Source organism: Stutzerimonas frequens, from assembly GCF_024448335.1.
GTDB classification, from domain to species: Bacteria; Pseudomonadota; Gammaproteobacteria; order Pseudomonadales; family Pseudomonadaceae; genus Stutzerimonas; species Stutzerimonas frequens.
On sequence record NZ_JAMOHM010000002.1, the window covers coordinates 1 to 56,842 of the forward strand.

Here is a 56,842-nt window from a genome sequence, read left to right on the forward strand (position 1 = left end):
ACCGCGTATATCGCATAGTCATTGCCGCTGGCGCCTCGTAGCTCGGCCAACATCGAACGCCAGCGTTCCAGTTGCACCGGCCTTTGTGCCAGCCACGCATCGACCCGTTCACTGATCGGTTCCGGACCATTGTCCATCTGCAGCACGGACACCGTGATACTGCGCTGCTGCGAGTCAAGGTCGTCGCGGAAGCCTTCGCGGGCCAGCGCTTGCCAGTTATTGGCCACCGGCATATTGGTCAACTGGTGCAGATACCACGGCAGTTCCAGCGCTCCGCCGACGGCGAAGTAGGCAGCGGCAACCTGCGCCGGCACCTGTCCTGTTTCGTCGGCCGCCTCGAGGATCGGCAGCAAGGTGTACAGATGACTGGTGCCGGCGACCATCCGCGCCAGCAGCTCGGGCACGCCCGCTTCGGTGTAGCGCCGATAACGCTCCTGCCAATGGTCGCGGGTCGAGCCTTGCAGCAGCTCGTCCAGCTTCAGCCCGAGGGCTGCGACCCGAGGACCGAAGTGCGCGACGTCCCGCGCGGCATCGAGCTCGCTGCGACGGTTGCGCAGGAACCAGCGCGTCGCACGTCGGCCAAGCCGCATCAACTCGTCCATCAGCTTCAGCTGCAGGTCCGCGGGCACCTTGTAATCCAGCGCCTCGATCTGCCGGAACCAGTGCGGCAGATGGAAGATGTCGCGCACGATGACATAGGCGCCTGCGACGTTCGCCGCACTCATACCGGTCGCCTCGTTCAACCGCTGGACGAAGGTGATGCCCATGTTGTTGACCAGATCGTTGGCGATCTGCGTCGCGACGATTTCGCGCTTGAGGCGGTGCTGCAGCATCGCGGCGCGAAAACGTTCAGCCAACTGCTGTGGAAAGGCACTGTCCATTTCCCGCGCAAGGTAATCGTCGTCGGGCACCCGTGAATCCAGCAGCGCTTTCTTGAGTTCGATCTTGCTGTAGGAGATAAGCACGGACAGCTCTGGCCGGGTCAGCCCCTTGCCGAGGTTTGCACGCTCAGCCAGCGCGTCATCGGACGGCAGGAACTCCAGCGATCGATCGAGCTGCCCCGTCGTCTCCAGCGCGCTGATCAGCCGGACATACTCACCGGCTCGTTCACGCGAACGATGCTGTGCCTGGGATAACGCCTGGGTCTGCTTGTAATTGTTCTGCAGCACCAATTCGGCCACCGCGTCAGTCATCTCGAACAGCAGCTGGTTGCGTTGCTTGGCCGTCATGTCGCCGGCGCTGACCACTTCGTTCAACAGAATCTTGATATTGACCTCGTGGTCGGAGCAGTCGACCCCGCCAGCGTTGTCGATGAAGTCCGTATTGCTCGCGCCACCATGTAGCGCGTACTCGACCCGCCCCAACTGCGTCATGCCGAGGTTGCCGCCCTCACCCACCACCTTGGCCTGCAACTCGTTGCCGTTGACCCGCACCGCATCGTTGGCCTTGTCCCCTACCTCGGCGTGGCTCTCGCTGCTGCTTTTCACATAGGTTCCGATTCCGCCGTTCCAGAGCAGGTCGACCGGTGCCTTGAGCAGCGCGTTGATCAATTCGGCCGGAGTCAGCTGATCCGCCTCGATGGCGAAGCGCTCCTTCATCTGCGCAGTGATCGTCACCCGCTTCGCCGAGCGGGGGAACACGCCACCGCCTTCGGATATCAGTGAGGCGTCGTAATCCGTCCAGGCCGAGCGCGGCAGCGCGAACAGGCGCTTGCGCTCGGCAAAGCTGCGCGCAGGGTCGGGGTTCGGATCGATGAAGACATGTAGGTGGTTGAAGGCCGCCACCAGCTGCAGGGTTTCGGACATCAGCAGGCCGTTGCCGAACACGTCACCGGCCATGTCGCCGATGCCGATCACGCTGATGACGTCGGTCTGCACGTTGATGCCGCGTTCACGGAAATGGCGCTGCACCGACACCCAGGCGCCGCGCGCGGTGATGCCCATCTTCTTGTGGTCGTAGCCGGCCGAGCCGCCCGAAGCGAAGGCATCGCCGAGCCAGAAGTCGTACTCGGCGGCAATGCCGTTGGCAATGTCGGAAAAACTCGCCGTGCCCTTGTCGGCCGCCACCACTAGATAGGGATCATCGCCGTCGTAGCGCAGCACGTTGGCCGGCGGTACCACCTGGCCTTCGCGCAGGTTGTCGGTGATATCCAGCAGACCGCTGATGAAGATGCGATAGCAGGCGATGGCTTCGGCCTGGATATCGTCGCGTGTCCCGCTGCTCGGCAGGCGGCGTGGGACGAAGCCACCCTTGGCGCCGCCAGGCACGATCACGGCGTTCTTCACCTGTTGCGCCTTGACCAGGCCGAGCACCTCGGTGCGGTAGTCCTCTTCGCGATCCGACCAGCGCAACCCGCCACGGGCCACCTTGCCACCGCGCAGGTGTACGCCCTCGACCCGCGGCGAATAGACGAAGATCTCGTACATCGGTGCCGGCCGTGGCATCTCCGGGATGGCCCGCGGATCGAGCTTGAAGCTGAAATACGGCTTGGGTTTGCCGCTGGCGTCCGGCTGGTAGAAGTTGGTGCGCAAAGTGGCCTGGATCAGCGCCAGGTAACGCCGCAGGATGCGGTCCTCATTGAGCACCGCCACGTCATCCAGGGCGCTGAGGATCGCCTGTTCGAGGCGTTGCTGTTTGTCCGCCAGGTCATCGTCGCCGAGCTTGCGCGCCAGATAGAAGCGCATCTTGAACAGCCGCACCAACTCGCGGGCAATGTCGGTGTGATTGAGCAGCGCGCTGGCGATGTAACCCAGGTCGAAGCCCATGCGAATCTGTTTGAGGTAGCGCGCATACGCGCGCAGCAGCGCGACCTCGCGCCAGGTCAGCCCAGCGGTCAACACCAGCCGGTTGAACGCGTCGTTTTCGGCCAGACCACCATAGATGTGTATGAAGGCGTCCTGCAGGGTCTCGTTGATCTCAAGCAGATCGATTTCCAGCCCATCGGCGTAGGTGAAGGCGAAATCATGGATCCAGTAGTCACGGCCGTTCCTGTCGCGCAGGCGAAACGGAAATTCGCCGAGCACCCGCAGACCGAGGTTCTCCATGATCGGCAGGATGTCCGACAGCGGCAGCGGCGTGTCCATGTGGTAGAGCTTGCAATGCAGACGGTTCTCGCCCGCCGTGATCGGCTGGTAGAAGCTCATCACCAGCGGGCGTTCATCATTCAGGTCGAGCAGATGCTGCATGTCGACCGTGGCCGATTGAGCCGAGAAGCGCTCGCGGTAGCCGGCCGGAAAGCCCTTGGGAAACTCGCTGAGCAGATGCGTACCCTTCGCTTCACCGAAGCGTTCGACGACCAGCCCCTGATAGTCATCCTGCCAGGTGCGGCAGGCCTGCAGCACCTCCTGTTCGAGGCGCGCCGGGTCGACCTGCACCGGCTTGTTCGGATCGAGGCGCAGGATGAACTGCACACGCGTCAGCACCGACTCGGAGAAATAGGTGGAGAATTCGCAATCGCTGGCCTCGAGTCGCTCCTGCAGGACCTGCTGAATCTTCAATCGCGTCTCGGTCGAATAACTGTCGCGCGGCACATAGACCAGGCAGTAGCAGAAGCGCCGGTACGGGTCGAAGCGCAGGAACAGACGCAAGCGGTTGCGCTCCTGGATCTGCACGATAGCGATGGCGTTTTCGAACAACTCGTCGATGGGCGCCTGAAACAGTTCGTCTCGCGGCAGCACTTCAAGCACCTGCACCAGCTCCTTCGCCAGGTGCGCCGAGCTGCCGAAGTTGGCACGCTGCACGACGGTTTCCACCTTGCGGCGGATGAACGGGATGCGACGTACGCTCTGGGTGTATACCGACGAGGTGAACAGCCCGAGAAAACGGCATTCGCGCACGACGCGGCCCTGCTCGTCGAACTCGCGCAACGAGACGAAATCCGGGTAGGCCGGCCGATGCACGCGGCTGGGCATCGCTGCCTTGGCGAACGAGAGAAGAAGCGGCTCGCGCAGGTAGCTGACCGACTGGCTGGTAAGCGACTGTTCCTCGTCCGACAGCCCGGTGCGCATGCTGCGCGATAGGCCCAGCAGCGAGCTTTCGTCATAGGCGATGCGTCCGCCGTCGCCCTGCTCCACTACGGAAAATTCCTCGTAGCCGAGGAAGGTGAAATGGTCATCGGCCAGCCAGCGCATGAAATCACGGATTTCATCCAGCTCGTCGGCGTCGATGCGCAGGTTGACCTGATCCAGCCGCGCCTGCAGGTCGCCGACCTTGCCTTTCATGGCAGCGAAATCACCGACCACCTGGCGCACATCGGTCAGCACGCCAAGCAGCGACTGCTCCAGCTCACGCAACGCGGCTGCACTGGCGCAGCGGTCGATCTCGACGAAAATCAGCGACTCGGCGTGACTGTCCGGCGCCCGCTGATCCTTGGGCAGCAATTCCAGCAGGGCACCATCGGCGGAACGTCTTACCTGCAGCACGCTGGTCTGCAGCGTATGAATGCTGTAACCGCGGCGGGTGAGTTCCATGCGCACCGAGTCGACCAGGAATGGCATGTCCGGATGCAGTACCTCGACCACGCTATGGGTCGACTGCCAGCCATGTTTCTCGTAGTCAGGGTTGAACACCTGCACTTCCGGCATGGCTGGATCGAAGCGCTCCAGCAGCCGCCAGCTGGCCAGCGTCGAACCGACCAGGTCGCCCATGCGCCGCTCGGTGAGCTCGGTCAGCGCGACGATACCGAAGAACTGCTCGGCGAAGACGCTCAGCTGCGGCAGGATTTGGGGATCTACGTGTTGTGCCAGTGCGGTCTGCAGTTGCTGCTGAAAGTCGGCCTTGCTGGCCGCTGAAAAGAACGCCATGTACGGCTCCGATTGGCTTGCTGGGAAGACGTGTCGCTAGTGACTGACGCCACAGGTCGAAGGTTCAAGGTTAGTCTAGTCGAGGCGTAATGCAGTAAAGTGGCACGCCCCTGCCGCCTCCTGCGACAGACTGTTGCAGCCGGTGGCCCTGCCAGCCGGGCCGACCGAAACTGCCCCACCTGGAAGAATCGAGACGATGGATCACCGTGAATCGATAATCGCGTTGCGACAGTTCCTTTCCACCCAGATCCTGGGCCAGGAGCGCTTGATCGAACGACTGTTGATCGCCCTGCTCGCCGACGGCCACATGCTCGTCGAAGGCGCGCCGGGGCTGGCCAAGACGCGCGCGATCAAGGAACTCGCCGAAGGCGTGGAGGCCGAGTTCCACCGTATCCAGTTCACCCCCGACCTGCTGCCCGCCGACATTACCGGCACAGAGATCTATCGCCCGGAGACCGGCAGCTTCGTCTTCCAGCAAGGACCGATCTTCCACAATCTGGTGCTGGCGGACGAGATCAACCGCGCGCCGGCCAAAGTGCAATCGGCGCTGCTCGAAGCCATGGCCGAGCGCCAGGTCAGTGTCGGTCGCAGTACCTACGACCTGCCGCCCCTCTTTCTGGTCATGGCCACGCAGAATCCCATCGAGCAGGAAGGCACCTACCCGCTGCCCGAGGCGCAGCTGGATCGTTTCCTGCTGCACGTGAAGATCGGCTTTCCCGATGCCTCGGTGGAACGCCGCATCCTGCAGCAGGCCCGAGGCGAGGCTATCAATGGCGAGGCGGTACCCGAGCACAGGGTCAGCCAGCAGGCGATCTTCGCCGCACGCAAGGAAATTCTCGGCCTGTACATGGCCGATGCGGTGGAGGAATACCTGGTGCAGCTGGTCATGGCCACCCGCACGCCCGGCAAGTTCGATACCGAGCTGGCGGAATGGATCGCCTACGGCTCCAGCCCCCGCGGCTCGATCGCCCTGGATCGCTGCGCACGCGCCCACGCCTGGCTGGCCGGGCGCGACTTCGTCAGCCCCGAGGACATCCAGGCGATGCTCTTCGACGTGCTGCGCCATCGCATCATTCTCTCCTTCGAAGCAGAAGCCGCCGGCATCGACCAGGACCGCGTCATCCAACGCATTCTCGACGTGGTGGCGGTGGCCTGATGCAACCGCAGGCTTCCGAGGGCGGACGGCCGAGCGAGCCGGACCACGGCACACGCGTGACCCTGGCCGAACTCATCGACATCCGTCATCGCGTGCGGGAAGTGCCGTTGTTCTCGACGCCCAACCGGCGCAGCCCGCTGGTGGGCCTGCACCACTCCAAGCTGCGCGGCCGCGGCGTGGATTTCGATCAGGTGCGCATCTACCAGGCCGGAGACGATGTGCGCACCATCGACTGGCGCGTTACCGCGCGCACCCAGGAGCCGCACACCAAACTCTTTCATGAGGAGCGCGAACGGCCGATCTACATCGTCGTCGAGCAGAGCCCGCGCCTGTTCTTCGGCAGCGGCCGACTGTTCAAGTCGGTATTGGCGGCACATGCTGCCAGCCTGATTGGCTGGGCCGCACTTAGCCACAACGACCGGGTCGGCGGGCTGGTATTCGGAGCCGAGCAACAGGAGATCAAGCCACGGCGCAGCAAGCAGAGTCTGTTGCAGCTGCTCGACCGTCTGACCCGCGCCAATCGCCAGTTGCAACCGGACAGCGCGCTCGATCCCGAGGCGTTCAGCCTGGCGCTGCGGCGTGTACGTGAAGTGCTGCGGCCCGGTAGCCTGTCGGTGGTTCTCTGTGATGAACGGACTCTGACCGACGCTGCCGAGCAGCAGCTCGGCCTGCTGGCGCGGCATGTCGATCTGTTGCTGCTGCCGATACACGACCCGCTCGACCACGCGTTACCGGCGGCCGGGCTGCTGCGCTTCAGCCAGGGCAATGCGGGCCTGGAGCTGGACACTCACGACGCCGGGCTGCGTCAGCGCTATCGTGAGCTCGGCGAGGCCCGCGCCATGCGTTGGCGACGTCTGGCCGATCGCTTGCGGGTACCGTTGATGCCACTCGATACCCAGCGCGACCTGGTCGAACAGCTGCGCGAGCATCTGAGCGTCCAGCGACCGGGCAACCAACCATGAATCCCCTCGATCAACTCGAGCCGCTGATCACCCCGGAACCGATCGCCTGGTGGCCACCGGCACCAGGCTGGTGGCTGCTCGGGCTGTTGCTGCTGGCCAGCCTTGGCTTGTTCTGGCGACTTCGCCATCGACTGACCAGGCGCAAACCCCGCGTACGGCCCGAGCCGGAGCTGGATCCGCAGCGCCAGGAGGCGCTGGCCGAGTTGGCGCGCCTGCACAAACCCTACGGCGGACAGCCCGCCAGCCAGTGGCTGCAACAGCTCAACGCACTGCTCAAGCGACTCTGCCGGATCCGCTATCCGGCCAACCACCCGCATACCCTCAGCGGGCGCGCCTGGCTGGCATTCCTCGACAACCGCTGCCCGGCCGCCGGACTGACGCGCTGGATGGTCCTGGTCGAGGGCGCCTATCGCGCCGAGTGCCGCCTGGACGACAAGGCCATCGACGGGCTCGAACAGGCCGTGGAAATCTGGATTCGCAAGCATGTTTGAACTGGCCTGGCCGTGGATATTCCTGCTGACCCCGCTGCCCTGGCTGTTGCGGGCGCTGCTGCCGGCGGCCGACAGTGGTGAGGCCGCATTGAAGGTCAGCTTTCTCGATGAGCTGCAGCACCTTTCCGGACGCCGCGCCCGGGTATCCTTGCCCTCGTGGCGGCAGCAGCTGCCCTACCTGACCATCTGGCTGCTGTTGCTGTTCGCGGCAGCGCGCCCGCAATGGCTGGGCGAGCCACTGCCCCTGCCGACCAGCGGCCGCGACTTGCTGCTGGCGGTGGATGTGTCCGGCTCTATGGACTACCCGGACATGCAATGGCAGGGCGAGGAGCTGACGCGCCTCGAGCTGGTCAAGGTGCTGCTCGGTGATTTCATCGAGCAGCGCCACGGCGACCGCGTCGGCCTGATCCTGTTCGGCAGCAAGGCCTATCTGCAGTCGCCACTGACCTTCGATCGGCGGACCGTACGCGTCTGGCTGGACGAAGCGAGCGTGGGCATCGCCGGCAGCAATACCGCCATTGGCGATGCCATTGGTCTCGCGCTCAAGCGTCTGCGCGAACGCCCGGCGAACAGCCGAGTGCTGGTGCTCGTCACCGACGGCGCCAACAATGGCGGTGAGATCGAACCCTTGCTGGCGGCGACGCTCGCCGCGGAAGAAAACGTGCGCATTCACACCATTGGCATTGGCGCGGTACCAGAGGAAGGGGGCGTGCTCCGCCGCTTCGGCTTCAACCCAGGATTGGATCTGGATGAACCCACCTTGCGCGCCATCGCCGAGCAAACCGGCGGCGAGTATTTTCGCGCGGCCTCCAGCGAACAGCTGCAAGCCATCGGCGAAGCCCTCGACCGTCTCGAGCCGGCAGTCCAACAGCCGACCCAGGCACGTGTAGCCGAGGCCCTGTATGTCTGGCCGCTGTGCGCCGCATTACTGATCAGCCTGATGATGGTCGCCGCCAGTCTGTGGAGCGCACAGCTGCAGCGCCTGGCGTGGCGGCGGGAGCAGCGTCGATGAGCGAATGGCTGCCACAGCTGCTGCGGCCCTACTGGCTGCTGATTCTGCCGCTGCTGATCTGGTTGCTCTGGCGATTGTGGCATCGGCAGTTGCAGGTCGGACGCTGGCAGCGCCTGCTGCCGGAAACCTTTCACGCGGCATTGCTGACCCGTGGGCGGTTGCGCCAAAGCCGTCTGCCCTGGATCGTGCTCGGGCTGGCCTGGCTGCTGGCAGTCGGTGCCCTGCTCGGCCCGAGTTGGCAGCGCTACGAGCAGCCCAGCATCAAGCGCAGCGATCCGCTGGTGGTTTTGCTGGAGCTGACGCCTTCGATGCTCGCCAGCGACGCGGCACCGACTCGCCTGGCCCAGGCCAAGCGCGAGCTGCTCGACCTGCTGGAGCGCCGCCAGGACGTACAAACGGCCGTCGTGGTCTATGCCGGCAGCGCCCACACCCTGGTACCGCTATCGGATGATCTGGCCACCACGCGCAATCTGCTCGACGTTCTCCACCCGGCATTGATGCCCGAGCCGGGACAGCGTGCCGACCTTGCCGTCGAGAAGGGACTCGCCCTCATCGAACAGGCTGGCCTCGGTCGCGGCCGCCTGTTGCTGATCGGCAGCAGCCTGGACGAGCAGGAACGCGACGCCATCCGCGCCTTGCTGAGCGACCAGGACGGGCGGCTGCTGATCCTCGGGATCGGCACCGAACAGGGCGCACCGATCGCCGCTGAAAACGGCAGCTTCCTCAAGGACGCACAAGGCGCCATCCTGATTCCGCGACTGGACAGCGCCGGCCTGCAGCGCTTCGCCGGCTCGCTCGGCGGTCGCTACCAGCAGGCACGCATCGGCGACAGCGACCTGACTGCGCTCGGCCTGCTCGACGCCAGCGGTGCACTGCAACAGGAGAACGAGATGACGCGGCTGGAAGCCTGGCTGGATCAGGGCCACTGGCTGCTGATTCCACTGCTCCTGCTCACCGCGCTGGCTGGTCGCCGCGGCTGGCTGTTCTGCCTGCCGCTATTGCTGCTGCAAGCACCACCGGCCAGCGCCATGGAATTCGAGGACCTGTGGCTGCGCCGCGACCAGCAGGGCCAGCGTCTGCTGGAAGCGCAACAGCCGGCCGAGGCGGCCGAGCGTTTTACCGACCGCCGCTGGCAGGCCGTGGCCCGCTATCGTGCCGGCGACTACGCTGGCGCGGCCGAGCTGTTTGCCGAGGGCGACAGTGCCGCCGATCACTTCAACCGCGGCAACGCGCTGGCCCGCAGCGAAGCCTTCGAGGCGGCCATCGAAGCCTATGACCAGGCGCTCGAACGGCAACCCGACCTGCAGGCAGCACTTCGCAATCGGACGCTGGTCGAGGAACTGCTGCGCCGCCGCGAGCAACAACCTGAGCCCGAGCAGGCTGAGCAACAGGAGCAGGCTGAGCCGGAACAATCGCAGCCGCAGCAGCGACCGCCGGAATCCGGCACGGCCAGTGCTCCGACACCGGATGACGCCCAGGGCCAACAGGCCAGCGAAGCCAGCGGTGCAGCGCAGGCCTCGGCAAACGAGAAGACCAGCGAAACCGACCCACTCCAGGCCAAGGCACAGCACGATGGCCTGCCCGATCTGGAAAGGGAGCAGGCGATGGAACAGTGGCTACGCCAGGTTCCCGACGAGCCCGGCGAGTTGCTGCGGCGCAAATTCCTTTACGAACAACGCAAGCGTCAGGAAGTGAACCGATGATGATGCGCCTGATGGCTATTCTTCTGCTCGGCCTTTTGGCCGTTCAGGCCAGCGCCGCTGGGTTGTTTGCGCGGGTGGATCGAACTCAGCTGAGCATCGATGAAACCCTCGAACTGACGCTGGAGACCCAGGGTGGTGCCGCCTTCGGCAAACCCGATCTGGAGCCTCTGGAGCAGCTGTTCGAGATCTTCGATACGCGCCAGGTCAACCGCCTTTCCAGCAGCAACGGCGAAGCCATGGCGAGCACCCGCTGGCTGATCACCCTGCGCCCGCGCCAGACCGGTTACGTGGTGATTCCACCGTTGCAGGTGGCGGACTGGCGCAGCGAGCCGATCACGGTGCTGGTGCAGGAGTCGTTGAAGGACACCGAAAGCGATCAGCTGGCGCCTATCTTCATCGACGCCAGCGTCGACCAGGAAAGCGTCTACGTACAGGCGCAGGTGATCCTCACGCTGCGCATCTACCATTCGGTCTCGCTATACGACGACAGTACCCTCTCCCCGCTGCAGATGCCCGAGGCGCTGGTGGAGCGCCTCGGCGAGCCGCGCATGTACGAGAAGACCATCAACGGTATCCGCCATGGCGTCATCGAGGTGCGCTATGCGCTGTTCCCGCAGAAATCCGGTGAACTGACCATCCCCGCCCAGCTGTTCAGCGCCACCACCGTCACCAATGGCAGCAACTCGGTATTCGGCTCGCGCGGCGGTCGTTCCACCCAGGTTCGCTCGCCGAGCATCCCGCTGACGGTCAAGGCCAAACCGGCCGACTATCCAGCCGGCGCGCCCTGGCTACCGGCTCGCAGCCTGACGCTGGTCGAAGCCTGGAGCCCGGAGCCACAGCAGGCCCAGGTCGGCGAATCGCTGACCCGCAGCCTGCTGCTCAAGGCCGAGGGGCTGACCAGCACGCAGCTGCCGGTGATCGGCTCCCCGCAAAACGCCGAACTGCGCCGTTATCCCGATCAGCCCAGCCTGGCCAACGAGGTCAGCGCAGCCGGCCTGGTCGGCAGTCGGGAACAGCGCGAAGCCCTGATCCCCACCCGCAGCGGGCCATTGCAGCTGCCCGCTCTCGAAGTCGTCTGGTGGAACACGGTCGAAGATCGCCTGGAGCGCACCACGCTTGGGGCACGCACGCTGGATGTCGCGGACAATCCGAATCTCGCCCCGCCAGCGACCGAGCCGACGGTGCCGTCGGTATCGACGGCGGAGCAGGCCGTTGTCTGGCCTTGGCAGCTGAGCACAGCTCTGCTGGCGCTCACGACGCTAATCGGTTTCGGGCTGTGGCTGCATGCGCGCAGGCAGCCTGCGGTGCAGCGTGCGTTGCAACCCGGCCCTACCCCACGCAGCCTGCTCGACGATCTGCGCCGCGCCTGCCAGGCCAACGACTCGCAGGCCACCCGCCAGGCACTGGACGCCTGGGCGCGGCAGCAACCGGAAACGCTGGCGGACATGGCGGCGCGTTTCGTGCCGCTGTCCGACGCGCTGGATGGCCTGAATGGAGCGCTGTACAGCGAAGCCGGCCAACGCTGGCAGGGCGATGCGCTGTGGCAGGCGATCCAGACCCTACCGCCGGCCAGCAGTCCGAATCTCGATCAGGAACAGGGCGCATTGCCGCCGCTCTATCCGCGCTGACGGCCGTCTGTTGGCGGCCCTGGTGAACCTTGGGGCTGCTCGCGGCGGCATGCACCAATTTCTCGCTGGCATATGGCTTGCTTCAGGGTTGGCATAACCAATCTTGCGCACCGCGCCATCGGAAAAAGGCCATCAAGCATGACGGACCCCCTCTCGCCGCACCGACACGACGCACTGGCCTGGGTCGCCGGCAGCGATGCACCGGAAAAGAGCTCGGTCAACCTGGGCTTTCTGCCGCTCACCGATGCCGCCTCGTTGATCGTCGCCGCCACCCAGGGCTTCGCCCAGCCATTCGGGCTGACGCTCAACCTGCAGCGGCAAAACTCCTGGTCGGCTCTGCGCGACAAGCTGATCGGCGGCGAGCTGGACGCGGCCCACGGTCTGTACGGCCTGATCTATGCGGTGCATCTGGGCATCGGCGGCAGCCCGGCGGTGGACATGGCCGTGCTCATGGGCCTGGCGCAGAACGGCCAGAGCATCAACCTCTCCGCCCCGCTGAAGGTCGCAGGCGTGACCGATGCCGAGGCACTGCGCGCCAGCGTGCGCCATAGCGGTGCACGCCTGACCCTGGCACATACCTTCCCCACCGGCACCCACGCGCTCTGGCTCTATTACTGGCTGGCCGCCCATGGCATCGATCCGCTGCGGGACGTGAAGACGCTCGTGCTGCCGCCTTCGCAGATGGTGGCGCACCTGCGCGCCGGTCGCATCGATGGCTTCTGCGCCGGCGAACCCTGGGGAGCACAGGCCATTACCGAAGGCGTCGGCTTCACCCTGGCGACCAGCCAGTCGATCTGGCCTGACCACCCGGAAAAGGTGCTCGGCTGCACCCGCGCGTTCGTCGAGGAATACCCCAACACCGCCCGAGCACTGGTCATGGCCGTGCTGGAGGCGAGCCGCTTCATCGACCAGAGCCAGGAAAATCGCCGCAGCACCGCACAGCTGATCGCCGGGCGTGACTACGTCGACGCACCGCTGGCGGCCATCGAGTCACGCTTTCTCGGCCTCTACCAGGATGGCCTCGGCAATGCCTGGCAGGACGAGCATCCGCTGCGCTTCTTCGGTGAGGGAGCGGCGAACCTGCCCTATCTCTCCGACGGCCTCTGGTTCATGACCCAGCTGCGCCGCTGGGGCCTGCTGCGCGAAGACCCGGACTACCTGCAGGTGGCCAACCAGGTGCAGCAGATCGAACTGTATCGCCAGGCCGCCGGCGCGCTGGGCATCGCCCTGCCTGACACAGCCATGCGCAGCGCCACGCTGATGGATGGCAAACACTGGGACGGCAGCGACCCGGCCACCTATGCCCGCAGTTTCGCACTGCATGCCATGGCGAGCCCTGCCATGGCTGCGCTTTGAGAAGGACTCCGGCATGCTGCGTATCCTCCTGATCGACGACACCCCGCGGAAGATCGGCCGCCTGAAGAGCGCGCTGATCGAAGCCGGCTTCGAGGTCATCGACGAATCCGGCCTGACCATCGACCTGCCAGAGCGGGTCGAGGCGATCCGTCCCGACGTGGTGCTGATCGACACCGACTCACCCGGCCGCGATGTGCTCGAGCAGGTGGTGCTGGTCAGCCGCGATCAGCCACGCCCCATCGTCATGTTCACCGATGACAGCGACCCGGACGCCATGCGTCAGGCCATTCGCGCCGGGGTCAGTGCCTATATCGTCGAAGGCATCCAGGCCCAGCGCCTCAAGCCGATCCTCGACGTGGCAATGGCCCGCTTCGAAAGTGACCAGGCAATACGTGCGCAACTGCAGGCCCGGGAGCAGCAGCTGGCCGAACGCAAGCGCATCGAGCTGGCCAAGGGCATGCTGATGAAGATGCGAAACTGCAAGGAAGAAGAGGCCTACACCCTGATGCGCCGCCAGGCGATGAGCCGGCAGCAGAAGCTGATCCAGGTCGCCGAGCAGATCATCGCGATGAACGAGTTGCTCGGCGAATGACCGCGCCCGGTCACGGTGCGCCAGGCAAGCTACTGCACCAGCGGCGGGCAGGCGCTACAGCGAATCATCGTGCGCCACCGCTGCCGAGAAACGCCGCTGCGCCCCAACCTAGTGGCATCGCACTGGCCGGCGAGCGTCAAGCGCGGAACTGGCAAGCCGCTTGCTTGGCTGGATAGGCCGAACCAACGAAGGTGTCGGCACAGACAAAGGCGTCCTCGACTGCATGTACGCATGCGGATCGGACGCCTTTTTTGTTGCGCGCTTCGCGCCCAAGGCTGGGGAGTTTCAAGATGACCATAACCGCGACCGTGGCGATCGCCTGCGCGCTGCTGCTGCTCGGCCGTTACCTGAACCGCATGGCCACTGCCAGCCACGCCCAGCGCGTGCGCGATCTGCGCGTACGGGCACTGCTGGAAGACCTGGAAATTCTGCGCCTGCTGCAACAACACCGCGGCCTCGGCGCGCAGCACGAGTCCGCCGCCGTTGCACTGCGCGATGCCGTGGCCGCCAGTCTGACCCAGCGGCTGCAACAGCGCAGCGCTATGCCCGATCCACACGCGGTCGCCAGTGACTGGGCGCAACTGCGCGACACGCCGGCCGATTTCGACGGCCATAGCAGCCTGATCGATAGCCTGATCGCCGCCATCGACGAGCGTGAGCCGCTGGGTCAGGCCTGTCGTACGCTGGAGGATGTGGCTCGGCTGCGAGGGTTGTGCGTGCTTGCCTCGAACCAGGGCGGTTGCACACCGGGCCTGCAAGCCCGCCTCATGTCTCTGTGCCGACGCCTCGGCAGTGACCCGGACGTGGAGCTGAAACGCCTGATCGGCAAACTGGAGCGCGGCGTGATCCACGCCCAACAGCCGAGGCTCAGCCCGCCGCAGTGCTTCGCACTGATCACGCCGTTGATCGACGCGCGCCTGCGCTCGATCCAGCAACGTCTGCAGCATGACAGCCTGAAGGGGCTGCCAGCCGCGCATAAGCCGGGATGATGGAATCATGCCACACTCGTGGCGGTGGCCGTGGAACCGGCCCAGGCCATGAGCGGTGGTCTTCTGTAAAACGGCCTTGTCCATGAAGTACCGCCTTTAGCTGGTCCATTCGCAGTCAATACCGCTCCCGCGCCTGCCCCGGGCAAGTGACACAGCGCTAGAATGCCCGCCTTCATTCGACGACCGAGCACCTTATGGCGCGCCTCAACCTTCAGTTTCCGGAAGACCAGTACTGCTTTTCCACCCAACTCACCGTGCGGATCACCGATATCAACGCAGCCAACCATCTGGCCAACGACTCGATGATTTCGATGATCTCCGAAGCGCGGGCGCGCTTTCTGTTCGCCTACGGGGTGCCGGAGACGCGCCAGGACGGTAGCGGCATCATCGTCACCGACCTTGCCACCACCTACAAGGCCGAAGCCCACGCCCGCGATGCGCTGCTGTTCGAGGTCGGCGTGATGGATTTCAACAAGTACGGCGGTGACATCATTTTCCGCATCACCCGGCCGGCCGACGGCAGGCTGATCGCTATGGCCAAGTCCGGCTTCGTGTTCTACGACTATGGGCAGGCACGGGTGGTAGCGATGCCCGAGGCATTCGCCGCCAAGTTTCCGCGGGTCAACCGGATCGACTAGGCGTGCTCCAGCGCCTCGAACAAGCGCTGCACATCCTCGCGATGGCATAGCTCGGTGCCTGGCCGCATCACCGTCGCGGCACCGGCCGCGATGCCCTGGCGCACCGCAGCCGGCACCGAACGCCCATCCGCCAGTGCCTGCACGATGGCACCCAACATGCTGTCGCCGGCCCCCACTGCGCTGACCACAGGCACCTGCGGCGAGCGCAGGCGTTCCAGCCTGTCGCCATAGGCATACAGCGCACCCTCGGCCCCCAGCGACAGCACGACGATTTCGGCGCAGCCCCGGGCGATCAGGCTGCGTAACGCCTCCTGCTGCTCGACCTCGCTGATCAGAGGCCTGCCCATCAGGCTTGCAAGCTCGTCGAGGCTGGGCTTCATCAGGTACACCCCGCCACACTGAGCCGCGTAACGCAGCGGGTCGCCGGAGAGATCGACCACCAGCCGGGCACCGAGCCGCAGGCTCAGGGCGCGCAGGCCATCGAAGAAAGCCAGGTCCGTGCCGGGCGGAAAGCTGCCGCTCAGTACTACGTATGCGGGCGCCGGGCGCAGCGCCGCCAGCGTCTGCAGGCAGCGCTCCAGCTCCTGAGCCGACAGCACCGGGCCAGGTAGCACGAAGCGGTACTGCAGGCCCGACTCCAGTTCATCGACGGTGAAGCTCTCCCGCGTATCGCCGGCGATGGGCACCGGGCGATGCACCAGTCCGAGCTCGTCGAGCGAGCGCCGCAGCAGATCGCCGAACGGACCACCCGCTGGGTACACGGCGACTGCCTTGCCACCGAGGGTCTTCACCACCCGGGCCACGTTGATGCCGCCACCGCCAGGGTCGTGGCGAGGCGCCGAACAGCGCAGCTTCTGGGTATCAGTGACCCGGGCGGTACTGACGGAAAGGTCCATCGCCGGGTTGAGGGTCAGGGTCGCAATCAGGGGCATCGCTCGCTCCTTGGCAAGTGCTGCCCAAGCCTACCAGCAACCGCGGCGACTGCACCGCCCTGCCCCGATTTGGCCCACCACTGCGCGCTCGTTGTGCAGCTGCCGCACCGCCACTTGCGACTCATCCGTCGGGAGCCCAAGCACGACGGGCCTTCGCGATGGCTGGCACGCTAGATGCTTTGTTCTGGACACGCAGGCCAACGGCGGTCTGCCCATACGACAAAGGCGTCGCAACATTCCTGCTCCGGCAGGCGTGCTGCGGCGCCTTTTTGTTTTCCGCCTCGTCGATGGGGCGGATCGAGCAGCCCTGGCGGCCAACGCCGCGCCACGTAAGCCCTGGAGTCGATCCAATGAGCACAAGTTTCTGGAAAGCCGGCCACGCGCCGACCCTGTTTGCCTCCTTTCTCTATTTCGACCTGAGCTTCATGGTCTGGTACGTGCTCGGCCCGCTCGGCGTGCAGATCGCTGCCGACCTGGGCCTGACCACCCAGCAACGCGCCTTCATGGTCGCCACACCGATCCTCGCCGGCGCCGTGTTGCGCCTGGTGCTGGGCGTCCTCGCCGACCGTACCTCGCCGAAGACCGCCGGGCTGTTCGGCCAGAGCGTGGTCATCGTTGCCCTGTTGGTGGCCTGGTTGCACGGCATCAACAGCTATGAGCAGGCGCTGCTGCTCGGCCTGTTCCTCGGCATGGCTGGTGCTTCCTTCGCCGTGGCGCTGCCGCTGGCCTCTCAGTGGTATCCGGCCGAGCACCAGGGCAAGGCCATGGGCATCGCCGGCGCCGGTAACTCCGGCACCGTGCTGGCGGCCTTGTTCGCGCCGGTCCTGGCGACGATCTTCGGTTGGAACAACGTGTTCGGCCTGGCGCTGATCCCGCTGGTTCTCACCCTGATCATCTTCGCCAGCGTCGCGAAGAGCGCGCCCAACCGCCCGGCGCCGAAGTCGCTGGCCGACTACATGAAGGCGCTGGGCGACCGCGACAGCTGGTGGTTCATGTTCTTCTACAGCGTGACATTTGGCGGCTTCCTCGGCCTGGCCAGCACCCTGCCCGGCTATTTCCACGACCAGTACGCCTTCGACCCGGTCAAGGCCGGCTATTACACCGCCGCCTGCGTGTTCGCTGGCAGCCTGCTGCGCCCACTCGGCGGCGCCCTGGCCGACCGCATCGGCGGCATTCGCGCGCTGCTGGTGATGTACACGGTCGCCGCCATCTGTATCGCCGCGGTTGGCTTCAACCTGCCCAGTTCCACGGCCGCCCTGGCGCTGTTCGTGGTCGCCATGCTCAGCCTCGGTGCCGGCAATGGTGCTGTGTTCCAGCTGGTGCCGCAGCGTTTCAACAAGGAAATTGGCGTGATGACCGGACTGGTGGGCATGGCCGGCGGTATCGGTGGCTTCCTGCTCACCGCCGGGCTGGGCGCGGTCAAGCAGTCCACCGGCGATTACCAGCTCGGCCTCTGGCTTTTCGCCAGCCTCGGTGTGCTCGCCTGGTTCGGCCTGCATGGTGTCAAGCGTCGCTGGCGCACCACCTGGGGTTCGGCCGCCGTCACCGCCGCGCGGGTCTGATGCCGATGCCGCAGGGCGCGATTATTGCTGCACCGCCGTACCGAGCCTTTCGAGAACGATCATGCCCCTGCGATTGAGTTACGGCGAGGCCAGCGCCGCCGGCCCGCGGCCGGAAAACCAGGATGCGCTGCGCGTCGTCACGCCGGCCCCGGCGCTGGCCACCGGCAAGGGCTATCTGTTCGCGCTGGCCGATGGCGTCAGCCAGTGCGCCGATGGCGGCCTCGCCGCGCGTGCGACGCTCCAGGCGCTGGCCTTCGACTACTACGCGACGCCGGAAACCTGGGCCGTCGCACAGTCGCTGGACCGAGTGCTGGTGGCGCACAACCGCTGGCTGCAGGCCAACGGTGGCAACCAGCCGCTGCTGACCACACTCACAGCGCTGGTACTGCGCGGCCGACGCTTCACCCTGGCGCATGTCGGCGACTGCCGCGCCTATCGCTGGAACGGCGCCGAACTGGAGCGACTCAGCGAAGACCACGTCTGGGAACAGTCGGGCATGCAGCATGTCCTCAAGCGTGCCCTGGGGCTGGATCAACACCTGGTGATGGACTACCTCGACGGCGAGCTGCAGGAAGGCGAAAGCTACCTGCTGCTGAGCGACGGGGTCTGGTCGTGCGTCCCCGAGCGCGACATCGCACATATCCTGCACGATCAACCTGACCTCGACGCCGCGGCTCGGGCACTGGTCAATCTGGCGCACCAGAGCGGCAGCCAGGACAACGCCAGCGCCTTGCTGCTGCGCGTCGAAGCCCTGCCCGAAGCGGTGCTGGCCGACGCCCTCGCCCAGCTCGATCATTGGCCGTTGCCGCCGAAGCTGCGCGCCGGCCAGCTGTTCGAGGGCTGGCAGGTGAATGCACTGCTGCACGAGTCGCGGCAATCACTCATCTACCGCGTGCTGGATGGCCAGGGCCAACCGTGGCTGTTGAAGACGCTGCCACCCAGCCGACAGGACGAGGCGGACGCCGGACCGGCGCTGCTGCAGGAAGAGTGGTTCATGCGGCGGGTCGCCGGGCGCAACTTCGCCGAACTGCATCCGCTGCCAGAACGCCAACACCTCTATTACGTGCAGCGCGAGTACAGCGGGACGACCCTCGCGCGACGCTTCGAGCGGGACGGCCCCCTGCCACTGGCCGATCTGCTACAGGTCGCCTCCCGGCTGATCCGCGCGGTAGGCATGCTGCATCGGCGCAATATCCTGCACCGCGACATCAAGCCGGAGAACCTGCTGCTGGGCGAGGACGGCGAGCTGCGCGTCCTGGATTTCGGCCTGGCGTTCTGCCCCGGGTTGTCCCGCGACCTGCCCAATCATCTGCCCGGAACCCCGAGTTTCATTGCCCCGGAGGCATTTACGGGAGCCGAACCCAGCGCAGCGCAGGATCTCTATGCGACCGGCGTGACCCTCTATTACCTGCTGACCGGGCACTACCCCTACGGCGAGATCGAAGCCTTCCAGCGTCCACGCTTCGGCAATCCGACACCGGCCAGCCGCTATCGCCCGGACGTGCCGAACTGGCTGGAGGAAAGTCTTGGCCGCGCGGTGGCGGTCGATCCACGGCAGCGCTTCGAGACCGCCGAGCAATGGCTGCTTGAGCTGGAACAGGGCGAACAGCGCAGCGCCAGTCTTCGGCCACGCCCACTGCTCGAACGTGAGCCGCTCAAGGTCTGGCGCGGCATGGCGCTGTTGTCGCTGCTGCTCAATCTGCTACTGATCATGCTGCTGATGAAAGGCGCGTGAGGCTCAGCGACGGGTAATCAGTCCCTGGCGCGCCACCCGGGTCAGCTCGCGCACGCATTCTTCCAAGCGCTCAGCGGTCGGTGCCTGAATCACCGCCAGATCGAAGCTGTCGGTGGCGAAGCGTGCCAGCGACTCGTCGGCCGTGGCGAACTGGATAAGCAGGGCGCGGGATTTGCGATGACGTCGCGGCCAACCTTCGAGGTAGCGCAACAGGGATGGCTGGTGAGTACCACCCAGCAGGATTTTCGGATTGCTGGGATGCAGGCCGCTGGTGATCGGGGCCAGGCGCAACTGGGCGTGCTTTGCGTTCATCAATTCAACTTCCGCCTCGAGGATTCCGCTGGGCAGCGGTGGGAGGCGACACCGGAACCAGCGCTTTAGCGGTATTTCGAAGCCATCGGCTCCAGGCGCCCCGCAAGTAGCTGACTAAATCGGCGCATGGGCGAAACTTTAGAAAGCTGGCCGCAGCCTGTCAACGGCGTTTTTCAGAGTCGATCTCAGGGCGGATTCGCACCATCAGGGCGCAAGCTGCTGCATATCGGTGCAGCTGATCGGTCAGCGCCGCTCCACAGCAGGCGCTCAAGCCCTTGAAAACCGGCGCAATTGCAAGTTGGCACAGCCTCTGCAAAGCAGAACATCGAAGAATCATTACGACCTGACCCTCAACGTGGAGCGGCAGGTTTCCCGACTGAGCGGGACACGGACAAAGGCGTCCTCACTGGGTAACCGGTGGGACGCCTTTTTTGTTGTTGAAAAATTTCGGGCAGGCCGGGCGGCAGACGTCGCTTGGCACGGAGAACGGGCATGAAGAAACTCAAACTGGTGATGATCGGCAACGGCATGGCCGGCGTGCGAACCCTCGAGGAACTGCTCAAGCTCACCAACGAGCTCTACGACATCACGGTGTTCGGCGCCGAGCCGCATCCCAACTACAACCGCATCCTGCTCTCCCCCGTGCTGGCCGGCGAACAGCAGTTCGAAGAGATCGTGCTCAACGACCTGGACTGGTACGCCGAGAACGACATCCGCCTCATGCTCAACCGCAAGGTGGTGAAGATCGATCGCGTCAAACGCCGGGTCATCGCCGATGACGGCAGTGAGGCCGAATACGACCGCCTGCTCATCGCCACCGGTTCCAATCCGTTCATTCTGCCGATTCCCGGCAAGGACCTGCAGGGGGTGATCGGCTACCGCGACATTGCCGACACCCAGGTGATGATGGAAACCGCCAAGACCCACAAGCACGCGGTGGTCATCGGCGGCGGCCTGCTCGGTCTGGAGGCGGCCAACGGTCTCAAGCTGCGTGGCATGGATGTGACCGTGGTGCACATCGGTGACTGGCTGATGGAGCGCCAGTTGGACAAGACCGCCGGCACCTTGCTGCAAAACGCGCTGGAAAGCCGCGGCCTGAAGTTTCTCCTGCCCAAGCACACCGCCGAACTGCTCGACAACGGCGAAGGCCGGGTCTGCGCGGTCAAGTTCAAAGACGGTGACGTGATCCCCGCCGACCTGGTGGTGATGGCCGCCGGCATCCGCCCCAACAGCGAACTGGCCGAACAGGCCGGTATTCCGTGCAACCGCGGCATCCTGGTCAACGACACCCTGCAAACCTATGACCCGCGCATCTACGCCGTCGGCGAATGCGCCAACCACCGAGGCACCGCATATGGTCTGGTCGCCCCACTGTTCGAACAGGCCAAGGTCTGCGCCAACCACCTGGCCATGCTCGGCTTCTCCCGCTACCTGGGCTCGGTGACTTCGACCAAGCTCAAGGTCACCGGCATCGACCTGTTCTCCGCCGGCGATTTCATCGGCGGCGAAGGCACCGAGACCATCACCCTCTCCGACCCCATCGGCGGTGTGTACAAGAAGCTGGTGATCAAGGACGACGTGCTGGTCGGCGCCTGCCTGTATGGCGACACCGCCGATGGCGGCTGGTACTTCCGCCAGGTGCGCGAGGGCCAGAACGTCGCGCAGATCCGCGACCACCTGATGTTCGGCGAAGGCGCCATCGGCGACGCCGGCCATCAGGGCCAGAGCAAGGCCATGTCCATGCCGGACGACATGGAAGTCTGCGGCTGCAACGGCGTGTGCAAGGGCACCATCGTCAAGGCGATCCAGGAGCACGGGCTGTTCTCGGTGGACGAGGTGAAAAAGCACACCAAGGCCGCCAGTTCCTGCGGCTCCTGCGCCGGGCTGGTCGAACAGATCCTGATCAACACCGTGGGCGGCGCGGCCGACGTCAAGCCGAAGAGCGAAAAGGCCATCTGCGGCTGCAGCGACCTCAACCATGGCCAGGTGCGCAAGGCCATTCGCGAACACCATCTGACCAGCATTCCCGCGGCCATGGCCTTCATGGAATGGCGCACGCCGAACGGCTGCGCCACCTGCCGCCCGGCGCTGAACTACTACCTGATCTCCACCTGGCCGGGCGAGGCCAAGGACGACCCGCAGTCGCGCTTCATCAACGAACGCGCCCACGCCAACATCCAGAAGGACGGCACCTACTCCGTGGTGCCGCGGATGTGGGGCGGTGTCACCAATGCCGCCGAGCTGCGGCGCATCGCCGACGTGGCGGACAAGTATCAGGTGCCGATGGTCAAGGTCACCGGCGGCCAGCGTATCGACCTGCTGGGCATCCGCAAGGAAGACCTGCCGGGCGTCTGGAAAGACCTGGACATGCCCTCCGGTCACGCCTACGGCAAATCCATCCGCACCGTGAAGACCTGCGTCGGCAGCGAGTTCTGCCGCTTCGGTACGCAGAACTCGACGCAGATGGGCATCGACCTGGAACACGCGCTGTTCAACATGTGGTCGCCGCACAAGGTCAAGCTGGCCGTATCCGGCTGCCCGCGCAATTGCGCCGAATCCGGCATCAAGGACGTCGGCATCATCGGCGTGGATTCCGGCTGGGAGCTGTATATCGGCGGCAACGGCGGCATCAAGACCGAGGCCGGCGAGTTCTTCGTCAAGGTGAAGAGCGCCGAGGAGGTCATGGAATACAGCCTGGCGTTCCTCCAGCTCTACCGCGAGGAAGCCTTCTACCTCGAACGCACCGTGCACTACCTGCAGCGCGTCGGCATGGATCACATCAAACAGGCCGTGCTGAACGATGCCGAGCGGCGCAAGGCGCTGCACCAGCGGCTGCTGTTCTCGCTTTCCTTCGAGCAGGACCCGTGGCAGGAGCAGCTTTCCAAGCCGCAGCTGAAGAAGGAATTCGACCGCATCGCCGTCAAGCAGCTGGAAAACGCCTGAGCACCGACCTGGAGGGACACCGCATGAACTGGCTCGATATCTGCGCACTGGATGAGATCAACCCGCTCGGCTCGCGCATCGTCGCCAGCCCCAAGGGTGACATTGCGATATTCCGCACCGCGGACGATCAGGTCTTCGCCCTCGACGATCGCTGCCCGCACAAGGGCGGGCCGCTGTCGCAGGGGATCGTCTACGGCAAGCAGGTCGCCTGCCCGCTGCACAACTGGCAGATCGATCTGGCCAGCGGCGAGGCCTTGGCCCCGGACGTCGGGTGCGCCCATCGCCACGAAGCGCGCGTCGAGAACGGGCGCGTGCAGCTTTCGCTGAACCCGCGCAAGGAATGCGCGGCCTGAGCACACCGCAGTTGACCAGCACCTTTTCCCCAGGAGACGACGCCATGCGTATGACAACCGCCTCGACCTGCTGCTACTGCGGAGTCGGCTGTGGCGTGCTGATCGAGCACGACGGCGAGCGCATCCTCGACGTGGCTGGCGACCCCAGCCATCCGGCCAACCTCGGCAAGCTTTGCAGCAAGGGCTCGACCCTGCACCTGACCGGCGATCTCGATGCCCGCGCGCTCTACCCTGAGCTGCGTCTGGGCAAGGGCCTGGCCCGCGGCCGCACCGACTGGGACAGCGCGCTGGAGCACGCGGCCAACGTATTCGCCGAGACCATCCGCGAACACGGGCCGGACAGCGTCGCCTTCTATGTCTCCGGCCAGCTGCTGACCGAGGACTACTACGCCTTCAACAAACTGGCCCGCGCCCTGGTCGGCACCAACAACCTGGATTCCAACTCGCGGCTGTGCATGTCCTCGGCGGTGGTCGGCTACAAGCGCAGCCTGGGCGCCGACGCCCCACCCTGCTCGTACGAGGACATCGAGCTGGCCGACTGCCTGCTGATCGCCGGGAGCAACATGGCCTATGCGCATCCGGTATTGTTCCGCCGTCTGGAAGAAGCCAAGGCGAAGCGACCGGAGATGACCATCATCGTCGTCGATCCGCGGCGCACCGACACGAGCGAGCTGGCCGATCTGCACCTGCCGATCCTGCCCGGCACCGATGTCGCGCTGTTCCACGGCCTGCTGCATATCCTCATGTGGGAAGGCTGGATCGACCGCCGCTTCATCGATGCGCGTACCGAGGGCTTCGATGCACTGAAAAGCCTGGTGCGCGACTACACCCCGGCGATGGTCGCCGACCTCTGCGGCATCTCTGTAGATGATCTGCAAACCTGTGCACGGCTGATTGGAAGCGCGCCTGCATTCCTCTCCTTGTGGTGCATGGGGCTGAATCAATCCACCGCCGGCAGCGCGAAGAACAGCGCGCTGATCAACCTGCACCTGGCCACCGGACAGATCGGCAAGCCGGGCGCCGGGCCCTTCTCGCTCACCGGCCAACCGAATGCCATGGGCGGCCGCGAAACCGGCAGCCTGTCCAACCTGTTGCCCGGCCACCGCGAAGCGGCCAACGCCGAACACCGTGCCGAAGTTGCGGACTACTGGGGTGTCGAGCAGCTGCCCAAGCAGCCTGGACTGTCCGCCATCGAGCTGTTCGAGGCGGTGCGCGCCGGCAAGATCAAGGCGCTGTGGATCGCCTGCACCAACCCGGCGCAGTCGCTGCCGGACCAGCAGAAAGTCCATGAGGCCCTGGCAGCCTGTCCCTTCGTCGTAGTGCAGGAAGCCTTCTTCACCACCGAAACCTGCCGCTACGCCGACCTTCTGCTGCCGGCCGCGAGCTGGGGCGAGAAGGAAGGCACCGTGACCAACTCCGAGCGCCGCATCAGCCATGTACGTCGCGCCGTGCCGGCCCCCGGCGAAGCCCGTGCGGACTGGGCGATCACCTGCGATTTCGCCCGTCGGCTGGAACGTCGCCTGCGCCCCGGCGCGCCGAGCCTGTTCGCGTTCGAGAATGCCGAGGCGCTGTTCGAGGAGTACAAGCCGCTCACCGCGGCCCGCGATCTGGACTACAGCGGCCTGAGCTACGCACTGATCGACACCCTCGGTCCGCAGCAGTGGCCATTCCCGCCGGGCAGCCAACAGGGCACCGCGCGGCTGTATGGTGACGGTGTGTTTCCCACTGCCACTGGCCGCGCGCGCTTCATCGCCGAGCACTACCAGGCGCCGAAGGAAAAGCGCGAGGCGCGCTACCCGCTGACGCTCAACACCGGTCGGCTGCGCGACCAGTGGCACGGCATGAGCCGCACCGGCACCGCGGCGCGGCTGTTCGGCCATGTCGAAGAGGCGCTGCTTGGCATGAACGCCGAGGACATGCGCCGCCGACGTCTGCTGGACGGCCAGCTGGTGACGGTGAAAAGCCGTCGCGGCAGCCTGATCCTCCCGGTGCAGAAAGATGACAGCCTGCGTGCCGGCCAGACCTTCCTGCCGATGCACTGGGGCGATCGCTTTCTCAAGGGGCTGGGCAGCAACGTCCTGACCCTGGCCAGTGTCGACCCGCTATCGAAGCAACCGGAACTCAAGCACGCTGGCATCGAAGTCGAACAGGTCGAACTGCCATGGCAGTTCTTCGCGCTAGTCGAAGGTGATGTGCAGCGACGCTTCGAGGCGCTGCGGCCATTGTTCGAAGCCTTCGACTACGCCAGTTTCAGCCTCGGCGGGCGCGAGCGTTCGGCATTGCTGATCCGCGCCGCCCGGGACGCGGCGCCAACCGCTGCCGAGCTCGACGCCATCGACCGCCTGCTCGGCCTCAACGAAGGCCCGGTGCTGGCCTATGACGACCCGCGTCGTGCAGTCGGCAAGCGCGTACGCATCGAGGATGGCCGTATTGTCGCGTTGCGCCTGGCCGGCGAGACCGCCGCCCGGCAGTGGCTGCGCGGCCTCTGGGAAAGCGGCAGTGCCGATGCCGAACTGCGTCGCTGGCTACTGGCGCCCCTCAGCGCGCCGCCTGGCGGCGCGACGATCAACACCGACCGCACCCTGTGCAACTGCATGAACGTCAGCCAGAGCAAGGTCCGTGCAGGCATCGAGCGCGGTCTCGATCTGGCCGGCCTCAAGCAGGAACTCGGTTGCGGCACCAGCTGTGGCTCCTGCGTTCCCGAAATCAAGCGTCTGCTGGCCAGCCAGCCGGAACGCGCACTTTCCTGATACCAACCAAGACGAGGATTTCCCTATGAGCGCAAAAGTCTGGCTGGTAGGCGCCGGCCCCGGCGACCCGGAACTGCTGACCCTCAAGGCCGTGCGCGCGCTGGGCGAGGCACAGGTGGTGATGATCGATGACCTGGTCAATCCCGCCGTGCTCGAACATTGCCCCAACGCTCGCATCATCCCGGTGGGCAAGCGCGGCGGCTGCCGTTCCACGCCGCAGGCCTTCATCCACCGGCTGATGCTGCGCTACGCCCGTCAGGGCAAGTGTGTGGTGCGCCTCAAGGGTGGCGATCCGTGCATCTTCGGCCGTGGCGGCGAGGAGGCCGAATGGCTGGCGGCACGCGGCATCGAGGTCGAACTGGTCAACGGCATCACCGCCGGCCTGGCCGGCGCCACGCAATGCGGCATCTCGCTGACCCAGCGCGGCGTGGCCCGCGGCGTCACCCTGGTCACGGCGCACACGCTCGATGACAGCAGCCCGGAATGGCAGGCGCTGGCAAAAAGCGGCACCACGCTGGTGGTGTACATGGGTGTCAGCAAGCTGGAGCAGGTGCAGGTCGGGCTGCTGGAAGGTGGGCTTGCCGCTTCGACGCCAGTGGCGATGATCGAGAACGCTTCGCTGCCGCAGCAACGCGAATGCCGTTCGAGCCTCGCCGACATGTGCCGAGATGCCCTGACCTTCAAGCTGAAGAGCCCGGCCATTCTGGTGATCGGCGAAGTCGCCGCGCAGGCTGCGTTCCAGGCGGTAAGCCAGAGCGCCTGAGCGTAGCTGTCATGCGTAAGAAACCCATAAAAAAACCGCGGCCCCAGGGCCGCGGTTTTCGTTACGGCGTGATCATCACGCCTTCTGACGCAGCTTCTCCGGCTTGATCAGGAAGCGAGCCAGAGCCGGCAGCAGCCAGATCGCCCCGACCATGTTCCAGAGGAACATGAAGGTCAGCATCAGACCCATGTCGGCCTGGAACTTGATCGCCGAGAACACCCAGGTCACCACACCGATCGCCAGGCAGACGCCGGTGAAGATCACCGCCTTGCCGGTGGACTTCAGGGTCTGGTAGTAGGCCTCCTGCAGGGTCAGCCCCTGACGCAGGAAGGATTCCAGGCGGCTGTAGATGTAGATGCCGTAGTCCACACCGATACCCACGCCCAGCGCGATCACCGGCAGCGTGGCGACCTTCACGCCGATGCCCATGAAGGCCATCAGCGCGTTGCCGAGGATCGAGGTCAGCACCAGCGGCAGGATCACGCAGAGCGTCGCGGCCAGCGAGCGGAAGGTCAGCAGGCACATGATGCTTACGGCCAGGTAGACGGCGATCAGCATGGTGGTTTCCGATGCCGCGATCACCTCGTTGGTCGCCGCCTCGATCCCTGCGTTGCCGGCTGCCAGTACGAACTCCAGGCCCTCGCGGTTGTTCTCCTCGGCGAAGTCCTTGGCCGCGGCGACCACATGCTCCAGCGTCTCGGCCTTGTGGTCGTTGAGGAACACCAGTACCGGCGCCAGCGAGCAGTCGCTGTTGTACATCCCTTCAGCACGGGCGATGGAGTTGTTCAGCACATGCTGGTTACGCGACAGCGTCTCCCATTTCAGGCTGCCCTCGTTCATGCCCTTGATGCCCTGGCGCGCCACCGAGACCATCGACACCGCCGACTGCACGCCCTCGGTGTTCTGCATCTTCCACATCAGCTCGTCCATGGCGGCGAGCGTGTCGTAGTGCGAGCAACCTTCCGGCGCGGTCTTGACCATCACCACCAGCACGTCGGAGCTGGTCGAGTAGTTGCGGATGACGAAGTCGTTGTCCAGGTTGTAGCGCGAGTCCGGATGCAGCTCCGGTGCGCCCTGATCGAGGTCACCGATCTTCAGGTTCTGTCCGTACCAGAGACCACCAACCAGGGCGACCACGGCAATGGTGATGGAAATCGGCGCCACTTTCGGGCTGGCGAAGTTCGACAGCGCGCGCCAGAAAGGATGATCGCGCGAGGCCTCTTCGCGGGCCTGCTTGATCGCCTTCTGGCTGATCCCCATGTAGGAGATCGCCACCGGCAGCAGGATCAGGTTGGTCAGGATGATCACCGCCACACCGAGCGAAGCGCCGATGGCCAGCTCGCGGATCACGCCGATATCGATCAGCAGAAGGGTGACGAAACCCACCGCATCGGACAGCAACGCCACCATTCCCGGAATGAAAAGCTGGCGGAACGCCATGCGTGCTGCCGTCACCGGATCTTCGGTATAGCCCGAAGCCATGGCGATCCCGTTGATCTTCTGCACGCCGTGGGAAATACCGATGGCGAATACCAGGAACGGCACCAGCATCGAATAGGGGTCTAGCCCGAAGCCGAGGGTATGCAGCAGGCCGAGCTGCCAGACCACCGCGATCAGCGTCGTGATCAGCACCGCGATGGTGCTCTTCAGGCAACGGGTGAACCACAGCAGCAGCACGAAGGTGATACCGATGGCGACGATGAAGAACAGCGCCACGCCAACCAGCCCGTCAATCAGGTCACCGACCTTCTTGGCGAAGCCGATGATGTGCACCTTCACGTTAGGGTTCTGTGCCTGGTACTTCTCGCGGATCTTCTCTTCCAGCTCGTGGGAGAACTTCTGGTAGTCCAGTTTGATCTGCCGGCTCTGGTCTTCCGGGTCCGGGTAGGACTCCAGCAGCGGCACATCGATGATGCTCGACTTGAAGTTGTTCGCCACCAGACGGCCGATCTGGCCGGACTTGAGGATGTTGTCGCGAAGGTCATCCAGGCTTTCGGGCGAGCCGTCGTAGGTCTGCGGGATCACTTCGCCGCCAGCGAAGCCCTCCTCGGTAACCTCGGTCCAGCGCACGCTCGGGCTCCACAACGACTTCATGTTCGAGCGGTCGACGCCGTGGATGTAGAACACCTCGTCATGGATCTGCCGCAGCGTCTCCATGTACTCCTTGGAGAAGATGTCGCCCTCCACCGCTTCCACCGAAATCCGCACGGTGTTGCCGAGGTTGGCCAGGTCGTTCTGGTGCTCGAGCATCTTCTGAATGTACGGATGCCCCAGCGGAATCATCTTCTCGAAGCTGGTCTGCGGCCGAACCTGGGCCGCCTGATAAAACAGGAACGCGCTGATCAGCAGGCAGAGTACGACGACTGCCGGCCGGTTATTGAATATCAGGCGTTCGAGAAACGACGCCGGCTTCTGGTGGTGCTTGGTCATGCAGACTCTCCCGGCTTTATTGTTGTGTGGCCAGATCCGCGCCCGATGGCGAGGCGATGCGAACACCACCCTGCCCTACCAGGATCAGGTTGCCTTGGGAATCGGAGGTGACACCCGACAGCGAACGGCGGTCGGGGCGATTGAACAGCTTGAAGCTACGGCCCTGATCGTCGCTGGTGAGTACCGCGCCGCCGTGACCGACCACCACGATGCGCCCATCGCGCAGCAGGTTGCCGTCGGCCAGCCCGGACTCCAGTACATTGCCGTTGCCGTTGACGAGCTCGATGCCTTCCCAGCTGTCGCCGAAGTCGATGGAGCGGAACAGGTGGCCGCGCAGCCCAAAGGCAACCACGACCCCCGGTTCCGAACCACTGACCACCCCGAAGAAAGACCCCTGATACGGCGACTCGACGCGCTCCCAGGTTTCGCCGAGATCGGAGGAGCGGAACATGCCGCCCAGTTCGCCAACCACGAACAGGCCCGAGCCCTGGATATGGGCGATGGCGTTCAGGTGGTAACCGTCCTCGTTGTCGAGGCGCTCACTGATGTCCTCCCAGCTCTGCCCGCCATCGATGGTTTCGAGCAGCGCGCCGTAGGCGCCTACCGCAATGCCGTGCTGGGTGTCTTCGAACCAGACGTCCAGCAAGGGGGCTTCACGTTCGCGATCCTCGTACTGCACCGTCCAGCTCTCACCGCCGTCGGCGGTAGCCAGGATCAGCGCGTCGTGGCCCACCGCCCAGCCGTGCTTGTCGTCGACGAAGTCGATAGCGGTCAGCAGCTGGCGCGTCGGCACCTTGGCCTGCGTCCAGCTGGCACCGTCGTCATCGGAATAGAGAATGTGGCCCCGATCGCCCGCGGCAACGAGGCGTTCACCAGCCTGGGCGATGTCGAGCAGAAGATTGGATACGGCTTTCGCCGACTCGATGGAGTAGCGGGTCTGGCCATCGGTAGCGGCCTGGACTGGTGCCGCTGCTGCCAGCAACAGGAGCGAAACGGCGCCGCACAGTGAAAGCATGCCGGCAACCGATGAGTGAAGACGCGACGCCCTCGCCTGGCTTGGAACCTCGGCGCGGCCGGATAGTGTGCGCCGCTGAACGGGCTCACTCATACATACCCCCTTTATTCTTATTAGGTAAGGCCTGAGATACAGGCGCAGCCATCCTAGCCAGCTTCCGCGGGCAGGCACAATTGGCCGGACGTTATGAATTGTTAACTCTCACGCAATGATTGACGCATGATCAGCCAGGCTGATTGGGCCAGTGGCCAGTATGACCAGCCGCCTCGTTCGCACGTGCAGTGACGATCCGACGCAAGGCGCCAGTGGATGGTCACGATACGCAGGAAGGCTTGTTCTTCTGGATAGCGCCTGGGAACAGGCTCTCGTGAAAGAAAGGCCGATCGCATTGCACGATCGGCCTTGTCGAATCAGGCGAGGCTCTTGCTCACCACTTCGTAGACATCGCTGGACAGCTCTCCGGATGCAAGGATGCGCTCCAGCTCGCCCTTCATCAGCGCCTGGCGAGCGCTGTCGTATTTGCGCCAGCGGGTCAGCGGTGCCAGCAGGCGCGAGGCGATCTGCGGGTTCAACGCGTTGAGGGTGATGACCTGGTCGGCGAGGAAGCGGTATCCGGCGCCATCGGCGCGGTGGAAGTTGACCAGGTTCTGGTTGGCGAAGGCGCCGATCAACGCACGCACCTTGTTCGGGTTCTTCAGGGTGAACGCCGGGTGCTGCATCAGCGTCTGCACCCGCTCCAGCCCACCGGGCAACGGGTTGCCGGCCTGAACGCTGAACCACTGATCCATGACCAGCGGGTTGTCCTTGAAGTGCTCGGCGAAAGCCTGCAGAGCCTTGTCGCGCTCGGCCTCGAACGGCGAGTTGACCAGCACGGCCAGTGCGGTCAGGCGCTCGGTCATGTTGTCGGCCTGCTCGAACTGTTCCAGGCAGGCTTCCACGACTTCGGTTTTTTCGCTCAGCATCAGGTACGACAATGCGATGTTCTGCAGGGCGCGCCGGGCGAAATGTTCGGCCGAGGCGACATAGGGCGTGTTGCGCGAGGTTTCGCGATTGGCCTGGTAGCGCTGCCACAGCGGCTCGAACAGCGCGTCGGCGATGCGCTTGCGGGCGAACTCACGGGCGGCATGGATGGCGTCCACGTCCGCCACTTCGCTGATCTCAGCCAGGTAGGCTTCACCCGGCAGCGAGAGCATCTCGGCGACCATCGCCGCGTCCAGCTCATCGTTCTGCAGCACGGTGCGCAGCGCGGAAATCAGGCGCTCGTCCATCGTCAGCGCTTCACCGCACTGATGCTGACCGATCAGCTCCTGCAGCACCTGCACCGACAACTGCTGACCCGCTTCCCAGCGGTTGAAGCCATCGGAGTCGTGCTGCATGAGGAACATCAGCTGGTCACGGTTGTACGGATAGTCCAGCTTTACCGGCGCGGAGAAGCCACGCAGCAGCGATGGCAGCGGGCGCTCGGCGACGTCGACGAAGGTGAAGGTCTGTTCGGCTTCGGTCACCGCCAGCACGCGGCTGGTCCCGACGGCGGAGGCTTCACCGTCCAGACGCAGCGGCATGTCCGAACCATCGGCGGCGAGCAGGCCCAGCGCCACCGGGATCACGAACGGCTCCTTGGTCGGCTGGCCCGGTGTCGGCGGGCAACTCTGGCGGAAGGTCAGGCGGTAGGTCTTCGCCGCCTCGTCGTATTGCTCGCTGACGGCCAGACGCGGCGTGCCGGACTGGCTGTACCAGCGCTTGAACTGGGTCAGATCGGCACCGTTGGCGTCTTCCATGGCTTTGACGAAATCGTCGACCGTCACGGCCTGGCCGTCATGGCGTTCGAAATAGAGGTCGCTGCCCTTGCGGAAGCCTTCTTCACCCAGCAGCGTCTGGATCATGCGCACCACTTCGGCACCCTTCTCGTAGACGGTCAGGGTGTAGAAGTTGGAAATCTCGATAAAGGATTCCGGGCGCACCGAGTGCGCCATGGGGCCGGCATCCTCGGCGAACTGATGAGTGCGCAGGTAGGCGACATCCTCGATGCGCTTGACTGTCGCCGAGTTCATGTCGGCGCTGAACTGCGAATCGCGGAAGACGGTGAAGCCTTCCTTGAGCGACAGCTGGAACCAGTCGCGACAGGTCACGCGATTGCCCGACCAGTTGTGGAAGTATTCGTGGGCGACGATGGCCTCGACGCGCTGGTGTGCGGCATCGGTCGCGGTTTCGGCGCGGGCCAGCACGGCGCTGGAGTTGAAGATATTGAGGCCCTTGTTCTCCATGGCGCCCATGTTGAAATCGTTGACCGCGACGATCATGAAGATGTCCAGGTCGTACTCGCGACCATAGGCCTCTTCGTCCCACTTCATCGACTTCTTCAGGCTGTCCATGGCGTGCTGGCACTTGTCGATATTTTCCGGCTCGACGTAGATGCGCAGCGCCACGTTGCGCCCACTCATGGTGGTGAAGCTGTCTTCGACGCACCAGAGATCACCGGCCACCAGGGCGAACAGATAGGCCGGCTTCTTGAACGGGTCTTCCCAGGTCGCCCAGTGGCGGCCGTTTTCTTCGCTGCCGCTGGCAATCGGGTTGCCGTTGGAGAGCAGCACCGGGTAGGCCTTCTGTTCAGCGCTCACCGTGGTAGTGAACTTGCTCATCACGTCCGGGCGGTCGAGGTAGTAGGTGATCTTGCGAAAGCCCTCGGCCTCGCACTGGGTGCAGAACATGCTGCCGGACTTGTACAGCCCTTCCAGCGCTGTGTTGGTTTCCGGGTGGATCACCACCGAGCTGTCGATGACGAAGCTGTCGCTGTCCGGCTGCAGGGTCAGGCAATCTTCGCTGATCTGGTAGTCGCCCAGGCCCAGCGCGCGGTCGTTCAGCGCAATGGACAGCAGCTCGAGCTCCTGGCCGTGCAGCTCCAGCGGCGGCAGCTTGCCGGCCGGACGCTCGGGATTGCGGCGCATCACCAATTGGGTGTGCACCAGGGTGCGGTCCTCGTACAGCTCGAAGGTCAGATGGGTTTCATCGATCAGGTACTCGGGGGCCTGGTAATCCTTCAGATGAATGACTTTCGGTTGTTCGGTACGCATGGAAACCTCGTCGACTGAGCTTCAAGCGGCACGCTTCAAGCGGGAATATGGCGATGGTGCCAGCCCGGGGAACCCGGGCTGCGAGTGAGTTCGAGCTTAGCGTCTGTCGCGGCGGACTTGTAGGGTGGAAAACGGCGCAGCCTTTTCCACGCGATTGCCCTGGCCGCTCATCCTTGAGTTGGCAACCCTTAGCGCCGTAGGGTGGATGTCGCTTCCTGCATCCACCGTATGCACTCACTGTGTCCTGCCCTGCGTTGGACAAGGCTGCGCCATTATCCACCCTACGCAGCGGCGCTGGCGGCGACCTGATAGGCGGTGAACTTGCGGATGTTGATCACGCCGGTATCGAGGATCAGGTATTGACCCTTGATGCCCAGCAGCGTGCCCTCAACCACCGGCGTCTTGTCCAGATCGAGACTGACGACCTTGGTCGGGTAGGCCTTCACGGGATAACGGATCTCCACCACCTCGGCATCGGCGACCGGCTGGATCGCCTGCAGGCCGTAGCGCTGCTGCAGATCCTGCAGCCCGACGGCGCAGGCATCGAAGATCCGCTCGCGCATCTCGATCAGGTCGATGGGCTCGGCGTCGCCCTTGAGCAGCGCGCGCCAGTTGGTGCGATCGGCGACCTGGCTGCGTAGCAGGTCTTCGACCATGCCCGATTGCTGACGGGTGGCGACCCGCATGATCGGCAGCGCCTGGCTCGCACCCTGGTCGAGCCAGCGGGTCGGCAGCTGGGTGGCGCGGGTGATGCCGACCTTGATGCCCGACGAGTTGGCCAGGTAGACCACATGGTCGGTCATGCAGAAGTCCATGCCCCATTGCGGATCACGGCAGGTGCCGAAGTCGTGGTGGCATTTTTCCGGGCTCATGATGCAGACGTCGCATTGCGGCAGCTTCTTGAAGCAGGGATAGCAGTAGCCCTGGCTGAAGCTCTTGTTGGTCTTGCGCCCGCAGTGGGTGCAGTGGATGGCACCCAGGTATTCCAGCCGAACCTGCCGACCGATCAGCGGGTTGACCGGCACCAGCCCTTCGCCGAGGCGAAAGGCGTACTGCACAGGCACGCCCGATTCGAGCTGAACCGACATCTTCTCCAGCGCGCCACGTCCGAGCTCCAGCATCAGTGGCGGGTTCCGGAAGCCGGTGCGAACAGGCTGGTGTCGATGGAGGCCTCGGCCTTCTTGCTCTTGGAGCCGCATTCCTGGCCACCCATGTAGCCGGTGCGCTCTTCCTCAGGAAGATTCTTCATCTCCCAGGCGATCACCGCCTGCATGCAGGTTTCCTTCTGCTCGGGGGTCAGCTTGCGGCCGTCAGCCCATTTGCCCAGTTCGAGGGCCTGCTTGAGGCTCGCGTAGATTTCGGGGGTGATGTTTTCGGCGGTTTGGATAAAGGTCGACATGGCCAGCTCCGGGGGAAACGAGCGGCCATTCTACCGGGCTGTCGCGCTTTAGGGAAAAGCGCGACAGCCCGCTAGCGGCGCCGCGCCAGCGTGCCGCCAATCACACCGGTCAGGCAGCCGGCGACCAGCCCGCCGACGTGCGCCGCGTTGGCGATCGCCAGCGCGCCGAAGCTGAGCACCTCGATGACGCCGGTCAGGCAGATCACCAGCCACACCAACATCAGCACCACGACGCCGGGCGGCAGCCGGTAGGCCTCGTTCGGCACGAGCTTCTGATACAGCCAGCAATGACCGAGCAGACCGTAGAGCACACCGGACAGACCACCGAAGATGCCCGGCCCACCGAACAGATACTGGGCGAAGTTGGATACCAGACCGAACAGCACGGTCAGCGCCAGCAGCATCCAGGCACGCTGACGTGCTTCGATACGCCGCCCCAGCTCCCAGTACCACATGCTGTTCATGGCCAGATGAAGAATGCCGAAGTGCACGAAGATCGGCGTGATCAGTCGCCACCACTGGCCGGCCGCGAGGCTCTGCTCCAGCGTGGCGAAGTAGGCATACTCGCCGTCGATGCGAAAGTCGACGAAGTTCAGCCAGCGGATCGTGGCAAAGTTCTCGCCGAGCAGAGTGATCCCGGCAACCACGAGGGTGATCAGCAGCATCGCGGCGGTCAGCGGGCTGGCGCGCAAGGCGGCGACGAAACCGCCGCGCCGCCGAGGCTGCTCGGCCACCACGCTGTCGTCTCCATGCGGGTATCGCGCATACAGGTCGCGCACCTGTTCGACCACCTCGCTTGGTACCCGCAGCACCTGCTGGTCGCCCTCTTCCGAAACCCGGCAAGGCACGCGCAGGCGGCGCAGCAGCGCGATGAAGCCGCTGAGGTCTTCCGACAGCGGCCGGCGCAGCGCTTCGCTCACCGCGACACTCATGGACGGAACACCGCGCAGACCTCGACCCAGGCGAATTTCGCCGGGTCCAGGCGCGTTTCCTGGTCCAGCCGATAGGCCACCAGCTTGCCGTTCTTCACCGCACTGTAGTCCAGGCAGGCCAGGTTGCCGCGTAGCGGCCCCGGCTGGCCGCGGCGCCAGTAATGGCCGACGAACAGCAGCGGCTCGTCCGGCCCGTAAAGGAACAGCCGATCTTTCTGTTGCGGCGACAGCGGCAGGCGCGCCGCGTGCTCCGGCAGGCCATCGGGCTGGAATACCACGTCACCGTAGGTCTGCGGGTTCTCTTCCCAGAACTTGGTGCGGAAGAAGGTGCGCACGAAGCCTTCCTCACTGGTCAGCGTCATGCCCTCGGGAAGCGGCATGTCGGTGCCGCGCAGCAGCCGATCCAGCGCCTGGCAGATGAAGGTACCCGGCAGCCCGGCCTCGCGCAGGAGCGCCGGGTTGATCCGGCCGTCGTCGAGCAGCGGGCGCAGGCGCGCGATCACGCTGCTGTCCCAGCAGGCATGCACTACTCGGAAACGTTCGGTTTCCAGGAACAGCGGCAACTCGTAGAACCAGTCGCGGAAGGCCTGCCACTCGTCCGGATAGTGTTCGAACTGATCGAACGTCTCCTGCAGCAGGCGTGCGAAACGCGGTGAATGCGCACGCACGAATTCCCGGCCACTTCCCGGCGGCGCGGGCATGTACCAGCCCAGCGCATTGAACTCATGGTTGCCCATGATGCAGTGCGCCTGGCCGTGCTCGACCATCCCATGAACCAGATGCAGCGCCTCGCGAATATGCGGACCGCGGTCGATGATGTCGCCGAGGAAGATCACCTGCCGGCGTGAATGTCGCCAGACTCCGCCTTGCAGACGGTAGCCCAGCTGATCCAGCAGCCGCGCCAGTGCATGGCCACAGCCGTGGATGTCGCCGATCAAGTCGTAGCCACGCTCGGGATCAAGCTGCATCAATCGCCTCCGCCGAGGCGACTGCCCCAGCCCAGCTTGGTCCGGCACACTTCGTAGTAGTTGTGATCCAGCGGATGGATCAGGTGCAGCTTCTGCGGCTTCTTGCGTACGGTCACGGTGTCACCGGGAGCACAGGTGAAATGGTTCTGGCCGTCGCAGGACACCTGCGGATAGATCTGCATGTTCGGCGACACCACGATCTTGAGCTCGCTGTTGCCGTCGACCACGATTGGCCGGCTGGACAGCGTGTGCGGGTACATCGGCACGATGACGATGGCGTCCAGGCGCGGGTGCATGATCGGCCCGCCGGCGGAAAGCGAATAGGCGGTGGAGCCCGTCGGGGTCGCCACGATCAGGCCGTCGGCCTTCTGGCTGCAGACGAACTGGCCGTCGATGTACAGCTCGAACTCGATCATGCGCGTGGATTTTCCCGGATGCAGCACCACGTCGTTGAGCGCGTCGCCCTCGCCGATCGGCTCATCGAAGCGGCGCGCCTGGGCCTCGAGCAGGAAACGGTTTTCCAGGGTGTACTGGCCGTTGAGCACCTCGGCGACCTTCTCTTCCAGCTCGTCCGGGCGGATGTCGGTGAGAAAGCCGAGGCTGCCGCGGTTGATGCCCAGCACCGGCACCCGATGTTTGGCCATCGCCCGCGCAGCGCCGAGCAGGCTGCCATCACCACCGACCACGATCACCAGATCACAGGATTCACCCAGCCGCTGCCGTGACGAGGTCTGCATGCCATGCCCGGGCAGGACCTCGGCGATGTTCTCCTCCAGGATCACATGCAGATGGCGCTCGACGAGAAATCGCTTCAGCCGGCGGATGGTATCCAGCACCTGGGAGCTACCCAGGCGGCCGATGATGCCGATATTGCGGAATTGCTCCATTGACGCTCCCTGGTGTGGCTGGGCGGATGGTTGCGGGCGTCGCAACGCCCGAAAGTTAACATGCGACGCGCCGGCGAGGCAGCCGGCCTGGGCGTGACGAGCCAGCAGATGCGCTCGAAGGTTCGCTGACAGCCGTTAGAGCTGTGGAGCGGCGCCTGTGTTCAGCGGCAGCGGATTATCGGCGAAACGTCGAACCGGCGGCAAACCGACGGCTATGCTGCTGACATGAACCCGATCAGTCTTGCCGAGCTGTCCAGCCTGCTTCGCCATCCACAGGTGCGCGATCTCGCCTGGACGCTGCTGTCACCAGCATTGCTGAGCGAAGCGCCGCTGCGCCAGCGCCATCCTCTAACTGCGAGCCGCTGGCATCGCGAACCCGAGCTGCTGGCCGCCTGGCTGCTGAGCCAGGATGCCGAACCATCGATGCTCGAGGCCTGGCTGTCGCAGCGCAGCAATCGCCGCCTGGGTCTGTACTACGAGCGTCTCTGGCAGTACGCGCTTTGCCAGGCACCCGATATCCAGCTGCTTGCGGCCAACCTGCCGATCCGCCAGAACGGCAGCACCCTCGGCGAGCTGGACCTGCTGTTCTGCGATGATCAGGGCGTGCACCATCTGGAGCTGGCGATAAAGCTCTATCTGGGCTTCGGCCCCGGCGACGGCAGCCAGCACGCCCACTGGCTCGGTCCGGGCAATCATGACCGCCTGGATCTCAAGCTCGCCCATCTGTGCCAGCACCAGCTGCCCCTGTGCAACCAGCCGGCGACACAGGCCGTGCTCGCCGAACTCACCGGGCGCGAGGTACAGAGCAGCTTCTGGCTCAGCGGTTACCTGTTCCAGCCCTGGCCACAGGGTTGCGCCCTGCCTCATGGAGCCAATCCTCGACATCTCCGCGGTCGCTGGCTGCGTCAGTCCGACTGGCCTGGCTATCAGGCTGCGATGCCCGACACCGTCTGGCAACCGCTGCCCCGCGCGGCCTGGCTGGCCGCAGCACGCATCGCGCACAGCGAGCTGTGGAGCGGCAGCCGCCTTGCCGAATGGCTGGCGGGCCATCCGGCCCGAACGCGGGCGCAGCTGATGGTGCGTCTCGAACCTGACGCATCCGGCGACTGGCTGGAGCAGGAACGGCTGTTCCTCGTGGCGGACGACTGGCCACACAATGGCGAAGCGACACGCGCGTCATCGGCCTGACACAATCGCCGGCTAGAATTTTCGCCCGACTCAACCCTTGCAGATCAGCCCATCCCCACATGTCCTTCGACGTCCAACGCCCCGCCGCCGAGCCCCTGAAAACCTGGACCATCTTCCTGATCTTCCTGCGTCTGGGGCTGACCTCCTTTGGCGGCCCGGTGGCGCATCTGGGCTACTTTCGCGACGAATTCGTCGCGCGCCGCCGCTGGTTGGACGAGCGCGGCTATGCCGATCTGGTTGCGCTCTGCCAGTTCCTGCCCGGCCCTGCCAGCAGCCAGGTCGGCCTGGCGATCGGCCTGCTGCGCGGCGGTTATCGTGGCTCGCTGGCGGCCTGGGCCGGCTTCACGCTGCCCTCGGCCGTCGCGCTGACGCTGTTCGCTCTGGGCATCGCCCGCTGGGGCGACGCCCTGCCCGGCGGGTTCATTCAGGGCCTAAAGGTCGTGGCGGTGGCGGTCGTCGCCCAGGCCGTGTGGGGCATGGCACGCTCGCTGTGCAGCGACGGGCCGCGTGTTGCGATCATGCTCGGCGCAGCAAGCGCCGTGTTGCTGCTGCCTTTCGTCTGGAGCCAGGTGGCAATCATCATCGTCGCGGGGCTGATCGGATTGCTGGCGTTCCGCCCGACGCCAGGCGAGGCAACCCCCAATTTGCCCGTGCGCATCAAGACGCGCACCGCGCTATCTGCCCTGTTTGCGTTCTTTGCGCTGCTGGTGCTGCTGCCCGTGCTGGCCGGCGTCAGCGGCAGCCAGGCGCTGGCGCAGATCGATGCGTTCTATCGCACCGGTGCGCTGGTGTTCGGTGGCGGCCACGTGGTGCTGCCGCTGCTGCAGGCCGAAGTGGTGCCGTCCGGCTGGGTCGACAACGACGCCTTCCTCGCCGGTTATGGCGCGGCTCAGGCCGTACCCGGTCCGCTGTTCACCTTCGCGGCGTTTCTCGGCGCGTCGATGAACAGCGGCCCAAGCGGCTGGCTCGGCGCAACCATCTGCCTGCTCGCGGTGTTCGCGCCCTCCTTCCTGCTGGTGTTCGGCGCCTTGCCGTTCTGGGAGCGCCTGCGCGGCAATCGCCGCAGCCAGGCGGCGCTGGCGGGTGTCAATGCCGCCGTGGTCGGGTTGCTGCTGGCGGCGCTGTACGACCCGGTCTGGACCAGCGCGATCAAGGCCGCGGAACACTTCATCCTGGCCGTGCTGGCCTTCGCCGCACTGAGCTACTGGAAGCTGCCGCCGTGGCTGGTGGTAATCGCCGGTGCGCTCGGCGGCGGCCTACTCGGCCTGACGGGCTGAAACTGCTCAGCTTTCCAGCGCCAGCAGCACCGCACTGGTCACCAGAAATACGCTGAACAGCAGGCGCAGCAGATGCTCCGGCAGCGCATGGGCGAGGCGCACGCCCAGACTGATGCTGAGCAGCCCGCCAACGGCTAGCGGCAAGCCCAGCAGCCAGTTGACCTGGTGATGCAGCGCGTAGGTCACCAGGGTAACGCCGGTGCTCGGCGCAGCCAGCGCCAGTGACAGCCCCTGGGCGACCACCTGCGAGGTGCCGAATACGCTGGTCAGGATCGGCGTGGCGATTACCGCACCGCCCACGCCGAACAACCCGCCCGCCGCCCCCGCCCCTGCGCCGAGGACGCTGAGCCATGGCCAGGAATGACGCAGCTGACCGTTACCGGGCGCTGGCCGCAGAAACACACGCAGCAGGTTGTAGGCCGCCAGGGCCAAGAGAAAGCCAACGAACGCCAGGCGCATGCGGCCGGCGTCCAGCGAGACCGCTACGCCCGCGCCGAGCATGGCGAAGACAAAACTGGCTCCGGCCAGCGCTGCGGCGTGGCGCCAGTCGATGCGGTTGCGCTGATGGTAGCGCCAGATGGCGAGCAGCACGTTGGGCACCACCATCACCAGCGCCGTACCCTGGGCCAGTTGCTGGTCCAATCCGAAGAGCACGCCCAACACCGGAATCGCGATCAGCCCGCCGCCAATGCCGAACAGTCCGCCAAGCGTGCCCAACGCCAGTCCCAGCAGAATGTTCAGCCCGATGTCCAGCAGCATATGCGCGTTCCATTGTCAGAGAGAACGCGAATGCTACGCCGCTACGGCTGGCGTCGATACGCACAGCCGCGCACAATGGCTTTGCACTTTACGCACAAGCAGAGTCGCCAATGCTGCCAGACGCCCTTTCCGCTCAACTCGAACTCTTCCTCGACGTGCTGGAATGCGGCAGCTTCTCCGCTGCTGCGCGCCGGCATGGCCTCACGCCCTCTGCCGTGGCACGGCGTATCGATGCACTGGAGCAGGCCCTCGGCGGTCAGCTGTTCAGCCGCAGCACCCATGCCGTGCGGGCGATGCCTGCGGCACTGGCCTTTGCCGAGCGCGCCCGGCGCATCGTGCAGGAACTGCATCTGGCGCGTGCCGAAGCGACGTCGTTGGACAGCGCACCGGAAGGTCGGATCCGCATCGACGCCCCTGCGCCATTCGGGCGTCGGCACCTGGCGCCGGCGCTGGCTGAGTTCCTGCAGGCCTATCCAGGTGTAGATATCCAGCTGCGGCTGATCGACAGCTTCGTCGATCTGCAAGGTGAACATCTGGGGGAAGTGGATCTGGTTTTGCGCATCGGTCCGCTGGCCGACACGCGGCTGGTCGCCACGCCGCTGGCACCGATGGTGCGGATCGTCTGCGCCAGCCCGGCCTACCTGGAACGTCGTGGCCTGCCATTGCAGCCGGAGGAGCTTCCCGAGCATGACGGGCTCGACTGGGACGCGCTGGCTCCGCCGCATGCCTGGCGCTTCGAGCGCGACGGCAAGCCGCGCCTGCTGCGTCCCGGACGCCTGCGGATGGTGGCGAACAATGCCGAGGCGCTACTGGCCGGAGCGCTGGCCGGGCTCGGCATCGCTCACCTGCCGACCTGGCTGATCAGCGATCAGTTGCTGCGCGGCGAGCTGCTTCCGCTGTTCTGCGAAAGCGGACTGCCGCAACCGGAAGCCAGCGGCATCTATGCCCTACGCCTGACACGCGAGGCCGACTCGCGGACCCGACTGCTGCTGAAGTTTCTCAAATCCCGCTTCGGCCCGGTCCCGCCATGGGACCAGGCGCTCAATAGCGATTTGAAAAGGGAGTGACGATCAGAGGCTCTGGCTTTCGATTTCCTGGGTGACGCCCCAGCCATCAAGCACCCCACCGAGGGGTTCGACCAGATCCTCCAGATCCTGCTCGAAGTCGCCGATGCCGTCGAACGTCGCGTACATCACCTTGCTGACCTGCAGATTCCAGCTTCCGTCCTCGCGCGGAAAGACCTGGGTGTTGATGGTTTCACCGCGGAAGTTCTCGGCGGCGATCTGGGCACGGTCCCTCTCGGGGAATACCGCGTAGAACTCGATGGGATGCACACGGGCGAAATCGAAACCGCCCTCTTTCATCCGGCGCAGAACGGTGCTGCTGACATCCTCATGGAAGGTGGTGCTCATGATTCAACCTCCTCTCATACCTGGATGAAGTTGCCACGAGCTCAGCGGGAGATCGGCTCCGTCGTCGAGACATCGGGCAAACGGGAGTCGCAACAGCTAGTCAAAGAGACGCGTGGACGATGTCCACAGTGACAAGCTAGCAGGCCAGGGACCTGACTGCACGGGCTCGATGACGCGACGCCACCGCGCGCCAGGGTCGCGGGCTCCATCAGTAGAACCCGCGAGTCCTGTGGCAGTTCAACCGGACCGCGGAACACAAAACGGCCCGCACCGTTGCCGGGCGGGCCGCTCGAGGGGCGATGCGCCGTGCGCGATCAGTCGTTGCTGGGCTTGGCGATCGCGTGTAGCACGTACTGCGGCAGCGCGAAGGCGGCGATGTGCAGATGCGGGTTGTAATAACGGGTCACGATGCCGCTGCCGCTGTAGCGCTGCATCAGGGTTTCCAGCGGCAGCTTGCGGCTCTCGGCACTGCTGGCACCCCAGGCGAAGGTCATCGCACCGCCAATGTAGGTCGGCACCGCGGCCTGATAGAAATGCCAGTCGGCGAACAGACCCTGCATGCGCTTGGCGGTGGTCTGCACCTCACCCAGCTGCAGGAACGGCGTGCCGTTCTGCGCGACCAGGATACCGCCCTCGTTCAGGCAGCGCCGGCAGGCCTGGTAGAAGCTCTCGGAGAATAGCGCCTCACCCGGCCCGACGGGATCGGCGGCATCGCAAATGATGACGTCGAACCTCTCCTCGGTTTCCGCCAGGAAGTGCATGCCGTCATCGATCACCAGCTTCAGCCGCGGATCATCGAAGGTCCCGGCCGAATGGTTCGGCAGGAATTCCCTGCATATCTCCACCACTGCGCCGTCTACCTCGACCAGGGTGATGCTCTCGATGTCGCGATGGCGCGCCACTTCGCGCAGGATGCCGCCGTCGCCACCACCGATGATCAGCACCCGGCGCGCCAGGCCGTGGGCCAGGATCGGCACATGGGCGAGCATCTCGTGGTAGACGAATTCGTCGGCCTCGGTGGTCTGGATCACCCCATCAAGAGCCATGACGCGGCCCATGCGCGGGTTCTCGAAGATCACCAGATGCTGGTGCTCGGTGTGCACCTCGTGCAGCAGCTTGTCGATATGGAATCGCTGCCCGTATCCCTCGTAGAGAGTTTCCTGAAAGTCGCTCATGGCTGTCTCCCTTGGCAGGCATCGCGCAACGCCGCGACGTCTGCAAGCTGGCTGGGGACGGGCGATGAATCGCCCACCGAAAAGAGGCGCATTCTACGGTGGCCTAGATGACAGGAGGAACCATGGGGGTTCGAAAGCACACTTAGGGACGACAAAGCGACGCGCAGACGCTAGGGTCTGGAAATGAGCGAAACCATTCACCTGCCCTACCTCGAGCCCTGGGACTGGCAACAATTCCACCGCCACTTCGCCCTGCGTCTTCTGCCAGGTGTGGAGCGCCTGGAGCCACGCGGCTATGCCCGTACGCTGCGCCTCGGTGAGGCCTGCGGCTGGCTCAGCGTCAATGCTGCCGACGACCGCCCCGTGCTCGAACTCACCCTCAGCGACTCGCTGCTGCACGCCACCCAGCCACTGGTAGCCCAGGTGCGCAAGATGTTCGACCTGGACGCCGACCCGCAGGCGATCGCCACGCATTTCGCCAGCGACCCGGCGCTCGGCCCACTGGTCGCAGCTCAACCCGGCCTGCGCCTGCCAGCGGCCTACGATCCATTCGAGCAGGCCGTGCGCGCGATCGTCGGTCAGCAGGTCACCGTCAAGGCGGCCGTGACCATTACGCGCCGTATTGTCGAGCGCCTCGGCGAGCCGTTGCCACAGGCGCCAGCCGGACTGGAGATGCTATTTCCCACCGCGCAGGCGATCGCCGACGACCCGCTGGAGGCCATTGGCATGCCCGCCAAACGCGCCCAGGCGCTGCGCCGGCTGGCCGCCGCAGTGGCCGAGGGCGCGTTGCAGCTGCATGTCGGGGATGGCGCCGACACGCTGGTCCGGCGCCTGTGCGAGCTGCCGGGCATTGGCCCCTGGACCGCCGAATACATCGCGCTGCGCGGCTTCGGCGTGGCAGATGCCTTTCCCAGTGCCGATCTCGGTTTGCTCAAGGCGCCGCTCTGGGGAGCGGATGGGCTGACCGCCAAGGCACTGGCCGCACGCGCCGAAGCCTGGCGCCCATGGCGTGCCTACGCGGCGATCCACATCTGGGACAACTATGCCAAGGGCGGCTGACGGTTAGGCTAAGGCGGCGGGACGCGCGCCAGGATCTGCGGAGGTACGGCCAGCGGCCGAGCCAGGATCAGCCCCTCGCCCGACTGCGGAAAGATGCCGGTCAGCGCAGTGATGTTGACCTGATGGCTGACCAATATCGCCACCTCACCGGCCTCCAGCCCGGCCAAGACTTCGCGCAGCTCAACGGTCTGCCGTCCCTCGCTGGCCGGCGAGGCGAAGAAGGAATCCAGCGCAGGCAGCGGCTCGACCGGGCCGAGCGCCATCTGCTCGGCCGTCTCCAGGGCGCGGCACCAGCGGCTGCTCAAAAGCCGTACCGCGGCCAGGCCTCTATCGCGCAACAGCGCGCCCCAGCGTTGGGCCTGGGCTCGGCCGCGCTCATCGAGATTACGCTGGGTGCTGCAGTCGGAGAGTCTGAAGCCGGGCGGATCGCCCAGCCCTGGCGCATTGGCGTGGCGCAGTATCAACAGCGCACGGCCTTCGCGTAATGCCTGCCAGGCTTCGTCATCGTCCGCCTCTCCCGGGACAGAGACGAGCAGCAGCACAGCGAACAGCAAGCCACTGCCACGCATGCTTCACAGCCGCGCTTTGCCGAACGGCCCGGCCGCCACCGCCCACATGATCAGGCCGACCACCGGCAGCAATACGATCACCAGCGACCAGATGACCTTCCGGCCAGTCTCGATGGGGCTGCGCCAGACATGCGCGATGGCGAGCACATCCAGCACCAGCACCACCAGGGCCAGCGGAGCGCTCAGGCTTTCCATTAGCGCTTACCGATACGGTCCGCGTGCATCGGGGCGATTGCCGCGCGGGCCCATGATTCCCCAGATGATCAGGCCGAGCACCGGCAGGATGATGATCAGCAGAACCCAGAGCACTTTCTTGCCAGTGGTGCTGTCGCTGCGAACGATGCTGATGATTGCCCAGATATCCAGTATCAGGATGAGCAGGCCGAAAATACCGCCGAATGCATCTCCCATGGGTACGCTCCTGTTTGGGTGGGTACCTAATTTAGGATGCCAGCGCGGCGGCAGGGTTCAGTTAGCGTGCCAGAGCGCCTCAGCAGCGCGTCGGATCGACCGGGCAAAGCTGCTGACGGTCATGTCTGCGCCTGCACCGGTGTCGATGCCCATGGTCGACGTATCAGTCATCCAGTCGAGGGAACTGGTCGGCGATGCGTTCGCCAGTGAACTCGGCAACCCAGCCGTCCGGATTACCGAACAGGCGAATGGCGACGAAGTGCGGCTCTTCGCCCATGTCGAACCAGTGGCGCGTGCCGCCGGGTACGGTGATCAGGTCGTTCTTCTCGCACAGCACGGAGTAGACCATGTCGTCGATATGCAGACTGAACAGTGCGCGCCCGGCGACGAAGAAGCGCACCTCGTCCTCGGCATGGCGATGCTCATCGAGGAACTTCGCGCGCAGTTCTTCCTTCTGCGGGTGGTCGCGGGTCACGCTGATGACATCGACGGCGAGGTAGCCGCGTTCGGACATCAGCCGGTCGATCTGGGGCCGGTAGGCGGCGATCACCTCTTCCTGGCTGGCGCCAGCAGCAACCGGCGCGCCGGCTTCCCAGCGCTCCAGCTGTACGCCAACCTGGGCCAGCGTCGGGGCGATGTCTTCGAGGTGGGTCAGCACCTTGAGCGGCTGGTCGGGGCGGGACTCGTGATAGACGCTGAGGACACTCATGTTCGGCTCTCCGAAAGGGTCGTCTGACCGGTTACCCGGACAGCTGGAATTCATCTGTTGTGCAGAGCGCGCATTTTCAGTTGGCAGTCGAAAAATTCGAATGCGACAGTCATGCCCGGTCCTCCTGCAAACGCGAAGCAATGATAACGGCTGCGGCCAGCGCCGCCAGACTGGCGATGGCGAACGACCAGCCCGGCCCGAGGCCGGACCAGGCGTAGCCCGCGTAGAGCGCACCCAGCGCTCCACCGATGCCGGACAGGCTGGCATACAGCGCCTGGCCCTGGCCCTGCTGGCGATGACCGAAACTGCGCTGGACGAAGTGAATGGCGGCGGCGTGGAAACTGCCGAAGGTCGCCGCGTGCATCAGCTGCGCGATCAGCAGCACGGCCAGGTGCTCGGCGAACTGCCCGAGCAACACCCAGCGCAAGGCAGCGATCAGGAAGCTGGCCAGCAGCACCTGACGCAGCGTGAAGCGCTCGAGCAGGCGCGCCATGACCAGGAACAGCAGGATTTCCGCGACCACGCCCAGCGCCCACATCAGCCCGATAAAGCTGCGGCTGTAGCCCAGTGCTTCCAAGTGGATGCTGAAAAAGGTGTAGTACGGCCCATGGGCCAGCTGCATCAACGCCACGCAGCCGTAGAAGGCCAGTACCCCGGGTCGGCGCAGTTGAGCGAGAAACCCGCCCTGCCCGTCCGATTCGGCGCGCTGGCGCGGCTGCGCGTTCGGGACCCAGACACTGCTCAGCACGATGCCCAGCATCACCGCGGCGACCGCGGTCGGATACAGGTCCAGACTCAACCGCTGGAACAACAGCCCAAGCCCCACCACCGCCAGGATGAAGCCGATGCTGCCCCACAACCGTACCTGGCTGTAGCGCTCGGGCTGCTCGTGCAGATGCGCCAGGGTGATGACCTCGAACTGCGGCAGCACGGCATGCCAGAAGAACGCATGCAGGGCCATCACCAGCGCCAGCCAGGCGAAGCTCTTGTCGAAGAAGATCAGGCCGAAGGACAGCAGCGTGCACAGGGCGCCGAGGCGGACGATCTCCAGCCGGCGGCCGCTGACGTCGCCCAGCCAGCCCCAGAGGTTCGGCGCCAGACAGCGCATCAGCATCGGAATGGCGATCAGCTCGCCGATGCGCTCCGGCGAGAAACCCAGATGATCGAAGTACAGGCCGAGAAACGGCGCCGTGGAGCCGAGCAAGGCGAAGTAGAAAAAATAGAAGCCGGACAGGCGCCAGTACGGCAGCGGAGCGTTCATACGCGGCAGGCTTCAGGCCACAAGCGGAGGCGTCGAAGCCAACCGCGTGCGGCTCGCAGCGTGTCGATTGCTGGTCAAAGCTGGCCCAGCACCGGCGTCGTCACCTGCACATCGGCGTTCTGTCCACGGTGGCGCAGCAGGTGATCGAGCAGCACGATGGCCATCATGGCCTCGGCGATCGGCGTGGCACGGATGCCGACGCAGGGGTCGTGGCGACCCTTGGTGATCACGTCCACCGCCTCGCCGTTCACGTCGATGGAGCGACCGGGCGTGGTGATGCTGGACGTCGGCTTGAGCGCCAGATGGGCGACGATCGGCTGACCCGAGGAAATGCCACCGAGGATGCCGCCGGCATTGTTGGACAAAAAGCCCTGCGGGGTCAGCTCGTCGCGATGCTCGGTGCCACGCTGGGCGACCGAGGCGAAACCGGCGCCGATCTCCACGCCCTTGACCGCGTTGATGCTCATCAGCGCGTGGGCCAGCTCGGCGTCCAGGCGGTCGAAGATCGGCTCGCCGAGGCCCGGCGGCACGCCCTCGGCGACCACGGTGATCTTCGCGCCCACCGAATCCTGGTCACGGCGCAGCTGGTCCATGTACGCCTCCAGCTCCGGCACCTTGTCCGGGTCGGGGCTGAAGAAGGCGTTCTGCTCGACGCTGTCCCAGGTCTTGAACGGGATTTCGATCGGCCCGAGCTGGCTCATGTAGCCACGCACCTGGATGCCCAGGGTCGCCAGGTACTTCTTGGCGATGGCGCCGGCAGCCACGCGCATGGCCGTCTCGCGCGCGGAACTGCGGCCACCGCCACGGTAGTCGCGCAGGCCGTACTTGTGGTGATAGGTGTAATCGGCATGGGCCGGGCGGAACAGGTCCTTGATCGCCGAGTAGTCCTTGGATTTCTGGTCGGTATTGCGGATCAGCAGGCCGATCGGACAACCGGTGGTTCTGCCTTCGAACACGCCGGAAAGGATTTCCACCTCGTCGGCTTCCTGGCGCTGCGTGGTGTGCCGGCTGGTGCCGGGCTTGCGACGGTCGAGATCGCGCTGCAGATCGTCCAGCGACAGCTCCAGCCCGGGTGGGCAGCCATCGACGATGGCCACCAGCGCAGGCCCGTGGCTTTCGCCGGCAGTGGTGACGGTGAACAGCTTGCCGTAGGTATTGCCGGACATGCAGGACGCTCCGCGATCGACCGAAAAAACAGGGGCCGGAAGTATACCTGAGGGCGCCGCGGTTTCACTGCCTGTCTTCGGCGCGCATACTGGCGCAGCGGCGAACCTCGCACCGATCCTCGCGTCAAACCCGCTCCGTAACCGGCGAAGCCTTCCATGCGTGCCCTGCTGATCCTACTGCTGCTGACCATGCCCCCCTCATTCGTACATGCGCAGACCCTGCTCACGCAGACGCTGAACCTCGACACCGGCCATGGCCTGCTGCAGGGCACATTGCTGCTGCCGAAAAGCGAGCGGCCGCTGCCGGTCGCCCTGCTCATCGCCGGCTCCGGGCCGACCGACCGCAACGGCAACAACCCGGCCGGCCACAACGACAGCCTCAAGCGGTTGGCCCAGGGCCTGGCCAGGCACGGCGTGGCCAGCCTGCGCTACGACAAGCGCGGCGTCGGCGCGAGCCTGGCCGCCGCACCGGACGAGCGCGACCTCAGCGTCGAAGCCTACGTCAGCGATGCGTTGGCCTGGAGCGAACGGCTCAAAGGTGACCCGCGCTTCGGCGAGCTGATCCTCGTCGGCCACAGCGAAGGTGCGCTGATCGCCAGCCTTGCGGCGCCTCGCTCAGGTGCCGCGGCGCTGATCAGCATCGCCGGCAGCGGCCGGCCGATCGACGCGGTGCTGCGCGAGCAGCTGCAGGGACGCCTGCCACCGGCATTGCTCGCCACCAGCCATTATCTGATCGACGAACTGAAGGCCGGTCGCACCCACGCGGACATTCCAGAGCCTCTGCAGGTGCTGTTCCGCCCCAGCGTGCAGCCATATCTGATTTCTCTCTTCGCCTATGATCCGGCCGAGGCCTTCGCGGCGGTGAATGTTCCGGCGCTGATCGTTCAGGGCCGGCACGATATCCAGGTGGGCATCGATGACGCCGAGGCCTTGCACCGTGCCAAGCCCGACGCCGAACTCGCGCTGATCGACGGCATGAATCATGTGCTGCGCATCGTGCCGGCCAGCGCTGCGCAGCTCGCGTCTTACGACGATCCCGATCTGCCGTTGGCCCGGGGCCTGCTCGAACGCATTCAGCGCTTCCTGAACGATAATGGCATGCTGCCAGCCTCCAGTTAGGCGCCGCGCCGCCGATAGCCCCGTGACGATGGCCGAGACCAGTTCTGAACGAGCCGCCGCGCAGGCCCAGGAACGCGCAGATGACCGACACCGAAATCACCCAGAGCACAGAGAAAGAGCCACCGGCGCCGCCGAAGCATCCGTGGGCCGAACTTCGCCCCGATCGTTTCCGCCTGCTGCGCCTGGCGCCGCTGCCCACCGAACGCGACGGCGGCGCACGCCCGCTGCGCTTCGTCGAGCTGGCGCAGCTGGAACGCCACACACCCGAGCAGAGCCTGCTGCGGATGTTCATCAACATTCCGGGGCAGGTGCGCTCGCGCAAAACCAACGTGCTGGAGGTATGGGCCGATCACCGCAGCAAGGAGCTGCGCTTCGGGCCGGACAGCGGATTGCAACTGGAACCGGTGAATCGTGGCCTCGGCCGTTTTCTGCTGGCCCAGGGCGCGGCCTGGGCGCAGAAGCGCTGGGGTCACTACCTGGTCGAGGGCGGCTCGCTGCCCAGGGATGTGACGAGCGATGATCAGCGGCTGCGCCGGGACCACTGCCTGCGCACCCAGGGCTTCGATGTCGACTATCCCAAGGATCAGGCGGGCAAGGCGAGCTACGGCGCGCCGCGGGTCAGCAGCCTGCGAGCGGACTGGAACGGCGAGAAGGTCCAGGTCGTCGAGCTGCAGGAGGCAGCGGCCATGCTGGAGCAGGCCGACCGCAACCTGCAGGCGCAGGAAAACCAGATCCGCGATCTGCAGGAGCGAATCGCCCGCTTCCGCCGTGAGGACGGTGCGCTGCGATTCACTATCGTTTGCCTGGTTGCGCTGGCGCTGTTCCAGGCCGGCCTGCTGATCTGGATGGCGACCCGCTAACCAGTTACCACCAGTGCTCGACTTGCACGCCGAAGTTCGAACCGTGGCGGGCATTGCCGAATGCGCCGGTGTCCGACAGCGCCGAGCCTTCGGCCATCAGGTTGGCCGCACGCTGCGCCGCTTCGTTCCAGCTGGCGTAGGTGTAATACAGGCGGAACTCCGGACGTGCCCAGAAGCCCGGGCCAGACGGTGACCAGGTCGGCGCAATGGTGAACTTGCTCAGCTTGCGCGTGCCGTCGGTGGCGTCGATCTGGTCATGGCCAACCTCGGCAACGAGCTTGAACTGCTCGCTGAAGGCATAGACCGGACGTGCGCCCACCGACCACCAGTCCTGGTCACCACCGTCATCGCGCTTGTCCTTCTGGTAGACCACCTGGAACTGGCCGCCGAACCGCGGCGTCACCTGCCAGTCGAAGTACTCAACCACCCGCCAGCTCTTGGCGCTGTCGTCCAGGGTCACGTCGCCGGTGTAGCCGAGGCCGGTACCCGGACCCTCGCCGTACTGCAGCGCCAGGGTGTTCTTGCCACCGAGGAAGTCGGCCTGCACGTGCTGCACCGTCACCGCCCAACCGCTGTTGGCGTCGTCGCGACTGGGCTTGTCGAGGTAGCTCAGGCCGAACTCCAGCTCGCCGCCGGGGTTGCTGTCGAAGCCGCCGACGTTGAAATCGTGGCGAGAGACGTACTCCTTCTGGAACACGCTGTCCTTACGCGAGAAGGCATAGCTGTACTTCAGTCCGCCGATTTCCATGTCCTCGACACCGGCACCGGTGGCGCTCTGGTTCCAGTAGTAGAAGTCGGAGATGTGGATGTCGTTACGCTTGTAGAAACGACGGCCCGCCCATAGCGAGCCGTTGTACAGCGCCGGTACTTTGCTCCACTCGGCGTAGGCCTGGACCATCCGTGCCCAGCCGTGGTCGCCGGTGAACTCCGGGGTGTGGTTGTACTGGTTGTAGAGCGCTGCCATGCCTTCCAGGCTCAGCACCGAGCCGTCGGCGAAGGTGTAGAGGTCCTGGCGCAGATCGAGCTCGGCGTATTGCTCGCACTCATTACCCAGGCGGTACTTGCTCGGCGCACCGGGCAACTGGAAGCAGGACTGCGAATCGCTGTTGACCGATTCGCCGACCCCGCTGCGCATGTAACCGGTGAACTCCAGGGCATGGGCGCCGAGAGGCAGGCTCAGACCCGCAATGGCGCTGGCAACGCCCAGGGCTGTCAGTGTTTTTTTCATCATCCACTCCGCTTTTGTTGTTATTGATCGCTGGATCGAGCCAGTCGGCTCTGTTCATTCCTGTAACCGTCCACTTTCATCGACCGCCTGCTGGCAAGGCAGGCGGAAGTTCACTGCGCTGTGCCCGCTCCGTTGGAAACCAGCCGGGTGACCTTGCTCTCGCGCACCGGCTCCGGCTGCACAACGCCAAGCCGCTCGCCGGTCTGGGCATCGAAGAGCAGCGCCTTGCGCGGATCGAACTGCAGATTGAGCGTCTCCCCCACTCGCGGAGCCTGGTCCGGCATCAACCGGCAACAGGCCTTGACCTGATTCAGCGTGAACACCACCAGGGTGTCTGGCCCGGTGGGTTCGACCACTTCGATGTCGACCGCCAGCGAAAAATCAGCTGTTCCGACTCCGGCGAGGCCGATCTGTTCAGGGCGAATGCCGAGGATGAGTTCGCGATCACGCAGACCGTCGTCGGTGGTGATCGGCAGCGGCAGCTCGCAACTGCCCTGCTCGCTGTTGAGCACGCCCACCCAGCGCCCGTCACGCTGGCGAATGCGCAGCGGCACGAAGTTCATCGGCGGCGAGCCGATGAAGCTGGCGACGAACAGGTTGGCCGGGTCATTGTAGATTTCGTGCGGCGTACCAAACTGCTGGATCACGCCGTCCTTCATCACCGCGACCTTGTCGCCGAGGGTCATTGCCTCGATCTGATCATGGGTGACATACACCGTGGTGGTCTTCAGGCGCTGGTGCATCAGCTTGATCTCGGTGCGCATCTCCACCCGCAGCTTGGCGTCGAGGTTCGACAGCGGCTCGTCGAACAGATAGATCTTCGGCCGCCGTGCCAGCGCCCGGCCCATGGCCACGCGCTGCTGCTGGCCACCGGAGAGCTGCGACGGCTTGCGCTCGAGCAGCGGCTCGATCTGCAGCAGCTTGGCGACCCGCGCCACCTCCTCCTCGATCTTCGCCGCCGGCACCTTGCGCATCTTCAGGCCGAAGGCGATGTTATCGCGCACGCTCATGGTCGGATAGAGCGCGTAGGACTGGAACACCATGGCGATGTCGCGATCCTTCGGGCTGGCCTGGCTGATGTCCTCGCCATCGACGAGGATCTCGCCGCCGGTGATGTTCTCCAGCCCGGCGATGCAGTTCATCAGGGTGGATTTGCCGCAGCCGGAGGGGCCGACGAGGATCAGGAATTCACCGGCATCGATCTTCAGCGCGATGTCCTTCAGCGTTGCGATCTGGCTGTTGCCATAACTCTTATGAACGTTGCGCAGTTCCAGGGAAGCCATCGTTATTCTCCTCAACCCTTGACGGCGCCGGCAGTCAGCCCGCGCAGGAAATACTTGCCGGCGATCACGTAGACCACCAGCGTGGGCAGGCCGGCGATCATCGCGGCGGCCATGTCGACGTTGTATTGCTTGGCGCCGGTGCTGGTGTTCACCAGGTTGTTCAGTGCCACGGTGACCGGCTGGGTATCGCCGCTGGCGAACACCACGCCGAAGAGGAAGTCGTTCCAGATCTGGGTGAACTGCCAGATCAGGCAGACCATGATGATCGGTACCGACATCGGCAGCAGGATGCGCCCGAAGATAGTGAAGAAACCGGCACCGTCCAGCCGCGCCGCGCGCACCAGCGCATCCGGCACGCTGACGTAGAAGTTGCGGAAGAACAGCGTGGTGAAGGCCAGCCCGTAGACCACGTGGACCAGCACCAGACCGGTGGTGGTATTGGCCAGGCCGAGCTTGCCGAGGGTGAAGGACGCCGGCAGCAGGATGACCTGGAACGGCAGGAAGCAGCCAAACAGCAGCAGACCGAAGAACAGCTGCGAGCCGCGGAAGCGCCACATCGACAGCACGTAGCCATTGATAGCGCCCAGCGCGGTGGAGATCAGCACCGCCGGGATGACGATCTTCACCGAATTCCAGAAGTAGCCACCGACGGCATCCCAGGCGGTCAGCCAGCCCATGCCGGTGAACGCCTCCGGCCAGCTCAGCAGATTGCCGGTGCGGATGTCTTCCGGCGTCTTGAAGCTGGTCAGCAGCATCACGATCAGCGGCACCAGATAGACGGCACAGGCCAGCAGCAGCGTGGCGTGGATGGTCAGGCGCCCGAGGGTCAGGCGCGGTTGCGCGAAGTCAGACATGGCGCTTGTTCCTCAGCTCGGAATACAGGTACGGCACGATGATTGCTATCACCGCGCCGAGCATCAGCATGGCGCTCGCCGCCCCCAGCCCCATCTGCCCACGGGTGAAGGTGTGCGTGTACATGAACATCGCTGGCAGGTCGCTGGAATAGCCGGGGCCGCCAGCGGTCATCGCCGCCACCAGGTCGAAGCTCTTGATCGCAATGTGGGCAAGAATCATCAGCGCACTGAAGAACACCGGGCGCAGGCTCGGTAACACGATGCGCAGGTAGATGGTCGGCAGGCTCGCGCCGTCCACCTGGGCGGCGCGGATGATCGACTGATCGACGCTGCGCAGACCCGCGAGGAACAGCGCCATGACAAAGCCCGAGGCCTGCCACACGGCGGCGATCACCAGGCAATAGATGACCCGATCCGGGTCCACCAGCCAGTCGAAGCGAAAGCCCTCCCAGCCCCAATCGCGCAGCAGCTTGTCCAGCCCCAGGCCAGGGTTGAGCAGCCACTGCCAGGCGGTGCCGGTGACGATCATCGACAGCGCCATGGGGTACAGGTAGATGGTGCGGATCAGCCCTTCGCGGCGGATGCGCTGGTCCAGCAGCACGGCAAGTACGACGCCAATGAACAGGCTGATGGCGATGAACAGGCCGCCGAATACCAGCAGGTTCTGGCTCGCGACCCACCAGCGATCGTTGTCCCACAGGCGCTCGTACTGTTGCAGACCGGCCCATTTGTAGCTGGGCATGAAGCGTGAGTTGGTGAACGAGAGCAGGAAGGTCCAGCCGATGTAGGCGTAGAAGCCGACCAGCACGATCAGCATGCTCGGCGCCAGCACCAGCTTCGGCAGCCAGCGCTGCAGGGCGTCGAGCGGCGAGACCTTGGCGGGCCTGGCTTGAAGCGCGATGGAGCTCATGGGTGTGATCCCTCATGGAAATCCGGGATGTCGTCGCCCGCGGCACATGCCGAAGCAGGTACCGGGACGCACGTTTCGGAAGCTGGGCGGACGTGGTCCGCCCGTGGCGTTACTGCACGGCCTGGATTGCCGCCGCCAGTTGCTTGGCCGCCTTTTGCGGGTCGGCCTTGGGGTCGTTGAAGAAGTTGGTCACGACATCGAACACCGCGCCCTGCACGTAGCTCGAAGCGGCCATGCCGTGGGTCAGGCTGGGTTGCAGGCCGCTGCCCTGGGCCGCCGCCTTGAAATCCTTCATCGACTGCTGGGCGCAGGCGTCGAACTCGCTCATGTCCTGGTCCTGACGAACCGGGATGGAGCCCTTGTTCTGGTTGAAGAAGGTCTGGAACTCCGGCTGCAGCACGGCGCGCGCCAGGTCTTCCTGGGCCTTGCGGTTGTCATCGTCGCTCAGCTTGAACATCGCCAGGGAGTCGATGTTGTAGGTGAAGCTGCCCTGGGTGCCGGGAAACGGCAGGCACTGGTAGTCCTTGCCGGCGACCTTGTTGGCGGCGGTGAACTCGCTCTTGGCCCAGTCGCCCATGATCTGCATGCCGGCCTTGCCGTCGATGACCATGCCGGTGGCGCGGTTCCACTCGCGACCGGCGGCATCGGCGTCTATGTAGTCACGCAGTTTCTTCAGCGCCGTGAACGCCTGGACCATCTTGTCGCCGGTCAGGGTGTCCTCGTCCAGCTCGACGAATGCCTTGTGGTAATCCTCCGGTCCGAGAATGCTGAGCACGAAGCCCTCGAACACGGTGCCGTCCTGCCACGGCTGGCCGCCGTGGGCGACCGGCACGAAACCGGCGGCCTTGAGCTTCTCGGCAGCGGCGAAGAACTCGTCGAGGGTCTTCGGTGGCGTGGCGCCGGCCTTCTCGAACACCTCGGGGTTGATCCACAGCCAGTTGACCCGGTGCACGTTGACCGGCACGGCCACGTAGGAGCCGTCGTACTGCATGATCTTGCTGACCTGCTTGGGCAGCAGCTCGTCCCAGCGCTCGGCCTTGGCGGTGTCGTCGAGGTTGGCGAGCAGACCGAGTTCACCCCACTCCTGGATGTCGGGGCCCTTGATCTGCGCGGCAGATGGCGGATTGCCGGAAACGGCGCGGGTTTTCAGTACGGTCATGGCGGCCTCGCCACCGCCACCGGCGACGGCGAAATCCTTCCAGGTATGGCCTTTCTGCTCGACCATCTTTTGCAGGGTGTCGGCGGCGCGCTTCTCGCCGCCGGAGGTCCACCAGTGCAGAACTTCGACCTCACCGGCGTGGGCGAGCAATGGCAGGGCAAGGGAAACGGAAAGAGCGAGACGATGGATCGCATTCATGGAGGAGTACCTTCTTGTTTTTATCCGGCAAGTCGTGGGTCGCTTGCGATGGACCGAGTCTATGCCCGGAAAAATGGACACTGGGTAACGAAGGGATGGCCGATGGTCACCAACCGGTTACAAAGGCACGCCACAGGTAACAGGCACGCCTGGCGGGCTTCAGCGCGGTAGTGTGAGGGTCACCCTCAGCCCTCCCTGCTGCAGGTTGCGCATGCTCAGCTCGCCGCCGTGGGCGTGAGCGATGTTGCGCGCGATACCCAGCCCCAGGCCGTAGCCCTGCTGCTGACCAGAGAGCCGTACATGGGGTTCGAAAACGTGCTCCAGGCGCTGCTCCGGCACGCCCGGCCCCTCGTCGTCGACGTGCAGCACCAGCGCCTCCTTGCCATCCTCGACGTGCAGGTGGGCGCGTTCGCCATACTTCAGGGCGTTGTCCAGCAGGTTGCCGATGCAGCGTTTGAGCGCCAGCGGCTTGCCGGGGTAGGTCGCCAGCGCGCGTCCATCCAGGGTCACGCGGGTCTGGTCGCAGGCCTGGTAGGGCTCGACGATGTGTTCGAGCAGCAGATTGAGGTCCACGGCCTCGATGTTCTCGTGGATATCGGTATCCTTCACACACTGCAGGGCGCCCTTGACCAGCAGTTCCAGCTCGTCGAGATCGCGGTTGAACTTGACTTGCTGGGCCTCGTCCTCCAGCAGTTCGACCCGCAGCCGCAGCCGCGTGATGGGCGTGCGCAGGTCATGGGAAATCGCGCTGAACAACTGGCCGCGCTCGGTCAGATAGCGGCTGATGCGCTCGCGCATGTTGTTGAAGGCGCGGCTGACCTCGACGATCTCGCTGGCACCGATCTCGGCCAGCGGACGCACTTC

General features: G+C 65.1%; 48 protein-coding genes (1 of these 48 cut by a window edge). 22 read left to right on the forward strand and 26 right to left on the reverse strand.

The window, feature by feature from the left end; genetic code table 11:
* Positions 1–4,802 (reverse strand): NAD-glutamate dehydrogenase (locus NAO55_RS02765; protein ID WP_256070021.1); only part of this gene is annotated, 4,802 nt, incomplete at its 3' end.
* Between the two features lie 196 nt (positions 4,803–4,998).
* On the opposite strand from NAO55_RS02765, the gene NAO55_RS02770 reads away from it, so the two are divergent.
* The 10 genes from NAO55_RS02770 (at position 4,999) to NAO55_RS02815 (ending at position 15,329) form a co-directional block, all read left to right on the forward strand.
* Complete coding sequence (locus NAO55_RS02770) at positions 4,999–5,958, forward strand: AAA family ATPase (RefSeq protein ID WP_102840340.1); 960 nt, start codon at positions 4,999–5,001, stop codon at positions 5,956–5,958.
* Positions 5,958–6,920 (forward strand): DUF58 domain-containing protein, encoded by a 963-nt coding sequence (locus NAO55_RS02775; protein WP_102840339.1) that lies wholly within the window; start codon positions 5,958–5,960, stop codon positions 6,918–6,920. The genes NAO55_RS02770 and NAO55_RS02775 overlap by 1 nt, the downstream gene beginning before the upstream one ends.
* The gene (locus NAO55_RS02780) at positions 6,917–7,411 is read left to right on the forward strand and encodes a DUF4381 domain-containing protein (RefSeq protein WP_063541025.1); all 495 of its coding nucleotides are present in this window, start codon (positions 6,917–6,919) and stop codon (positions 7,409–7,411) included. The genes NAO55_RS02775 and NAO55_RS02780 overlap by 4 nt, the downstream gene beginning before the upstream one ends.
* Positions 7,404–8,423 (forward strand): vWA domain-containing protein, encoded by a 1,020-nt coding sequence (locus NAO55_RS02785; protein ID WP_102840338.1) that lies wholly within the window; start codon positions 7,404–7,406, stop codon positions 8,421–8,423. The genes NAO55_RS02780 and NAO55_RS02785 overlap by 8 nt, the downstream gene beginning before the upstream one ends.
* Positions 8,420–10,126, forward strand: a complete 1,707-nt coding sequence (locus NAO55_RS02790; protein ID WP_102840337.1) for a VWA domain-containing protein — start codon at positions 8,420–8,422, stop codon at positions 10,124–10,126. Before NAO55_RS02785 ends, NAO55_RS02790 begins: the two co-directional genes overlap by 4 nt.
* Positions 10,126–11,754 (forward strand): BatD family protein, encoded by a 1,629-nt coding sequence (locus tag NAO55_RS02795; RefSeq protein ID WP_102840411.1) that lies wholly within the window; start codon positions 10,126–10,128, stop codon positions 11,752–11,754. The genes NAO55_RS02790 and NAO55_RS02795 overlap by 1 nt, the downstream gene beginning before the upstream one ends.
* Before the next feature lie 138 nt (positions 11,755–11,892).
* Complete coding sequence (locus NAO55_RS02800) at positions 11,893–13,110, forward strand: CmpA/NrtA family ABC transporter substrate-binding protein (RefSeq protein WP_102840336.1); 1,218 nt, start codon at positions 11,893–11,895, stop codon at positions 13,108–13,110.
* 13 nt (positions 13,111–13,123) lie between these two features.
* Positions 13,124–13,702: an ANTAR domain-containing response regulator gene (locus NAO55_RS02805; protein ID WP_013983023.1), complete on the forward strand. Its 579-nt coding sequence runs from the start codon at positions 13,124–13,126 to the stop codon at positions 13,700–13,702.
* Between the two features lie 290 nt (positions 13,703–13,992).
* Positions 13,993–14,691, forward strand: coding sequence for a hypothetical protein (locus NAO55_RS02810; RefSeq protein ID WP_102840335.1), 699 nt, complete (start codon positions 13,993–13,995; stop codon positions 14,689–14,691).
* Between the two features lie 194 nt (positions 14,692–14,885).
* A complete protein-coding gene (locus NAO55_RS02815) occupies positions 14,886–15,329 on the forward strand; it encodes a thioesterase family protein (protein WP_063541021.1) in 444 nt (147 codons plus the stop codon).
* Here NAO55_RS02815 and NAO55_RS02820 read toward each other — a convergent pair.
* Entirely contained in the window at positions 15,326–16,261 is a 936-nt protein-coding gene (locus NAO55_RS02820; RefSeq protein ID WP_102840334.1) for a 1-phosphofructokinase family hexose kinase, read from the reverse strand. The two genes, NAO55_RS02815 and NAO55_RS02820, sit on opposite strands and share 4 nt — an antisense overlap.
* Before the next feature lie 350 nt (positions 16,262–16,611).
* On the opposite strand from NAO55_RS02820, the gene NAO55_RS02825 reads away from it, so the two are divergent.
* Both NAO55_RS02825 and NAO55_RS02830 read left to right on the forward strand, forming a co-directional pair.
* Positions 16,612–17,823 carry an MFS transporter gene (locus NAO55_RS02825; RefSeq protein WP_102840333.1) on the forward strand — a complete coding sequence of 404 codons (1,212 nt, stop codon included), beginning with the start codon at positions 16,612–16,614 and terminating at the stop codon, positions 17,821–17,823.
* Positions 17,824–17,884: 61 nt separating this feature from the next.
* On the forward strand, positions 17,885–19,558 hold the full coding sequence (locus tag NAO55_RS02830; protein ID WP_102840332.1) for a bifunctional protein-serine/threonine kinase/phosphatase: 1,674 nt from the start codon (positions 17,885–17,887) through the stop codon (positions 19,556–19,558).
* 3 nt (positions 19,559–19,561) lie between these two features.
* Here NAO55_RS02830 and NAO55_RS02835 read toward each other — a convergent pair whose 3' ends face one another.
* Positions 19,562–19,870 (reverse strand): hypothetical protein, encoded by a 309-nt coding sequence (locus NAO55_RS02835; protein ID WP_015276770.1) that lies wholly within the window; start codon positions 19,868–19,870, stop codon positions 19,562–19,564.
* Positions 19,871–20,362: 492 nt separating this feature from the next.
* Between NAO55_RS02835 and nirB the strand changes: the two genes are divergently transcribed.
* Genes nirB through cobA form a run of 4 tightly spaced genes read left to right on the forward strand, consistent with a single transcriptional unit; the run spans position 20,363 to position 26,679 of the window.
* Positions 20,363–22,813: a nitrite reductase large subunit NirB gene (gene nirB, locus NAO55_RS02840; RefSeq protein WP_102840331.1), complete on the forward strand. Its 2,451-nt coding sequence runs from the start codon at positions 20,363–20,365 to the stop codon at positions 22,811–22,813.
* A gap of 23 nt (positions 22,814–22,836) precedes the next feature.
* The gene (nirD, locus tag NAO55_RS02845; RefSeq protein WP_102840330.1) at positions 22,837–23,166 is read left to right on the forward strand and encodes a nitrite reductase small subunit NirD; all 330 of its coding nucleotides are present in this window, start codon (positions 22,837–22,839) and stop codon (positions 23,164–23,166) included.
* A 44-nt stretch (positions 23,167–23,210) separates the two neighbouring features.
* Positions 23,211–25,916, forward strand: a complete 2,706-nt coding sequence (locus tag NAO55_RS02850; RefSeq protein ID WP_102840329.1) for a nitrate reductase — start codon at positions 23,211–23,213, stop codon at positions 25,914–25,916.
* A gap of 25 nt (positions 25,917–25,941) precedes the next feature.
* Positions 25,942–26,679, forward strand: coding sequence for a uroporphyrinogen-III C-methyltransferase (cobA, locus tag NAO55_RS02855; protein ID WP_102840328.1), 738 nt, complete (start codon positions 25,942–25,944; stop codon positions 26,677–26,679).
* Positions 26,680–26,754: 75 nt separating this feature from the next.
* Here the strand turns inward: cobA and NAO55_RS02860 are convergent, their stop codons facing one another.
* The 8 genes from NAO55_RS02860 to NAO55_RS02895 all read right to left on the reverse strand — a co-directional run bounded on the left by NAO55_RS02860 (position 26,755) and on the right by NAO55_RS02895 (position 37,381).
* A complete protein-coding gene (locus NAO55_RS02860) occupies positions 26,755–29,109 on the reverse strand; it encodes an efflux RND transporter permease subunit (protein ID WP_102840327.1) in 2,355 nt (784 codons plus the stop codon).
* A gap of 16 nt (positions 29,110–29,125) precedes the next feature.
* Positions 29,126–30,124 (reverse strand): WD40/YVTN/BNR-like repeat-containing protein, encoded by a 999-nt coding sequence (locus NAO55_RS02865; protein WP_102840326.1) that lies wholly within the window; start codon positions 30,122–30,124, stop codon positions 29,126–29,128.
* A 410-nt stretch (positions 30,125–30,534) separates the two neighbouring features.
* Positions 30,535–33,195 carry an aminopeptidase N gene (gene pepN / locus NAO55_RS02870; protein WP_102840325.1) on the reverse strand — a complete coding sequence of 887 codons (2,661 nt, stop codon included), beginning with the start codon at positions 33,193–33,195 and terminating at the stop codon, positions 30,535–30,537.
* A 281-nt stretch (positions 33,196–33,476) separates the two neighbouring features.
* The gene (locus NAO55_RS02875) at positions 33,477–34,316 is read right to left on the reverse strand and encodes a DUF2797 domain-containing protein (RefSeq protein WP_102840324.1); all 840 of its coding nucleotides are present in this window, start codon (positions 34,314–34,316) and stop codon (positions 33,477–33,479) included.
* Complete coding sequence (locus tag NAO55_RS02880) at positions 34,316–34,594, reverse strand: YeaC family protein (protein ID WP_102840323.1); 279 nt, start codon at positions 34,592–34,594, stop codon at positions 34,316–34,318. The genes NAO55_RS02875 and NAO55_RS02880 overlap by 1 nt, the downstream gene beginning before the upstream one ends.
* Positions 34,595–34,665: 71 nt before the next feature.
* Complete coding sequence (locus tag NAO55_RS02885; protein ID WP_102840322.1) at positions 34,666–35,526, reverse strand: rhomboid family intramembrane serine protease; 861 nt, start codon at positions 35,524–35,526, stop codon at positions 34,666–34,668.
* A complete protein-coding gene (locus NAO55_RS02890) occupies positions 35,523–36,494 on the reverse strand; it encodes a metallophosphoesterase (RefSeq protein ID WP_102840321.1) in 972 nt (323 codons plus the stop codon). Before NAO55_RS02890 ends, NAO55_RS02885 begins: the two co-directional genes overlap by 4 nt.
* Positions 36,494–37,381 (reverse strand): NAD(+) kinase, encoded by an 888-nt coding sequence (locus NAO55_RS02895; protein ID WP_063541006.1) that lies wholly within the window; start codon positions 37,379–37,381, stop codon positions 36,494–36,496. The genes NAO55_RS02890 and NAO55_RS02895 overlap by 1 nt, the downstream gene beginning before the upstream one ends.
* 225 nt (positions 37,382–37,606) lie before the next feature.
* On the opposite strand from NAO55_RS02895, the gene NAO55_RS02900 reads away from it, so the two are divergent.
* Positions 37,607–38,569 carry a DUF1853 family protein gene (locus tag NAO55_RS02900; protein WP_102840320.1) on the forward strand — a complete coding sequence of 321 codons (963 nt, stop codon included), beginning with the start codon at positions 37,607–37,609 and terminating at the stop codon, positions 38,567–38,569.
* Positions 38,570–38,628: 59 nt separating this feature from the next.
* Positions 38,629–39,846, forward strand: a complete 1,218-nt coding sequence (chrA, locus tag NAO55_RS02905) for a chromate efflux transporter (protein WP_102840319.1) — start codon at positions 38,629–38,631, stop codon at positions 39,844–39,846.
* Between the two features lie 6 nt (positions 39,847–39,852).
* Here the strand turns inward: chrA and NAO55_RS02910 are convergent, their stop codons facing one another.
* Complete coding sequence (locus tag NAO55_RS02910; RefSeq protein WP_102840318.1) at positions 39,853–40,605, reverse strand: sulfite exporter TauE/SafE family protein; 753 nt, start codon at positions 40,603–40,605, stop codon at positions 39,853–39,855.
* Between the two features lie 110 nt (positions 40,606–40,715).
* Here NAO55_RS02910 and NAO55_RS02915 point away from each other — a divergent pair, with 110 nt between their 5' ends.
* Positions 40,716–41,672 (forward strand): LysR family transcriptional regulator, encoded by a 957-nt coding sequence (locus NAO55_RS02915; RefSeq protein ID WP_102840317.1) that lies wholly within the window; start codon positions 40,716–40,718, stop codon positions 41,670–41,672.
* 3 nt (positions 41,673–41,675) lie between these two features.
* On the opposite strand, the gene NAO55_RS02920 is transcribed toward NAO55_RS02915, so the two are convergent.
* Positions 41,676–42,017: a ribonuclease E inhibitor RraB gene (locus NAO55_RS02920; RefSeq protein WP_063540435.1), complete on the reverse strand. Its 342-nt coding sequence runs from the start codon at positions 42,015–42,017 to the stop codon at positions 41,676–41,678.
* Between the two features lie 314 nt (positions 42,018–42,331).
* Positions 42,332–43,192 (reverse strand): polyamine aminopropyltransferase, encoded by an 861-nt coding sequence (gene speE, locus NAO55_RS02925; RefSeq protein ID WP_102840316.1) that lies wholly within the window; start codon positions 43,190–43,192, stop codon positions 42,332–42,334.
* A gap of 183 nt (positions 43,193–43,375) precedes the next feature.
* On the opposite strand from speE, the gene NAO55_RS02930 reads away from it, so the two are divergent.
* Positions 43,376–44,251: a DNA-3-methyladenine glycosylase family protein gene (locus NAO55_RS02930; RefSeq protein WP_102840315.1), complete on the forward strand. Its 876-nt coding sequence runs from the start codon at positions 43,376–43,378 to the stop codon at positions 44,249–44,251.
* Between the two features lie 8 nt (positions 44,252–44,259).
* Here the strand turns inward: NAO55_RS02930 and NAO55_RS02935 are convergent, their stop codons facing one another.
* The 6 genes from NAO55_RS02935 to aroC all read right to left on the reverse strand — a co-directional run bounded on the left by NAO55_RS02935 (position 44,260) and on the right by aroC (position 48,367).
* Positions 44,260–44,820 (reverse strand): histidine phosphatase family protein, encoded by a 561-nt coding sequence (locus NAO55_RS02935; protein ID WP_102840314.1) that lies wholly within the window; start codon positions 44,818–44,820, stop codon positions 44,260–44,262.
* 3 nt (positions 44,821–44,823) lie between these two features.
* On the reverse strand, positions 44,824–45,015 hold the full coding sequence (locus NAO55_RS02940) for a PLDc N-terminal domain-containing protein (RefSeq protein ID WP_102840313.1): 192 nt from the start codon (positions 45,013–45,015) through the stop codon (positions 44,824–44,826).
* Between the two features lie 6 nt (positions 45,016–45,021).
* The gene (locus NAO55_RS02945; protein WP_063540440.1) at positions 45,022–45,231 is read right to left on the reverse strand and encodes a PLD nuclease N-terminal domain-containing protein; all 210 of its coding nucleotides are present in this window, start codon (positions 45,229–45,231) and stop codon (positions 45,022–45,024) included.
* 163 nt (positions 45,232–45,394) lie between these two features.
* Positions 45,395–45,940, reverse strand: coding sequence for a 1,2-dihydroxy-3-keto-5-methylthiopentene dioxygenase (locus NAO55_RS02950; protein ID WP_102840312.1), 546 nt, complete (start codon positions 45,938–45,940; stop codon positions 45,395–45,397).
* Positions 45,941–46,049: 109 nt separating this feature from the next.
* Positions 46,050–47,201 carry an MFS transporter gene (locus NAO55_RS02955; protein ID WP_102840311.1) on the reverse strand — a complete coding sequence of 384 codons (1,152 nt, stop codon included), beginning with the start codon at positions 47,199–47,201 and terminating at the stop codon, positions 46,050–46,052.
* 74 nt (positions 47,202–47,275) lie between these two features.
* Positions 47,276–48,367 carry a chorismate synthase gene (gene aroC / locus NAO55_RS02960; RefSeq protein WP_102840310.1) on the reverse strand — a complete coding sequence of 364 codons (1,092 nt, stop codon included), beginning with the start codon at positions 48,365–48,367 and terminating at the stop codon, positions 47,276–47,278.
* Positions 48,368–48,523: 156 nt separating this feature from the next.
* On the opposite strand from aroC, the gene NAO55_RS02965 reads away from it, so the two are divergent.
* Both NAO55_RS02965 and NAO55_RS02970 read left to right on the forward strand, forming a co-directional pair.
* The gene (locus NAO55_RS02965) at positions 48,524–49,486 is read left to right on the forward strand and encodes an alpha/beta hydrolase (RefSeq protein WP_102840309.1); all 963 of its coding nucleotides are present in this window, start codon (positions 48,524–48,526) and stop codon (positions 49,484–49,486) included.
* An 80-nt stretch (positions 49,487–49,566) separates the two neighbouring features.
* Positions 49,567–50,346: a hypothetical protein gene (locus NAO55_RS02970; RefSeq protein WP_102840308.1), complete on the forward strand. Its 780-nt coding sequence runs from the start codon at positions 49,567–49,569 to the stop codon at positions 50,344–50,346.
* Between the two features lie 4 nt (positions 50,347–50,350).
* Here the strand turns inward: NAO55_RS02970 and NAO55_RS02975 are convergent, their stop codons facing one another.
* The 6 genes from NAO55_RS02975 to NAO55_RS03000 all read right to left on the reverse strand — a co-directional run.
* Positions 50,351–51,574, reverse strand: coding sequence for a maltoporin (locus NAO55_RS02975; RefSeq protein ID WP_102840307.1), 1,224 nt, complete (start codon positions 51,572–51,574; stop codon positions 50,351–50,353).
* Positions 51,575–51,684: 110 nt separating this feature from the next.
* Complete coding sequence (locus NAO55_RS02980; RefSeq protein ID WP_102840306.1) at positions 51,685–52,857, reverse strand: ABC transporter ATP-binding protein; 1,173 nt, start codon at positions 52,855–52,857, stop codon at positions 51,685–51,687.
* 11 nt (positions 52,858–52,868) lie between these two features.
* Positions 52,869–53,711 carry a carbohydrate ABC transporter permease gene (locus NAO55_RS02985; RefSeq protein WP_102840305.1) on the reverse strand — a complete coding sequence of 281 codons (843 nt, stop codon included), beginning with the start codon at positions 53,709–53,711 and terminating at the stop codon, positions 52,869–52,871.
* Positions 53,704–54,621 carry a carbohydrate ABC transporter permease gene (locus tag NAO55_RS02990; protein ID WP_102840304.1) on the reverse strand — a complete coding sequence of 306 codons (918 nt, stop codon included), beginning with the start codon at positions 54,619–54,621 and terminating at the stop codon, positions 53,704–53,706. Before NAO55_RS02990 ends, NAO55_RS02985 begins: the two co-directional genes overlap by 8 nt.
* Before the next feature lie 109 nt (positions 54,622–54,730).
* Positions 54,731–55,978, reverse strand: coding sequence for an ABC transporter substrate-binding protein (locus tag NAO55_RS02995; RefSeq protein WP_102840303.1), 1,248 nt, complete (start codon positions 55,976–55,978; stop codon positions 54,731–54,733).
* Between the two features lie 159 nt (positions 55,979–56,137).
* On the reverse strand, positions 56,138–56,842 hold the final stretch of the coding sequence (locus NAO55_RS03000) for an ATP-binding protein (RefSeq protein ID WP_011913556.1). Its footprint extends 747 nt past the window's final position; the window shows 705 of its 1,452 coding nt (coding positions 748–1,452); its start codon lies beyond the right edge, outside the window; its stop codon occupies positions 56,138–56,140.

What these genes read in the sequence shown, in the direction of transcription:
- aroC (WP_102840310.1), bottom strand. Translation starts at nt 48,367, where the DNA reads ATGTCCGGCAATACCTACGGCAAGCTGTTCACCGTCACCACTGCCGGC.
- NAO55_RS02990 (WP_102840304.1), bottom strand. Translation starts at nt 54,621, where the DNA reads ATGAGCTCCATCGCGCTTCAAGCCAGGCCCGCCAAGGTCTCGCCGCTC.
- NAO55_RS02945 (WP_063540440.1), bottom strand. Translation starts at nt 45,231, where the DNA reads ATGGGAGATGCATTCGGCGGTATTTTCGGCCTGCTCATCCTGATACTG.
- NAO55_RS02775 (WP_102840339.1), top strand. Translation starts at nt 5,958, where the DNA reads ATGCAACCGCAGGCTTCCGAGGGCGGACGGCCGAGCGAGCCGGACCAC.
- NAO55_RS02895 (WP_063541006.1), bottom strand. Translation starts at nt 37,381, where the DNA reads ATGGAGCAATTCCGCAATATCGGCATCATCGGCCGCCTGGGTAGCTCC.
- NAO55_RS02830 (WP_102840332.1), top strand. Translation starts at nt 17,885, where the DNA reads ATGCCCCTGCGATTGAGTTACGGCGAGGCCAGCGCCGCCGGCCCGCGG.
- NAO55_RS02910 (WP_102840318.1), bottom strand. Translation starts at nt 40,605, where the DNA reads ATGCTGCTGGACATCGGGCTGAACATTCTGCTGGGACTGGCGTTGGGC.
- NAO55_RS02965 (WP_102840309.1), top strand. Translation starts at nt 48,524, where the DNA reads ATGCGTGCCCTGCTGATCCTACTGCTGCTGACCATGCCCCCCTCATTC.
- NAO55_RS02970 (WP_102840308.1), top strand. Translation starts at nt 49,567, where the DNA reads ATGACCGACACCGAAATCACCCAGAGCACAGAGAAAGAGCCACCGGCG.
- nirB (WP_102840331.1), top strand. Translation starts at nt 20,363, where the DNA reads ATGAAGAAACTCAAACTGGTGATGATCGGCAACGGCATGGCCGGCGTG.
- NAO55_RS02890 (WP_102840321.1), bottom strand. Translation starts at nt 36,494, where the DNA reads ATGCAGCTTGATCCCGAGCGTGGCTACGACTTGATCGGCGACATCCAC.
- NAO55_RS02985 (WP_102840305.1), bottom strand. Translation starts at nt 53,711, where the DNA reads ATGTCTGACTTCGCGCAACCGCGCCTGACCCTCGGGCGCCTGACCATC.
- NAO55_RS02995 (WP_102840303.1), bottom strand. Translation starts at nt 55,978, where the DNA reads ATGAATGCGATCCATCGTCTCGCTCTTTCCGTTTCCCTTGCCCTGCCA.
- NAO55_RS02800 (WP_102840336.1), top strand. Translation starts at nt 11,893, where the DNA reads ATGACGGACCCCCTCTCGCCGCACCGACACGACGCACTGGCCTGGGTC.
- NAO55_RS02885 (WP_102840322.1), bottom strand. Translation starts at nt 35,526, where the DNA reads ATGAGTGTCGCGGTGAGCGAAGCGCTGCGCCGGCCGCTGTCGGAAGAC.
- NAO55_RS02930 (WP_102840315.1), top strand. Translation starts at nt 43,376, where the DNA reads ATGAGCGAAACCATTCACCTGCCCTACCTCGAGCCCTGGGACTGGCAA.
- NAO55_RS02835 (WP_015276770.1), bottom strand. Translation starts at nt 19,870, where the DNA reads ATGAACGCAAAGCACGCCCAGTTGCGCCTGGCCCCGATCACCAGCGGC.
- NAO55_RS02940 (WP_102840313.1), bottom strand. Translation starts at nt 45,015, where the DNA reads ATGGAAAGCCTGAGCGCTCCGCTGGCCCTGGTGGTGCTGGTGCTGGAT.
- NAO55_RS02825 (WP_102840333.1), top strand. Translation starts at nt 16,612, where the DNA reads ATGAGCACAAGTTTCTGGAAAGCCGGCCACGCGCCGACCCTGTTTGCC.
- NAO55_RS02770 (WP_102840340.1), top strand. Translation starts at nt 4,999, where the DNA reads ATGGATCACCGTGAATCGATAATCGCGTTGCGACAGTTCCTTTCCACC.
- NAO55_RS02975 (WP_102840307.1), bottom strand. Translation starts at nt 51,574, where the DNA reads ATGAAAAAAACACTGACAGCCCTGGGCGTTGCCAGCGCCATTGCGGGT.
- NAO55_RS02820 (WP_102840334.1), bottom strand. Translation starts at nt 16,261, where the DNA reads ATGCCCCTGATTGCGACCCTGACCCTCAACCCGGCGATGGACCTTTCC.
- NAO55_RS02980 (WP_102840306.1), bottom strand. Translation starts at nt 52,857, where the DNA reads ATGGCTTCCCTGGAACTGCGCAACGTTCATAAGAGTTATGGCAACAGC.
- speE (WP_102840316.1), bottom strand. Translation starts at nt 43,192, where the DNA reads ATGAGCGACTTTCAGGAAACTCTCTACGAGGGATACGGGCAGCGATTC.
- NAO55_RS02920 (WP_063540435.1), bottom strand. Translation starts at nt 42,017, where the DNA reads ATGAGCACCACCTTCCATGAGGATGTCAGCAGCACCGTTCTGCGCCGG.
- cobA (WP_102840328.1), top strand. Translation starts at nt 25,942, where the DNA reads ATGAGCGCAAAAGTCTGGCTGGTAGGCGCCGGCCCCGGCGACCCGGAA.
- NAO55_RS02935 (WP_102840314.1), bottom strand. Translation starts at nt 44,820, where the DNA reads ATGCGTGGCAGTGGCTTGCTGTTCGCTGTGCTGCTGCTCGTCTCTGTC.
- pepN (WP_102840325.1), bottom strand. Translation starts at nt 33,195, where the DNA reads ATGCGTACCGAACAACCGAAAGTCATTCATCTGAAGGATTACCAGGCC.
- NAO55_RS02790 (WP_102840337.1), top strand. Translation starts at nt 8,420, where the DNA reads ATGAGCGAATGGCTGCCACAGCTGCTGCGGCCCTACTGGCTGCTGATT.
- NAO55_RS02900 (WP_102840320.1), top strand. Translation starts at nt 37,607, where the DNA reads ATGAACCCGATCAGTCTTGCCGAGCTGTCCAGCCTGCTTCGCCATCCA.
- NAO55_RS02865 (WP_102840326.1), bottom strand. Translation starts at nt 30,124, where the DNA reads ATGCTTTCACTGTGCGGCGCCGTTTCGCTCCTGTTGCTGGCAGCAGCG.
- NAO55_RS02780 (WP_063541025.1), top strand. Translation starts at nt 6,917, where the DNA reads ATGAATCCCCTCGATCAACTCGAGCCGCTGATCACCCCGGAACCGATC.
- NAO55_RS02860 (WP_102840327.1), bottom strand. Translation starts at nt 29,109, where the DNA reads ATGACCAAGCACCACCAGAAGCCGGCGTCGTTTCTCGAACGCCTGATA.
- NAO55_RS02810 (WP_102840335.1), top strand. Translation starts at nt 13,993, where the DNA reads ATGACCATAACCGCGACCGTGGCGATCGCCTGCGCGCTGCTGCTGCTC.
- NAO55_RS02875 (WP_102840324.1), bottom strand. Translation starts at nt 34,316, where the DNA reads ATGCTGGAGCTCGGACGTGGCGCGCTGGAGAAGATGTCGGTTCAGCTC.
- NAO55_RS02785 (WP_102840338.1), top strand. Translation starts at nt 7,404, where the DNA reads ATGTTTGAACTGGCCTGGCCGTGGATATTCCTGCTGACCCCGCTGCCC.
- NAO55_RS02805 (WP_013983023.1), top strand. Translation starts at nt 13,124, where the DNA reads ATGCTGCGTATCCTCCTGATCGACGACACCCCGCGGAAGATCGGCCGC.
- NAO55_RS02915 (WP_102840317.1), top strand. Translation starts at nt 40,716, where the DNA reads ATGCTGCCAGACGCCCTTTCCGCTCAACTCGAACTCTTCCTCGACGTG.
- NAO55_RS02850 (WP_102840329.1), top strand. Translation starts at nt 23,211, where the DNA reads ATGCGTATGACAACCGCCTCGACCTGCTGCTACTGCGGAGTCGGCTGT.
- NAO55_RS02955 (WP_102840311.1), bottom strand. Translation starts at nt 47,201, where the DNA reads ATGAACGCTCCGCTGCCGTACTGGCGCCTGTCCGGCTTCTATTTTTTC.
- chrA (WP_102840319.1), top strand. Translation starts at nt 38,629, where the DNA reads ATGTCCTTCGACGTCCAACGCCCCGCCGCCGAGCCCCTGAAAACCTGG.
- nirD (WP_102840330.1), top strand. Translation starts at nt 22,837, where the DNA reads ATGAACTGGCTCGATATCTGCGCACTGGATGAGATCAACCCGCTCGGC.
- NAO55_RS02815 (WP_063541021.1), top strand. Translation starts at nt 14,886, where the DNA reads ATGGCGCGCCTCAACCTTCAGTTTCCGGAAGACCAGTACTGCTTTTCC.
- NAO55_RS02880 (WP_102840323.1), bottom strand. Translation starts at nt 34,594, where the DNA reads ATGTCGACCTTTATCCAAACCGCCGAAAACATCACCCCCGAAATCTAC.
- NAO55_RS02950 (WP_102840312.1), bottom strand. Translation starts at nt 45,940, where the DNA reads ATGAGTGTCCTCAGCGTCTATCACGAGTCCCGCCCCGACCAGCCGCTC.
- NAO55_RS02795 (WP_102840411.1), top strand. Translation starts at nt 10,126, where the DNA reads ATGATGCGCCTGATGGCTATTCTTCTGCTCGGCCTTTTGGCCGTTCAG.